This window comes from Salinivibrio sp. IB643 (assembly GCF_001996105.1).
GTDB classification, from domain to species: Bacteria; Pseudomonadota; Gammaproteobacteria; order Enterobacterales; family Vibrionaceae; genus Salinivibrio; species Salinivibrio costicola.
Genome location: NZ_MUFF01000002.1, coordinates 57,672 through 115,342, shown reverse-complemented (window position 1 = coordinate 115,342; position 57,671 = coordinate 57,672). Strand labels below are relative to the sequence as shown.

At 48.0% G+C, this 57,671-nt stretch carries 56 protein-coding genes and 1 pseudogene (2 of these 57 cut by a window edge); 25 read left to right on the top strand and 32 right to left on the bottom strand.

The genetic code is table 11. From position 1 onward, the window contains the following. From BZG77_RS01505 to BZG77_RS01470, 8 genes are all read left to right on the top strand, one after another. Positions 1 to 513, top strand: partial view of a Re/Si-specific NAD(P)(+) transhydrogenase subunit alpha gene (locus BZG77_RS01505; protein WP_077460771.1) — the end only. Its footprint begins 1,041 nt before the window's first position; only the last 513 of its 1,554 coding nucleotides appear in the window; its start codon lies off the left edge, out of view; the stop codon is at positions 511 to 513. A gap of 9 nt (positions 514 to 522) precedes the next feature. After that, positions 523 to 1,899, top strand: coding sequence for a Re/Si-specific NAD(P)(+) transhydrogenase subunit beta (gene pntB / locus BZG77_RS01500; protein ID WP_077645920.1), 1,377 nt, complete (start codon positions 523 to 525; stop codon positions 1,897 to 1,899). A 220-nt stretch (positions 1,900 to 2,119) separates the two neighbouring features. Further along, complete coding sequence (locus BZG77_RS01495) at positions 2,120 to 3,559, top strand: ATP-binding protein (protein ID WP_077645919.1); 1,440 nt, start codon at positions 2,120 to 2,122, stop codon at positions 3,557 to 3,559. Further along, positions 3,531 to 4,196 (top strand): response regulator transcription factor, encoded by a 666-nt coding sequence (locus tag BZG77_RS01490; RefSeq protein ID WP_077460768.1) that lies wholly within the window; start codon positions 3,531 to 3,533, stop codon positions 4,194 to 4,196. The genes BZG77_RS01495 and BZG77_RS01490 overlap by 29 nt, the downstream gene beginning before the upstream one ends. Beyond that, the gene (locus BZG77_RS01485) at positions 4,193 to 5,110 is read left to right on the top strand and encodes a DUF2861 family protein (protein WP_077645918.1); all 918 of its coding nucleotides are present in this window, start codon (positions 4,193 to 4,195) and stop codon (positions 5,108 to 5,110) included. The genes BZG77_RS01490 and BZG77_RS01485 overlap by 4 nt, the downstream gene beginning before the upstream one ends. Positions 5,111 to 5,234: 124 nt before the next feature. Then, complete coding sequence (gene traF, locus BZG77_RS01480) at positions 5,235 to 6,368, top strand: conjugal transfer protein TraF (RefSeq protein ID WP_077645917.1); 1,134 nt, start codon at positions 5,235 to 5,237, stop codon at positions 6,366 to 6,368. 97 nt (positions 6,369 to 6,465) lie between these two features. Then, complete coding sequence (locus BZG77_RS01475) at positions 6,466 to 6,633, top strand: YoaH family protein (protein ID WP_077460953.1); 168 nt, start codon at positions 6,466 to 6,468, stop codon at positions 6,631 to 6,633. A gap of 84 nt (positions 6,634 to 6,717) precedes the next feature. Beyond that, positions 6,718 to 7,272, top strand: a complete 555-nt coding sequence (locus BZG77_RS01470; RefSeq protein WP_021023844.1) for an HD domain-containing protein — start codon at positions 6,718 to 6,720, stop codon at positions 7,270 to 7,272. Positions 7,273 to 7,307: 35 nt separating this feature from the next. On the opposite strand, the gene nadE is transcribed toward BZG77_RS01470, so the two are convergent. Continuing rightward, the gene (gene nadE / locus BZG77_RS01465; RefSeq protein ID WP_077460765.1) at positions 7,308 to 8,147 is read right to left on the bottom strand and encodes an ammonia-dependent NAD(+) synthetase; all 840 of its coding nucleotides are present in this window, start codon (positions 8,145 to 8,147) and stop codon (positions 7,308 to 7,310) included. A 229-nt stretch (positions 8,148 to 8,376) separates the two neighbouring features. On the opposite strand from nadE, the gene BZG77_RS01460 reads away from it, so the two are divergent. Beyond that, positions 8,377 to 8,898 (top strand): nicotinate-nicotinamide nucleotide adenylyltransferase, encoded by a 522-nt coding sequence (locus BZG77_RS01460; RefSeq protein ID WP_077645916.1) that lies wholly within the window; start codon positions 8,377 to 8,379, stop codon positions 8,896 to 8,898. Between the two features lie 28 nt (positions 8,899 to 8,926). Here the strand turns inward: BZG77_RS01460 and BZG77_RS01455 are convergent, their stop codons facing one another. Continuing rightward, positions 8,927 to 9,598, bottom strand: coding sequence for a hypothetical protein (locus BZG77_RS01455; protein ID WP_077645915.1), 672 nt, complete (start codon positions 9,596 to 9,598; stop codon positions 8,927 to 8,929). A 194-nt stretch (positions 9,599 to 9,792) separates the two neighbouring features. On the opposite strand from BZG77_RS01455, the gene BZG77_RS01450 reads away from it, so the two are divergent. Next, positions 9,793 to 10,962, top strand: a complete 1,170-nt coding sequence (locus BZG77_RS01450) for a 1-acyl-sn-glycerol-3-phosphate acyltransferase (protein WP_077645914.1) — start codon at positions 9,793 to 9,795, stop codon at positions 10,960 to 10,962. A gap of 10 nt (positions 10,963 to 10,972) precedes the next feature. On the opposite strand, the gene BZG77_RS01445 is transcribed toward BZG77_RS01450, so the two are convergent. Continuing rightward, positions 10,973 to 11,887, bottom strand: a complete 915-nt coding sequence (locus BZG77_RS01445) for a LysR family transcriptional regulator (RefSeq protein WP_077645913.1) — start codon at positions 11,885 to 11,887, stop codon at positions 10,973 to 10,975. Positions 11,888 to 12,210: 323 nt separating this feature from the next. Here BZG77_RS01445 and chrA point away from each other — a divergent pair, with 323 nt between their 5' ends. Further along, the gene (gene chrA / locus BZG77_RS01440; protein WP_077645912.1) at positions 12,211 to 13,356 is read left to right on the top strand and encodes a chromate efflux transporter; all 1,146 of its coding nucleotides are present in this window, start codon (positions 12,211 to 12,213) and stop codon (positions 13,354 to 13,356) included. A 142-nt stretch (positions 13,357 to 13,498) separates the two neighbouring features. Here the strand turns inward: chrA and BZG77_RS01435 are convergent, their stop codons facing one another. Further along, positions 13,499 to 14,527: a Gfo/Idh/MocA family oxidoreductase gene (locus tag BZG77_RS01435; RefSeq protein WP_077645911.1), complete on the bottom strand. Its 1,029-nt coding sequence runs from the start codon at positions 14,525 to 14,527 to the stop codon at positions 13,499 to 13,501. Between the two features lie 151 nt (positions 14,528 to 14,678). Between BZG77_RS01435 and BZG77_RS01430 the strand changes: the two genes are divergently transcribed. The 3 genes from BZG77_RS01430 to BZG77_RS01420 all read left to right on the top strand — a co-directional run bounded on the left by BZG77_RS01430 (position 14,679) and on the right by BZG77_RS01420 (position 17,532). After that, positions 14,679 to 15,083 (top strand): antitoxin Xre-like helix-turn-helix domain-containing protein, encoded by a 405-nt coding sequence (locus BZG77_RS01430; RefSeq protein ID WP_046076072.1) that lies wholly within the window; start codon positions 14,679 to 14,681, stop codon positions 15,081 to 15,083. Continuing rightward, on the top strand, positions 15,049 to 15,771 hold the full coding sequence (locus BZG77_RS01425) for an RES family NAD+ phosphorylase (RefSeq protein ID WP_241844085.1): 723 nt from the start codon (positions 15,049 to 15,051) through the stop codon (positions 15,769 to 15,771). The genes BZG77_RS01430 and BZG77_RS01425 overlap by 35 nt, the downstream gene beginning before the upstream one ends. An 870-nt stretch (positions 15,772 to 16,641) precedes the next feature. Next, positions 16,642 to 17,532 carry a TPR end-of-group domain-containing protein gene (locus BZG77_RS01420; RefSeq protein WP_077645909.1) on the top strand — a complete coding sequence of 297 codons (891 nt, stop codon included), beginning with the start codon at positions 16,642 to 16,644 and terminating at the stop codon, positions 17,530 to 17,532. Positions 17,533 to 17,587: 55 nt separating this feature from the next. On the opposite strand, the gene yciH is transcribed toward BZG77_RS01420, so the two are convergent. Further along, on the bottom strand, positions 17,588 to 17,911 hold the full coding sequence (gene yciH, locus BZG77_RS01415) for a stress response translation initiation inhibitor YciH (protein ID WP_077460748.1): 324 nt from the start codon (positions 17,909 to 17,911) through the stop codon (positions 17,588 to 17,590). 68 nt (positions 17,912 to 17,979) lie between these two features. Continuing rightward, positions 17,980 to 18,348 (bottom strand): DUF3319 domain-containing protein, encoded by a 369-nt coding sequence (locus BZG77_RS01410; protein WP_077645908.1) that lies wholly within the window; start codon positions 18,346 to 18,348, stop codon positions 17,980 to 17,982. A gap of 209 nt (positions 18,349 to 18,557) precedes the next feature. Here BZG77_RS01410 and BZG77_RS01405 point away from each other — a divergent pair, with 209 nt between their 5' ends. After that, positions 18,558 to 19,511: a tyrosine-type recombinase/integrase gene (locus tag BZG77_RS01405; RefSeq protein WP_077645907.1), complete on the top strand. Its 954-nt coding sequence runs from the start codon at positions 18,558 to 18,560 to the stop codon at positions 19,509 to 19,511. Here the strand turns inward: BZG77_RS01405 and BZG77_RS01400 are convergent, their stop codons facing one another. Further along, positions 19,512 to 20,516, bottom strand: coding sequence for a D-alanine--D-alanine ligase (locus tag BZG77_RS01400; RefSeq protein WP_077645906.1), 1,005 nt, complete (start codon positions 20,514 to 20,516; stop codon positions 19,512 to 19,514). 178 nt (positions 20,517 to 20,694) lie between these two features. Next, positions 20,695 to 21,219 carry an SPOR domain-containing protein gene (locus BZG77_RS01395; RefSeq protein WP_077645905.1) on the bottom strand — a complete coding sequence of 175 codons (525 nt, stop codon included), beginning with the start codon at positions 21,217 to 21,219 and terminating at the stop codon, positions 20,695 to 20,697. A 286-nt stretch (positions 21,220 to 21,505) separates the two neighbouring features. On the opposite strand from BZG77_RS01395, the gene BZG77_RS01390 reads away from it, so the two are divergent. Beyond that, positions 21,506 to 24,199, top strand: coding sequence for a bifunctional acetate--CoA ligase family protein/GNAT family N-acetyltransferase (locus BZG77_RS01390; protein WP_077645904.1), 2,694 nt, complete (start codon positions 21,506 to 21,508; stop codon positions 24,197 to 24,199). A 53-nt stretch (positions 24,200 to 24,252) separates the two neighbouring features. Here the strand turns inward: BZG77_RS01390 and BZG77_RS01385 are convergent, their stop codons facing one another. Beyond that, positions 24,253 to 25,170, bottom strand: a complete 918-nt coding sequence (locus tag BZG77_RS01385; RefSeq protein ID WP_077645903.1) for a LysR family transcriptional regulator — start codon at positions 25,168 to 25,170, stop codon at positions 24,253 to 24,255. Between the two features lie 212 nt (positions 25,171 to 25,382). Here BZG77_RS01385 and BZG77_RS01380 point away from each other — a divergent pair, with 212 nt between their 5' ends. Continuing rightward, a complete protein-coding gene (locus BZG77_RS01380; RefSeq protein ID WP_077645902.1) occupies positions 25,383 to 27,014 on the top strand; it encodes a DUF2813 domain-containing protein in 1,632 nt (543 codons plus the stop codon). Positions 27,015 to 27,028: 14 nt separating this feature from the next. Here the strand turns inward: BZG77_RS01380 and BZG77_RS01375 are convergent, their stop codons facing one another. The 13 genes from BZG77_RS01375 to BZG77_RS01315 all read right to left on the bottom strand — a co-directional run bounded on the left by BZG77_RS01375 (position 27,029) and on the right by BZG77_RS01315 (position 37,287). Continuing rightward, a complete protein-coding gene (locus tag BZG77_RS01375; RefSeq protein ID WP_077645901.1) occupies positions 27,029 to 27,577 on the bottom strand; it encodes a DUF3833 domain-containing protein in 549 nt (182 codons plus the stop codon). Then, positions 27,574 to 28,113, bottom strand: coding sequence for a chalcone isomerase family protein (locus BZG77_RS01370; RefSeq protein ID WP_241844084.1), 540 nt, complete (start codon positions 28,111 to 28,113; stop codon positions 27,574 to 27,576). The genes BZG77_RS01375 and BZG77_RS01370 overlap by 4 nt, the downstream gene beginning before the upstream one ends. Beyond that, positions 28,110 to 28,628 (bottom strand): DUF2878 domain-containing protein, encoded by a 519-nt coding sequence (locus BZG77_RS01365; RefSeq protein WP_077645900.1) that lies wholly within the window; start codon positions 28,626 to 28,628, stop codon positions 28,110 to 28,112. Before BZG77_RS01365 ends, BZG77_RS01370 begins: the two co-directional genes overlap by 4 nt. A 3-nt stretch (positions 28,629 to 28,631) precedes the next feature. Beyond that, positions 28,632 to 29,873 carry an SAM-dependent methyltransferase gene (locus BZG77_RS01360; RefSeq protein WP_077645899.1) on the bottom strand — a complete coding sequence of 414 codons (1,242 nt, stop codon included), beginning with the start codon at positions 29,871 to 29,873 and terminating at the stop codon, positions 28,632 to 28,634. Between the two features lie 2 nt (positions 29,874 to 29,875). After that, complete coding sequence (locus BZG77_RS01355; protein WP_198532368.1) at positions 29,876 to 30,622, bottom strand: DUF1365 domain-containing protein; 747 nt, start codon at positions 30,620 to 30,622, stop codon at positions 29,876 to 29,878. Continuing rightward, positions 30,619 to 31,878 carry an NAD(P)/FAD-dependent oxidoreductase gene (locus BZG77_RS01350; protein ID WP_037367761.1) on the bottom strand — a complete coding sequence of 420 codons (1,260 nt, stop codon included), beginning with the start codon at positions 31,876 to 31,878 and terminating at the stop codon, positions 30,619 to 30,621. The genes BZG77_RS01355 and BZG77_RS01350 overlap by 4 nt, the downstream gene beginning before the upstream one ends. A gap of 3 nt (positions 31,879 to 31,881) precedes the next feature. Further along, a complete protein-coding gene (locus BZG77_RS01345) occupies positions 31,882 to 32,607 on the bottom strand; it encodes an SDR family NAD(P)-dependent oxidoreductase (protein ID WP_077645898.1) in 726 nt (241 codons plus the stop codon). Beyond that, positions 32,604 to 33,044: a nuclear transport factor 2 family protein gene (locus BZG77_RS01340; RefSeq protein ID WP_077645897.1), complete on the bottom strand. Its 441-nt coding sequence runs from the start codon at positions 33,042 to 33,044 to the stop codon at positions 32,604 to 32,606. Before BZG77_RS01340 ends, BZG77_RS01345 begins: the two co-directional genes overlap by 4 nt. Then, entirely contained in the window at positions 33,044 to 34,483 is a 1,440-nt protein-coding gene (phrB, locus tag BZG77_RS01335; RefSeq protein ID WP_077645896.1) for a deoxyribodipyrimidine photo-lyase, read from the bottom strand. The genes BZG77_RS01340 and phrB overlap by 1 nt, the downstream gene beginning before the upstream one ends. Then, on the bottom strand, positions 34,474 to 35,304 hold the full coding sequence (locus BZG77_RS01330) for a MerR family transcriptional regulator (protein WP_077645895.1): 831 nt from the start codon (positions 35,302 to 35,304) through the stop codon (positions 34,474 to 34,476). The genes phrB and BZG77_RS01330 overlap by 10 nt, the downstream gene beginning before the upstream one ends. Then, positions 35,294 to 36,247: a YbgA family protein gene (locus BZG77_RS01325; protein ID WP_077645894.1), complete on the bottom strand. Its 954-nt coding sequence runs from the start codon at positions 36,245 to 36,247 to the stop codon at positions 35,294 to 35,296. The genes BZG77_RS01330 and BZG77_RS01325 overlap by 11 nt, the downstream gene beginning before the upstream one ends. Positions 36,248 to 36,384: 137 nt before the next feature. After that, positions 36,385 to 36,636, bottom strand: coding sequence for a GIY-YIG nuclease family protein (locus BZG77_RS01320; protein WP_077645893.1), 252 nt, complete (start codon positions 36,634 to 36,636; stop codon positions 36,385 to 36,387). A gap of 6 nt (positions 36,637 to 36,642) precedes the next feature. Next, positions 36,643 to 37,287, bottom strand: a complete 645-nt coding sequence (locus BZG77_RS01315; RefSeq protein WP_077645892.1) for a YceH family protein — start codon at positions 37,285 to 37,287, stop codon at positions 36,643 to 36,645. Positions 37,288 to 37,521: 234 nt separating this feature from the next. Here BZG77_RS01315 and BZG77_RS01310 point away from each other — a divergent pair, with 234 nt between their 5' ends. Continuing rightward, the gene (locus BZG77_RS01310; protein ID WP_077645891.1) at positions 37,522 to 37,977 is read left to right on the top strand and encodes a bactofilin family protein; all 456 of its coding nucleotides are present in this window, start codon (positions 37,522 to 37,524) and stop codon (positions 37,975 to 37,977) included. 13 nt (positions 37,978 to 37,990) lie between these two features. Then, a complete protein-coding gene (locus tag BZG77_RS01305; RefSeq protein ID WP_077645890.1) occupies positions 37,991 to 38,422 on the top strand; it encodes a DUF3069 domain-containing protein in 432 nt (143 codons plus the stop codon). Positions 38,423 to 38,527: 105 nt separating this feature from the next. Here BZG77_RS01305 and aroG read toward each other — a convergent pair whose 3' ends face one another. Then, complete coding sequence (gene aroG, locus BZG77_RS01300; protein ID WP_077645889.1) at positions 38,528 to 39,610, bottom strand: 3-deoxy-7-phosphoheptulonate synthase AroG; 1,083 nt, start codon at positions 39,608 to 39,610, stop codon at positions 38,528 to 38,530. Between the two features lie 287 nt (positions 39,611 to 39,897). On the opposite strand from aroG, the gene BZG77_RS01295 reads away from it, so the two are divergent. Both BZG77_RS01295 and BZG77_RS01290 read left to right on the top strand, forming a co-directional pair. After that, complete coding sequence (locus BZG77_RS01295) at positions 39,898 to 40,437, top strand: hypothetical protein (protein ID WP_077645888.1); 540 nt, start codon at positions 39,898 to 39,900, stop codon at positions 40,435 to 40,437. Between the two features lie 207 nt (positions 40,438 to 40,644). Then, the gene (locus BZG77_RS01290; RefSeq protein ID WP_128080777.1) at positions 40,645 to 40,842 is read left to right on the top strand and encodes a hypothetical protein; all 198 of its coding nucleotides are present in this window, start codon (positions 40,645 to 40,647) and stop codon (positions 40,840 to 40,842) included. 586 nt (positions 40,843 to 41,428) lie between these two features. Here BZG77_RS01290 and BZG77_RS01285 read toward each other — a convergent pair. After that, positions 41,429 to 42,748 carry a DEAD/DEAH box helicase gene (locus BZG77_RS01285; RefSeq protein ID WP_077645945.1) on the bottom strand — a complete coding sequence of 440 codons (1,320 nt, stop codon included), beginning with the start codon at positions 42,746 to 42,748 and terminating at the stop codon, positions 41,429 to 41,431. A 257-nt stretch (positions 42,749 to 43,005) separates the two neighbouring features. Between BZG77_RS01285 and BZG77_RS01280 the strand changes: the two genes are divergently transcribed. Then, positions 43,006 to 43,488, top strand: a complete 483-nt coding sequence (locus BZG77_RS01280; protein ID WP_077645887.1) for a PaaI family thioesterase — start codon at positions 43,006 to 43,008, stop codon at positions 43,486 to 43,488. Positions 43,489 to 43,809: 321 nt separating this feature from the next. On the opposite strand, the gene BZG77_RS01275 is transcribed toward BZG77_RS01280, so the two are convergent. From BZG77_RS01275 to BZG77_RS01255, 5 genes are all read right to left on the bottom strand, one after another. Continuing rightward, positions 43,810 to 46,875, bottom strand: coding sequence for an efflux RND transporter permease subunit (locus BZG77_RS01275; RefSeq protein WP_077645886.1), 3,066 nt, complete (start codon positions 46,873 to 46,875; stop codon positions 43,810 to 43,812). Beyond that, positions 46,872 to 47,981 carry an efflux RND transporter periplasmic adaptor subunit gene (locus BZG77_RS01270; protein ID WP_077645885.1) on the bottom strand — a complete coding sequence of 370 codons (1,110 nt, stop codon included), beginning with the start codon at positions 47,979 to 47,981 and terminating at the stop codon, positions 46,872 to 46,874. The genes BZG77_RS01275 and BZG77_RS01270 overlap by 4 nt, the downstream gene beginning before the upstream one ends. Continuing rightward, positions 47,978 to 49,015, bottom strand: a complete 1,038-nt coding sequence (locus BZG77_RS01265; RefSeq protein WP_077645884.1) for an efflux RND transporter periplasmic adaptor subunit — start codon at positions 49,013 to 49,015, stop codon at positions 47,978 to 47,980. The genes BZG77_RS01270 and BZG77_RS01265 overlap by 4 nt, the downstream gene beginning before the upstream one ends. Positions 49,016 to 49,140: 125 nt before the next feature. Further along, complete coding sequence (locus BZG77_RS01260; protein ID WP_241844083.1) at positions 49,141 to 52,452, bottom strand: response regulator; 3,312 nt, start codon at positions 52,450 to 52,452, stop codon at positions 49,141 to 49,143. Between the two features lie 2 nt (positions 52,453 to 52,454). Beyond that, on the bottom strand, positions 52,455 to 53,663 hold the full coding sequence (locus tag BZG77_RS01255; RefSeq protein ID WP_077645943.1) for an EAL and HDOD domain-containing protein: 1,209 nt from the start codon (positions 53,661 to 53,663) through the stop codon (positions 52,455 to 52,457). 180 nt (positions 53,664 to 53,843) lie between these two features. Between BZG77_RS01255 and BZG77_RS01250 the strand changes: the two genes are divergently transcribed. Beyond that, a complete protein-coding gene (locus tag BZG77_RS01250) occupies positions 53,844 to 54,032 on the top strand; it encodes a restriction endonuclease subunit S (protein ID WP_077460727.1) in 189 nt (62 codons plus the stop codon). Between the two features lie 186 nt (positions 54,033 to 54,218). Here BZG77_RS01250 and BZG77_RS01245 read toward each other — a convergent pair whose 3' ends face one another. Both BZG77_RS01245 and phhA read right to left on the bottom strand, forming a co-directional pair. Further along, positions 54,219 to 54,560, bottom strand: a complete 342-nt coding sequence (locus BZG77_RS01245) for a 4a-hydroxytetrahydrobiopterin dehydratase (protein WP_021023552.1) — start codon at positions 54,558 to 54,560, stop codon at positions 54,219 to 54,221. Next, complete coding sequence (gene phhA, locus BZG77_RS01240) at positions 54,553 to 55,425, bottom strand: phenylalanine 4-monooxygenase (protein ID WP_077645883.1); 873 nt, start codon at positions 55,423 to 55,425, stop codon at positions 54,553 to 54,555. Before phhA ends, BZG77_RS01245 begins: the two co-directional genes overlap by 8 nt. A 221-nt stretch (positions 55,426 to 55,646) precedes the next feature. Here phhA and BZG77_RS01235 point away from each other — a divergent pair, with 221 nt between their 5' ends. Next, the gene (locus tag BZG77_RS01235; RefSeq protein WP_077645882.1) at positions 55,647 to 55,952 is read left to right on the top strand and encodes a DUF6482 family protein; all 306 of its coding nucleotides are present in this window, start codon (positions 55,647 to 55,649) and stop codon (positions 55,950 to 55,952) included. Between the two features lie 17 nt (positions 55,953 to 55,969). Here BZG77_RS01235 and BZG77_RS01230 read toward each other — a convergent pair whose 3' ends face one another. Then, positions 55,970 to 56,704: an SDR family NAD(P)-dependent oxidoreductase gene (locus BZG77_RS01230; RefSeq protein ID WP_077645881.1), complete on the bottom strand. Its 735-nt coding sequence runs from the start codon at positions 56,702 to 56,704 to the stop codon at positions 55,970 to 55,972. Positions 56,705 to 56,963: 259 nt separating this feature from the next. Between BZG77_RS01230 and BZG77_RS01225 the strand changes: the two are divergent. After that, positions 56,964 to 57,671, top strand: a pseudogene (locus BZG77_RS01225) (FAD-binding domain-containing protein) (its annotated part continues 810 nt past the right edge of the window); the annotation flags it as partial.

Here is a 57,671-nt window from a genome sequence, read left to right as displayed (position 1 = left end):
GAAAAAGACGGCAATATTGCCATTGATTTTGACGATGTAGTCGTACGTGGCGTCACCGTTATTAAAGAAGGCGAAGTGACGTGGCCTGCACCGCCGATTCAAGTGTCGGCACAACCGAAAGCGGAACCTAAACCCGAACCTGCACCGAAAGCAGAGGCGAAAAAAACGTCACGGGCAACCAAGTATGGCTTAATGGCCGCCGGGTTGGGGGCGTTTGGCTGGGTTGCCAACTACGCCCCAAGTGAGTTCCTTTCTCATTTGACCGTGTTTGTGCTTGCCTGTGTTGTAGGCTACTACGTGGTCTGGAATGTAACCCATGCGCTACACACGCCACTGATGTCCGTCACCAATGCGATTTCAGGCATCATTATCGTCGGGGCGCTATTGCAAGTAGGACAAGGGATCGGTTTTGTTACCTTCCTCTCCTTCATTGCCGTGTTGATCGCCAGTATCAATATTTTTGGCGGCTTTACTGTTACAAAGCGCATGCTTGAAATGTTCCGTAAAGGGTAAGGAGAAAGAATGTCTGAAGGATTGGTACAAGCTGCGTATATTGTTGCCGCACTCTGTTTCATTCTGAGTTTGGCTGGGCTCTCAAAGCAAGAGTCTGCGCGTGCCGGTAACTACTACGGGATTACCGGGATGGCCATCGCGCTGGTGGCGACGATTTGGGGTCCCGATGTTCAAGGCGTTGGTTGGATTATACTCGCGATGGTCATTGGCGGCGCGATTGGTATTTACTACGCCAAACGGGTTGAGATGACCGAAATGCCGGAGCTGGTGGCGATGCTGCACAGTTTTGTCGGCCTGGCGGCGGTATTAGTCGGTTTTAACACCTATATTGATCATCCACCGCTGACCGGTGCGATGCTTAATATTCACTTAGTTGAGATCTTCTTAGGCGTGTTTATCGGTGCAGTGACTTTCACCGGGTCGATTGTCGCCTTTGGTAAACTGCGTGGCGTGATCTCGTCGAAAGCGCTGGCGTTACCGCATCGTCATAAGCTTAACCTTGCCGCCGTCGTGGTTTCCTTTTTACTGTTGATTAACTTCGTCAATGCCGAAGGCTCCACGTTCGCACTCATTGTAGTGACGCTCATCGCGCTGGCCTTTGGTTATCACCTTGTCGCTTCGATTGGCGGCGCAGACATGCCGGTTGTGGTGTCTATGCTGAACTCGTATTCCGGTTGGGCAGCGGCAGCGGCAGGCTTTATGCTGGCGAACGATCTACTGATCGTCACGGGGGCATTGGTCGGCTCATCGGGTGCCATTTTGTCTTACATCATGTGTAAGGCCATGAACCGCTCATTCATTAGTGTGATTGCTGGTGGCTTTGGTTCAGATGGCACCGCGTCATCGGGTGATGAAGAGGTCGGTGAATACCGCGAGAGTACCGCTGAAGAAGTCGCAGAAATGCTAAAAGACTCCAACAGTGTTGTGATCGCACCCGGCTATGGTATGGCCGTTGCGCAAGCGCAATATCCTGTTTACGAAGTAACAGAAAAACTGCGTAATATGGGCATTGACGTGCGATTCGCGATTCACCCCGTTGCAGGGCGTTTGCCTGGGCATATGAATGTGTTGCTCGCAGAAGCGAAAGTCCCCTATGACATCGTCTTAGAGATGGATGAAATTAATGATGATTTCCCGGATACGGATACGGTACTGGTGATCGGGGCTAACGACACAGTTAACCCCGCTGCAACAGATGATCCCTCTAGCCCCATTGCAGGCATGCCTGTACTTGAAGTCTGGAATGCTAAAAATGTGGTGGTCTTTAAACGTTCAATGAATACCGGCTATGCTGGGGTACAAAATCCATTGTTCTTTAAAGACAACAGCACCATGCTCTTTGGCGATGCCAAGCAAAGCGTCGAGGCGATTTCTAAGGCGCTATAGCCCAATAGCCTGCTAATAAATTAAAGCACTATTGCTCAGAAGAGCCAGTTAATTGACTGGCTCTTTTTTATGCGTAGTCGGTAGCTGCGGCAGTGAGTACAGCTCTGATCTTCTCCTCGCAATGAACAGAATCATACCTTTGATTCGAGAGCTTGCATCCGAGCGGCGCGAACTTACAATGCACTGACATTATTTCAATGTTTGGTGGTAAGCTGTCACTATGCGAATTCTGCTGCTAATCATTTTCACGCTGACAGCCTGGCCAGCCATGGCGGCGACGACATTTTCAGAGCAAATGACTGCGTTCCGAGCGCAGTTGCTTTTGGCGGATCCTATTGCGCGTTATAACCTCATCGGTATTAACCGTGCCTTTCCGCGGGTGTTGCTAAGTCCAGATAGCCTATTACCACAGACGACTCGTTATCCGTTAAAAGATATTCGCCGGCTCTATCAGGCTGCGCAAAAGTGTCAAGGACCTTGGCCGGTGAATCCGCAAGTGACAGAGCCTTTGGTGTTTACTCGTGCCATGTGTAATAACACCCAGCTTCCGGTGGCTTGGTTTTCTCGCTCGGGATTTATTCATCCCGGTGGCGGGAGCTATGCGGCCAAATACGTGGAGAAATACCCCGCGCGACGTAGCGAACTTGTGCGCTTTTTTCATATCCAAGAGCGACCAAAAGCCGAGCCTGACAGTTTACTCGGTCGGCTACAAAGAATGGATTCATCAGCGGTCGAGGCTCTAAATGGCGGCGCTAAAGCCTTGGTCAGTCAAAATGAAATGTGGATCCGTGTGGGCAGCTATTACCATTTGTATGCCGCGCAGCAATGGCAGCCTCTTGTCGCTGAATTTGATTTGCTTCTTACGCCTCGGGGGGAGCAAGATTTTTGTTTGGCCCGTGTGGGGAACATTTGTTGGAATGAAGAAAAAGCGCCCAGCTATTGGCCTTATCTTGTCGGCGCGCTGATTATCATCAACCTGGTTGCCCTCGGTGGTTGGGCATTTAACCGATGGACGGTACAGCGTCGGTTGATGCAAGAGCGTATGCTGGTATTACAAATATTGACGCACGAGTTACGTACCCCCATTGCCAGCTTGTCGATGACGGTTGAGGGGTTTCGGCGTAAATTCGATACGTTACCAGAGCCCTTTTATGATGAGTTTCGTCGTTTGTGTGAAGATTCAAGGCGTCTAAAACAGCTGGCGGAAGCGAGTAAGGATTACTTGCAGTCGAATCAAAAGCCATTGGGCAAAGAAACGATTCCGTCTATCGAAGAATGGTTAGGATACATTTGTGAAGAACATCAAGTGACGCTTCAGGTGAGTCAAGATGGCGCGGTGCGGGCCAATGTCTATTGGTTGACGACATCATTGAACAATTTGATTGCTAATGCGGTCAATTRTGGTGTCGCCCCGGTTGAAGTGCATGCAAAGGTATCAGCGGATCGTTTCACCATTGCAATATGTGACCAAGGCGATCTAACCGCCAAGGATTGGAAGCACATACGTAAACCCTTTGTCAGCCAAAGCGGTCTTGGGCTCGGGCTGACGATCGTAGAATCGATGATTGAGAGAATGGGGGGCAAGTTAATCCTTTCTGGTCCACCCACCACATTTACTTTGGAGATTCATTGTGACGCAACCGACGTTACTTCTGGTTGAAGATGATGCCAATCTAGCAGACGGCTTATTGGCAAGTTTGGAGCAAGCGGGCTACCAGTGTTTATATGCTGATAGTGCGACGAAAGTTGCTGAGTTATGGCGAGATGCGGATCTTGTCATCTTGGACCGCCAACTGCCTGAAGGCGACTCAATCGAATGGCTCGCGGATTGGAATAAACTCAAAACCGTGCCAGTGATCTTGCTGACAGCCATGGTGTCCGTGCGTGATCGCGTTGGCGGATTAGACTCGGGCGCTACCGATTATATCACTAAACCCTTTGCCGAAGCAGAGCTGCTCGCGCGCGTGCGTGTTCATCTTCGTCACCCTGTCGGAGAAGCGGAAATATCGAGTGACGATCTCGTAATCAATGAGGTGAGAATCGATACCGCGAGTCGTGCAGTCTTTTGTGGTGACCAAGAGATGACATTGACACGCACTGAGTTTGACTTGTTGCATTTCCTCGCCAAAAACGCAGGGCGTGTATTTACGCGTGATGAATTGCTCGATCAAGTGTGGGGGTATAACCATTATCCTACCACGCGTACGGTTGACACCCATATATTACAACTACGCCAGAAGCTGCCCTCGGTGAATATCGAGACGCTACGTGGCGTCGGCTATCGCATGAAGGCATGATGAAAACGCGCGCTCTCTTTGGACTATTAGCAACTATGCTGGGTGCTGGTGGCGCGCAGGCTGCGTGGTTTAACGGCAATGACGCGTTAACCAGTGCCCATCAGCGCCTATTAAATGGAAAAACCGCAGCCAGTGTAGAGGCCATGATTGAAGCCTGGCAGCAACCCAATCTTTCTGCTGCCAAGCAGGATCATCTCGCTCAGCTGCTTGCGCTCGCGATCACGGAAGACTGTGGGCGCAGTTTAAGCCAAAAGACATTGCCTGATTGGTTGAGCAATATATCTGTGCGTCGCGAAACGGTCCAAACCACGAGTCGGGTGTATTATCGGCTCCAAGTGTCAGGGGAGTCGCAAACGGGGGTGAATGCACTCACGTTAAAAAAATGGCCGGATCAAACGGTGATGCGTGGTGAGTTCTCTCCGGCGCAGCAACACGGTTGGCGTTTGATCAAAGATGGCCTTTCCGATCCTATTTCCCAAGGTCTTTATCAACTCACAGCCGAGTCAGTATCAGGCCATACGTGGTCGAGTTGGTTGCTTCTCACCCAGCCTCAGCCACGTCAAACATTGAGCTGGAAAGATACCCGAAGCTGGCACATTGCCCCTTTTGATGATTTTAACTCAACTTGTCAACGGCCCTTTCTGAGCCTTAACCTGTATCCGCACAATCAACCGGATGGTGCCCCGATCTGGTCTGCTGAAAAGCATAAGCGGCTTCCTACCCAGCTGCCAATGTTAGATGTGCCTAATGGTCAATACTGGTTTAGTGTTGCCCTGATTGAAAGGCGCTGGCAGGGCGCGCTGTCAATTGAAGAAGTTCAGCGTATCGGCCGGGCGATTGATTTACCGGATTTGGATCCTGACGCTTTAAATAGGATAGCGCCGAGCCGCTCGGACAAACAAAGTGACGAATAAATAGGCATTTGCGTTATGGTCAATTTGATAAAGTTCACACCTTTTTAGTGAGATCGGTCCAATTTTTCACTTTTACCTCTATGCTTGCCTTTCAAATAGMAAATCAAAACATAGGGGTAACGCAATGACCTTTAAAACAAAAGCGCTTGTGGTGGCACTGGTCGCATGCTCAACCAGTGCGTTGGCGGCGACTAACCCAACCGATGCCCGTGCCAATGCCATGGGTGGGGTAGGCGTGGCATCGGGGGATTATCTTTCCGCAGGCTTTCATAACCCAGCTTTGGCTGCACTTGATCCCGATAGCGCGTTTGGGGTGCTTATCCCGTATATTGGTGCCGAAGCGCGAGATCCCGATGAGCTTATTGACGGCCTCGATGATGTCGCCGATGCGTTTGACCAACAAGATGCAACAAAAATTGAATCTTCACTGAGAGCGGTGCAAGGCGATAAAGCCTACGTCAATGCCGGTGTTGGTGCTGCGGTGGGGATTCCCACAGGCTCTATCTCGGCGACACTCTATACATCTGGGTTAATTGAGGGAGCAGTCTTAACAGATATCGATTCCGATGACTTTAATCAATCAACTGGTAACTTTACACCAGAATCCTCAGCAACCATTCTTGCCGCCGGGGTTGGTGAGTTAGGGGTCGCACTGGCAACCAACCTTGATATTGCCGGCCAGCGCGTTGCGGTGGGCGTGACGCCGAAACTACAGAGAATTACCACCTATAATTACGGCGTCGCGGTTGACGACTACGATACGGATGATTGGGATGACAGCCGCTACCGCGAAGAAGAAAATGCTTTCAATCTTGATTTGGGCGCCGTGTGGCAATCGGGCCCGTACCAGATCGGCCTTGCCGGTAAGAACCTAGTTAGCCAAGATGTCGATACCGTAACCATCAATAACAACCGTTTCACTTATGAGCTTGAGCCGCAATTTACCCTGGGCTCGGCGTTTGTGTCTGACTTTGTGACCGTTGCTGCCGATTTAGATCTCAACAAGAAAAGCGGCTTTAAAGGTACGCTTAATGTGGATGATGACACCCAGTTTTTCCGAGTCGGGGCAGAGTTTGACGCCTTTGGCCATGCGCAACTACGCACCGGCTATCGTGCGGATCTAGAAGACAATGTCGATAATGCCTTTACCCTCGGTCTTGGTTTATCCCCCTTTGGTGTCGCCAATCTTGATATCGCCGCGAGTATCATCGATAGCAACAGCTATGGTGGTTCCGCTCAGCTGGCCTTTACGTTTTAAATCAGTTACTGCATGACAAATGATTGGGCAGGCCCTAAAATGGCCTGCCTTTTTTAATCATCACTTACCAATCATTGATCATCAAGAGAGTAACCGAATGTTTGACGGCGTTACGCTAAACCACGAGCAACAACAAGAAGCGGCAGAGCGCATTCACGCGCTGATGGCAAAAGGCATGAGCAGCGGTGAGGCGATTATGCAGGTTGCCAATGAAATACGTTCGCAAGCAGCGCAAGCGGCTCAAGCCTCTTCGTCTGAAGAGTGAGACACACTGCAAACATATTGTGTTTTTATTTACAATTCCAACAATCCCTGATTAATTTAAAGTAGGTCAGTAAAGGAGTGTTGGATGGGTAGTCGGCTGGAACAAGCGCGAGAGTGGGCGAGGGTGCGACATGCCCTCCAGCGGTATGGCGCTCAGCCCTATCGTTGTCACCTGGATCATGTCGAGCGGATTGCCACGCCTTTTGGTGAACAAGCACGTATTGTGGCGCAACTGCACGATATTTTGGAAGACACCGCGACGCGTGTGGATGAGATCTCTGCGCTTTTCGGCCCCACGGTAGCCCGCGCTGTGATGCTGGTGACCGATCCGCGCCGACCCAATCGCGAAGAGCGAAAACGCGCGTTAAACCAGCGTTTGATTGTGCTTGATGTCACGGATGAGGCGGCTTGGCTTGCCTTGGTGGTAAAAACCTGTGATCGACTCGCGAACGTCATTGCCAGTAGTGAACACAGCCCAAAACGGTTTGAGCAATATCAACGCGAACACGGCGGCTTTCGCGTTGCTGTATATCGCCCCGGTTTGTGTGACAACTTATGGCAAGAGCTAGATGGTTTGATTGATGCCGGCCAACACGCAGACCGACATCCTGATCATCAGCTCCACGCGTCGATCTCTTAGCCGCTGTTTTCGACGACGCGGTTAATGCTTAGTCGTTAGTTATCTAAGTCATACACAGTCGGGACGGGCTGTCGTTTGTGCTGCGTTGCCTGGTACACCTTAATAATCTTCTCTTTCACCGCATTATCGACTGGCTTACCTTCAAGAAAATCATCAATTTGCTCATACGTGAGTTGTAATGCGTCTTCGTCGGCTTTTTGTGGCGATAAGTCTTCCAAATCCGCGGTAGGGACTTTATGAACTAACACATCCGGCGCCTCTAAGTGGGCGGCAAGTTGACGCACTTGGCGTTTATTGAGACCAAATAAAGGGGCAAGATCGCAGGCGCCATCGCCGAATTTGGTATAAAAGCCGGTGATGTTCTCTGCCGAGTGATCGGTGCCGAGGACCAAACCTTGGGTTAAACCGGCAATTTCATACTGTGCAACCATTCGGGCGCGTGCTTTAACATTGCCTTTGGCAAAATCAATCCGCCCTTCGTTTGCTGGCAATAGCCCAACTTCCGACACTGCATCGAGTACCGATTGATGTGTACCGTCGACACCGGGTTTTACATTGACGGTCACGGTTTTACTTGGTTGGATAAATGATAGCGCGAGTTGGGCTTCATCCTCATCTTTTTGCTCACCGTAGGGTAAGCGTACCGCGATAAACTGATATTGCTCGGTGCCTGCGGCTTGATTAAGTTCGTCAACGGCTAATTGTGCCAGTTTTCCACATGTTGAAGAATCGACGCCTCCACTAATGCCTAATACAAGGCTCCGGGTTCCTGAACGTTGTAGCATGGCTTTGATAAACGCAATGCGGCGGCGTACTTCGAGCGCTGGGTCAATCGTGGGTTGCACGCGCATTTCTTCGCGGATCGGGTGTTCCATGTTGTGTTCCTCTTTTTAACTCTGGCATGCGACTTTAATGAAGGTTTGGCTGCGTATTATTGTGCATGATCTCTGGCGCGTTGGGTATAGCCAAATCAATCCCTTCGCGTTGCGGGTTACGTGTTAGGTTTTTGATTGGTTTCATGGCATCATTGTGCGCGATATCCACCGTATCCAGAATGGTTCGGCCAGAATGGTTCGGCCAGAATGGTTTGGCTAAGAGAATACGATGACAGAGCAAATTGCAGTGTTTGGTAGCGCTTTTAATCCGCCGACGCAAGGCCATGCGTCGGTATTAGCACAACTGAATCACTTTGATCAGGTATTGCTGGTCCCTAGCTACAAGCATGCTTGGGGGAAAGCGATGGCGCCTTATGACACTCGCTGTGCGTGGGTGCGGACGTTTATCGATGATGTCGCGCTCTCGAACCTGACACTATGTCAACGCGAGGCATCGCTTGGCGCTGAAGGTGACCCTGTCACAACGTTTATGCTACTGAGTGCGTTACAGCAAGATTATCCAGAGGCCGCGTTAACTTTTGTTGTTGGACCAGACAACTTGGTTAAGTTTGGTCAATTCGCGAACAGTGACAAGATCCTTGCGCGCTGGTCTGTATTAGGGATGCCAGAAAAAGTGGTGGTTCGAAGTACCCACATACGTGAACGACTCCAACAGGGACTACCCATTAGTGAGTTAACCACCCCGAACGTCGCGGCACAGCTAACCGACTCAGCGTTCAGGGCGTATTAGCACATGATAGATTGATTCGTCTTGTGTATCACGCCTCGAAGGTGTCGGTATAACGCGCATACAGTGATTCTGCCTGCGCGTGTGCGATGCCGATATGAGCCGCGGCTTTGATTAATGTTTGCCCGGATTTGAGGGCGGCACGGAGTCGTCTCACGATAAAATACTCGTGTAAGTCTTCCATGGTCAGTTGTGTGAGAGCTTGTAATTGATAGTGTTGTTCAGCGTTTGCGGGCGGTTGACCTGCTTGTGCCCGTGTTACGCAGTCTGCCAAGATTTGGGTTTGTCGATTGAGTGTTTGCAACGGTGTCATGAGTGAAACCTGATCTAATGCGACAGCGTGAAGCCGGCGTGCTTGCGCTGATGATGACGGCTGATATCCTGACGTAAGCAGTGCACAAAGGCTGGCAACAAGTAGGGGGGACACCTCGACATGCCCAACTTGTGTAGGCAGCTTCTGCGTGACACGTGGCGATATGGCCAGTTGATGTACTCGTGTGTTTGGCGTGATGGTCAGGGCATGCAAACATTCAAATGGAAGCCAAAATCCTTGACCACTATGCACAGGGATGTCGGCTTTCCCTAAGCGAACAAATACGACGCCGTCTTCAACAAACAGCAAATTGGCCGAGTAACGACGCTTACGAGGCGTAAAAGTCAGTGATGATGATTGGTAAAACGTATGTTCGCTGGTGTACTTCATAATGGCGTCTCAATGTAACAAGGCGGCAATGGTGAGCACTTTTGCTGTTAAGGTCAAGTACACACCCCGAAAGGGAACCCTTTTGGTGCAATAAGGTCTGACCTCCAACCTGTGGAAAATATCGGTGGATTCACTTTGAATCCTTGTTTGGCTGCGTAAAATAGCGCGGTTTTTATTAGCTATAATGGAAGAACGTGCAGACAGTTAACGATCCCTATCAAGAGATTCGTCCTTATTATGACGAAGAAGTTCCAGGTGCGATTCAGCGTCTTATTCAAGATGATGAATTTATCAATGCGATTCTGTCTTATCGCTATCCACACGCATCAGGCCCGCTCGGTTGGCTACTCAAGCCTGCGCTAAAACTGTATCTGACCAAAAAGTGGAATAACATCAGAACCGTACAGGATGTGCAGCTACATGTTGCCAGCTATATGCGCAAGATGATCAAAACAAGCTGCGATAAAGTCACGGTCTCCGGTGTTGAAAATCTCGACCCAAGCCAAGCGTACCTCTTTGTCTCGAATCATCGGGATATTGCCATGGATCCCGCCTTAGTGAATTGGTGTTTGCATCAGCGCGGATTAGATACGGTAAGAATCGCCATTGGTGATAACTTGTTGCGTAAGCCGTGTGCAACGGAGCTGATGAAACTGAATAAAAGTTTTATTGTTAAGCGCTCTGCTAAAGCCCCCCGTGAAATGATGAAATCGCTATCACAATTATCCGCTTACTTACGTCTTTCTCTCGATGAAGGGCAGTCTATATGGATTGCGCAACGAGAAGGGCGAGCAAAAACCGGCGAAGACATCACTGATCCTGCGATCTTAAAAATGTTCTTTATGGAAGGCCGAAAACGTAAGCAAGATTTTGATACGTACATGGGCAACTTAAACGTGGTTCCTGTAGCAATATCGTATCAAAACGACCCTTGTGATCTGGACAAAGCGACGGAATTGGATGCGGTTAAGCGATTAGGGGCGTACGAAAAGAGTGAGTTTGAAGACATTCAGACCATCGTCAAAGGTATCGTCGGCAACAAGCGCCATGTTCATGTCGCCTTTGGTGAGCCAGTGACACTGTCACAAGATACGCCTGACTCCATGGCGGCGAAGATCGATAGCCAAATGCATCAGCTGTATCGGCTGTATCCGGCCAACTATATTGCGGCTGGGGTAGAACATGACAGTGTCACACCAGCCGAACGCCGTCTTTACGAGCAAAAAATTGCTCAAGCGCCTGAAGCGGCGCGTGAATATTTGCAACAAATGTACGCCAATCCAGTTCTCAACCAACAGGCAGTAGGTGCTGTTCTTTCAGATGACGACGTCGTCGACGTTGTAGGAGAGCAAAACGCCGAGTGACCTTGTCACTTTATTGGCGATCCCAAGGCGGTGGATCGCCAATTTCATCACGCATGAAATCGACAAACTCTCTGACCTTGGGCGCAAGATGCTTACGCCGTGGGTAAACGATATAAATTGGCAGTTCGAGACAAGGCTGCCAGTCGGGAAGTACCTCAACCAGCTCACCCGTGTCTAACTCATCGTTTAATAGATAGGTCGCGAGATAGGCGATCCCCAATCCCGCTTTGACTGCTTCGAGCACCGCAGGGGCGTTATTGATTGTGTATTGGCCGCTGACATGAACCACTTGTTCCGTATTGGCCTTGGTGAAGGGCCATTGGTCATAACGACGTTCACGGCTTTGATAAGTAATACAGTCATGATGACGTAATTCATTAAGTTGTTGCGGGATGCCGTTATTTGCAAGGTAGGTTGGGGCAGCAACCAGTTTGAACTGACAGTCTGCTAATTTTCTCGCCACCATTCCCTCAGGAGGGTGCTCATGAATCGCTACCCAACAGTCATAGCCTTCTTCGACCAGGTTAGGGCGATGGTCGAACAAACTAATGTCGAGATTAAGATCAGGGTATAGCTGTCGGAATTTGGCAAAATGGCGCGTCATTATAGTATTACCGAATGACTGCGCGACGCCGATTTTTAGCTTACCGGTTACCTCATTCCGATAACCTGCGACCATGGCTTCGGCTTCATCTAAGGTTGCCATTAACTGGCTACCATAATCCGCATATCGAGTTCCCACTTCGGTCAACGATACCGAGCGGGTGTTACGCTGTACCAGTTGGACGCCCAAACGATCCTCGAGGTAACGAACCTGTTTACTCACTTGTGATTTGGAAATCCCAAGTCGTTCAGCGGCGCGCGTAAAATGCTGCTCTTGTGCAACGGCAGCCAACACCACAATTTGTTGAAGATGTTCGAGCATAGTCTGTGCTTCCATGTTCTCAGTAGGGTGAGACTACCACATATTTCCCTGCCTCTGGAATTAATAGTGACAACGTCACACTAAGCTATCAGAGAAGCACCGTAAAACCCCCTTCCTTTTCTTTTTTCTATCTTATTGTTTCCTATGAGACACACTAAAAACATTAAATGTAAGTGCTCACTTTTAAAGCGGTTATAAAATTACACACTATCTTTCATTTATTCTTATATCGGCTTATTTATTGTTTATATCGACCATGAAAATTGGAATGGCTGTTTTTATTCATGATTGATATCGCATAAAATTTGGCGAGGAGGTGATAGATGATTGAATTAATCAAACAGTTTTTCTTATTAGGGTGCATGTCGTTTGGTGGGCCGGCCGCGCATGTCGGCTATTTTGAGCGTGWGTTCGTCAAAGAAAAGCGGTGGCTGAGTGCGGATACCTTTGCTTCTGGTTTAGCCATCAGCCAGTTTCTACCTGGCCCAGGAAGCAGTCAGCTCGGTATGTATATTGGCTATCAACGCGCAGGTTATTTAGGTGCGTTTGGCGCATTTGTCGCGTTTACCTTGCCTTCTTTTGTTTTGTTGACAGCGGCGGCGGTATTAAACAGCGGTGCGCAAGCTTCTGATTGGGTCGCAAGCATCATTAGCGCAGCCAAATTATTAGCGGTGGTGGTAGTGATTGATGCCACTGTCTCAATGGGCCGAAAATTTATCGGCTCGTTAGCGACTGGGACAATGGCGGTGGCAACAACGTTATGGCTATTGCTAACGCCATCGGGCGTATTATATCAAGTACTTCCCATTGTCATTGCAGGCATTGTAGGAGCTATTGGGTTTGCGAAGCCCCAATCACATCATGCACCAGTTAACATTGCGTGGCGCCGCAGTAGCGTGATCCTGGGTCTCTTTTTACTATTGCTCACAGTACCTTGGCTGTTTAATCAAACCTTATGGGTACAGGTGTTTAATCTGTTCTACCAAGCGGGCAGTTTTGTCTTTGGTGGCGGGCATGTGGTTTTGCCATTGCTCGAGCCCATTATCGGTGACGTTGTCACTGATTCGGCGTTAATTGAAGGTTATGCGGCGGCTCAGCTAGTGCCGGGGCCGATGTTCACCATGGCGAGTTATCTGGGTGCCAGTGTTGAAGGTTTAGCTCCCATTTGGGGCAGTATCATTGCAACGATTGCGATTTTCTTGCCTGGTGCATTACTTATGTTCGGTGTTTTGCCGATTTGGGAGGCGGTTAAAACTCAGCCTCGCTTGGCCGGGGCTATCAGCCTCATTAATGCCAGTGTCGTGGGGTTACTCGCCGCCGCGCTGTATCAACCCGTATGGGTTTCCGCCTACACAAAACCTTTGGATTTAGTGCCCATCGCGCTTGGCTTAGTGGCATTAACTCAATGGCGAATTTCGGTGTTTTGGTTACTCCTATTAATGATGGTGTACCAGTTTACTCTCGCTTAATACGCGCCATACTTTGTGGCCCAGCTGTGTCTGGGCTACTTTTTGTCAGTTAGCGCACTATAACTTTATATATTGTAAAGCAAAAAGCTAAGTCACATCGCTCATGTGGCTCAGCTTTTTAATTAATTTATAAACTGCAGCCTTAGAACTGCCAAGGTTGACGAGTACCTGTATCAGAGGCTGTTTGTGCCAGCTCAATAGCATAGATGACTTTGCTTGCAGAAATCGGACAAACAGGCGAGGGTTGGTTATCGGTAATTGCCTTTGCTAATCCATCGAACAGGCGGTGATATTGGCCATTTTCAAGGGTGAGAGGATCAGGGGTGACGCTGTCACCAACTTCGAGCATCCCTTGATACGCTTGCTCACCAAAACCAGAGACAGTTACCATCAACCCCGCGCGTAGTTGCTCTTCTTGAATATCTAATCCTACGGTGCTGAAGGTCGCTTTTTCACCCTGGACGACAAAGCGTTCGGTGGTACCTGAACGGTAAGGGCTGGAGGATAAAATTACTTCTGTATTTGGGTAATGCAGCGTCACTTGAAAATAGTCGGTCGTTTCGCTGCCAGGGCGTAGCGCACGACAGGTGCCAGAGACCGCATCCGGTTCCCCTAAAAGGTGGAGGGCTTGGTCAATTAAATGAGAGCCGAGGTCATAGAGAATGCCGCTGCCTTCACCTGGCAATTCACGCCAACGTTGGCGGACTTCTGGGCGGTAGCGATTAAAGCTGGAATGCATGACTTTGATGTCGCCAAGCTCACCTGCTAGGTGTAACCCTTTTAGGGTGAGAAAATCCCCATCCCAACGTCGATTGTGGTAAGGGCACAACACTAAGCCTTTTTGCTTGGCCAGCGCCGCTAGCTCGAGACCATCACGGCTATTGGTCACAAAAGGCTTTTCTACCAAGACATGGCAACCGGCTTCTAATGCTTGTTTAACGTGTTGGTAATGGAGGTGGTTGGGGGTAGTAATCACCACCAAATCTGGGGTTTGTTGAGTGAGTAAAGTGTTGAGGTCGTCAAAGCAAGCCGCTTTAGGCAATCGCTGTGCAACTTGTTCGGGTTTACTGGACACAACAGCTGAAATAGCGAACTCAGAGGTTGCACTCAAAAAAGGAACGTGAAATGTATTGGCAGAAAAGCCAAAACCGACCAAAGCTGTTTTTATCATAAAGCGCACTCGCATTGACGATGTATTATCAGCACTTTATCGGACATCGACACGCCAATCAATCTAAGTGCAAGATCTCTCTGTCTCAATATGGATATAATTATAGATTAAGTCCATAATGAGAGTGTGTGAGCATGAAATGGTGAATGATATGACAGCAGCACAAGCACTAAAAGCGGCAGACAAGAAGAGAATGGCTCAGGTCGGCTTCAAGGCTGCTGTAAACATAATGGAAGGATGGGGATGTACCGGCGCAGACATGCAACGAATTCTTCGCATACCAAGGTCTACGTTCCAAAAGTACAAGGCTAACCCAGACACGATATCTATGGATGATGATCAGCTTGAGCGTTTAAGCTACATCGCAAACATCCACGGTAGTCTTCGAATCATCTTCGATAACCAAGAGAACGTGCAGGGATTCATGTCTATGGAGAACAAAAACGCTTACTTCGAAGGGCGGACGCCTTTATCTATTATTAGTAGCGGCAAGTTTGCTGATCTCTACGAAGTGTTCTGTCGTGTTGACGCTTTACGTTCAGGTCAGTGGGGATAAAATGCTGGATGGTCGAGAAAATCAAGCAGTAGGATATAGGCTCATTCCGTCTAAGTACCCGACGATTGACTTGTTTGATGATGTCCTCAACCCTGAGGACTTTGAGGTGATGTATCAACTGCAAGCATTGACGAATCCACGTATTCTCGATGAAGTGGGTGATGTTTCCCTGATTAAGCCGGAGGAAATCCTGTACCACTGTGAACGTGGTCGTAGCTATGCGGTAGCCGCCTTTACGCACATTAACCGTGATGGCTCACGCTTTGCTGATGGCAGCTTTGGGATGCTTTATATTGGTGACACCGAACAAACCGCTGTAAAGGAGGTCATGTATCACCAGCGCAAGTATTGGGCTGGCGTTAATGGGCTTCACTATGATCGTTTGGTGTTTAGGGCGCTTCGTTTCACATTTGATGATAATAAGGTGATTGATGTGTGCGACAAGCCAATGACAGATCCAATTTACGACCTGATTGATTACTCTGCGGCTCAGGCGCTTGGTCGCCAGGTACGGCAAAATGATGCATTATCAGGGATCCGCTACAACTCAGTGCGAAATGAAGGGAGGATTTGCTGGGCGATGTCTACGCCACAAGTCGTTAGCGATGTCATCCAATGCTTCCACGCAGAAATGATTTGGAACGGGAAAGACATTAGTCAGGTTGAGAAGATTTACGCAATGGACTGAGCGTTACGGCTGTATGTTAATAAATCAATCTTAAGTGCGCATTATATATATTATGTTAAATAAAGTGGTTATCAGATGATGAATCGTATCGATAAGACAAGCGCCTTGACTCCTCACCTCCATTTTCTCTCCCCCTTCAGTATTCTGACGCGATGATTCAACATAACTGACTATTTACCATAAAATAGCTAATCACCACTTTCTTTAATCAACTTAGTTCAAATGCTCCGCTTGACCTAAGATGCTTCAATCACGCAGTGATGAGCTGTAAATAGCTCTACATTTGCCGCTTTTCGCGAGCGACGCTTTTCTATAGGTCAAACATGGTTTGTCTTTAAGCATAACCGCCTTCGCTCGTATGATTGAGGTAGGCTCTGACCGCATCCATTCGATCGTGCTTAACCAGTTGTTCTGCGGTTAATCCGCCAAACTCTGGTAGCCCTTCGCTCCGATACCACGCGTAGGCATGAAATTCATTCCCCGTCCACGGAAGGTGTTGAATATCGTTCGGTGCGACTCAGCGTGGAATAAGGTAACCCAGACAATGATGCAATTTCTTTCAAATTTGTATGGAAAAACGCGGCCATTTTGCTCGGTTCAACGATACCTTCTGCGTTCATGACGACATCTAAAATAGATCGGTTCATCGTGATCACCATGTCAGTTAAATTCGACTTATATACGTCTAAAATGACTGACAGTATGACAGGTGTCAAACTACGCTAAAATACAGCAGAACAGCAGGTTTTTACTGTACCGGGAACACAAATCACGGTTCGCTCCGGACGAATTCCACCCATTAACCTTTTTAGGTTCAGCAAGGTTTGCTACAGTTCACGAGCCATTAGATCATTCATTATAAGGATAACCATGAAAGCGCACATTTGGGCGTGTTTGCTCGTGGCGTTCGCCAGTTTTGGCGCGATAGCTCAGGACGAAAACGATGTTAAGCATACTAAGGCGGCCAAAGAGCCAACATCGTACGCCGAGCAAAGTATTTACGATAAACCATTGATGGAAAGGTATGTTTTGGATGAGATCCGGAACTTAAGAACCGATTTCCAAGCGTTAGAAAAACGTATGGTCACAGAGATTACTGACCGTGAGCTCGACGTGGCGGATAAGTCACTCAACTACGCTAATGTGACAGTGACCTACTTCTTTTATCTCATCGCGGGCGCAGCATCGCTCATTGCCCTCGTTGGCTGGCAGTCGTTACGTGATATTAAAACCAACACCAAAGAACTGGCGGATCAACAGTTATCTGAAATTGCAGAGCAATATGAGCGCAAGTTCCAAGCGCTCGAGCGAGATTTGAAGCGTAAAACGCGCATTATTGCTGAAAATAACAAAGAAATTGAACGCATTAACGAAATCCATAACTTATGGTTACGTGCGCAGCATTCGCAGACGCCAGAGCAGCGGATGGAAATTTATAATGAGATACTCAAAATCCGCCCTGGTGATCTCGAAGCGTTAACTCACAAAGCGGATGCCGCGATGGAAATGGGTGAATACCATTGGGCGCTAAGTATTAGTAACCGCGTCTTGGAAGTGGATGAGCGCAATGCTAATGCCCTATTCCAACGCGCTTGTGCTTATGCAAGGTTAGGTGCCGAGGACCAAGCCGTGTCTGACTTAGAGCTGGCGATAGCTGAAAGTGCTTCGTTGCGTGAGGCGGCTCGAGAAGAGGCTGACTTTGAATCACTGCATGGTCACGGGCGGTTTGATCTGTTGATTGACCCTGATGGACTTATTTAAGCAATAAAAAACGTAAAAAAAACCAGGCATGAGATGTTGCCTGGTTTTTCTTTTTTTACCCGCCGGCCAGTTTGACTGTGTGGCCTTTCTTTTCTAAATACGTTTTGATGTTGTCGCGCTTATCCCCTTGGATCTCAATCACGCCATCTTTCACGGCTCCCCCGCAACCACATACTTTTTTAAGTTCGGCGGCGAGCTGTTTTAATTCAGCGTCATCAAGGTCTAAGCCAGTGACTAAGCTAACGCCTTTACCTTTGCGCCCTTTTGTTTGGCGCTGGATACGAACAATGCCATCCCCTTTAGGGCGTTGAGGCTTCTCTGGCGTTTCTTTGATTTTTCCAGATTCTGTTGAGTAGACTAAGCGGTTTTCGTCAGACATGGTGATAGTTTTGCTTCGTTGAACATTTTAGGCTCATAATACCAAAAGCGTCGCTGTGTTGGCAGTCACTATCCGCGCAGCTGCTCTCCATTTTTATCAATAAAAAGCTTTAATCCTGGTAACGATCCCTTCATCAGTTTGCCTCGGACAATCATATACCAGCCCTTTTCATCTTTTTCTGGATCGTCGTTCATAATACGAAAACCATTATATTCTTCCACCTGCTTTTTTGACGATACGTCATCCTCTTCATCATCAAAATCGGCGGGATCGACAAGAATACTGGTGTCAGCCCACCACTCGATTGATTTTTTCACATTGTGCAAACTGCCAGATATCGATTTACCCCCGAGTCTAGCGCGGTAAACCTTTGTGGCCTCATCGCCACCTTCTGACTTTTCAATCGTATAACCACGATAAAAAAGGCGTCGGGTCATGTTTTTTCCTCTCGCAAATAGCCGCGTACGCCATGTTGCATTGAACCACGGCTTTGAGTCTGTTTTAGACTATTATCAGCCCTACTTAGAATTATTTCATTAATCCAAGCCATTAACGGACTTAAGGTCTAGTGTAATGAGATATAAGTCTAATATTTTTTATTCTAGCATGTTAGACTGACAACCAATATATAAAGTTATAGTGCGTTATGAAAAAGATTTTACCGCTTGAGTCAAAACATATTCCCGATAGCTTGGCCCTTTTCAATCAAGGCGTGGTCAGTTTGGATGAGTGGGAATTATTAACACAAGGCGCTTACAGTCGTAATTCATTACTCAGTTACCGTAATGACTGGCACGTATTTGCTGATTTTTGTCACAGCCAAGGGATCACAGCCTTGCCATGTGCGATAACGACTTTGCGTCGCTTTGCCGAGCTTGCGGCTCAACAACGTAAAATATCGGCGATTCGTCGTGTTGTGGTCACCGTCGGTTTAGTACATCGACTACATCAACAGCGTGATCCCAGTAAACATCGCGAAGTAAAATACGCCATGGCTCGATTACTTCAGGCAAAGTTACCAGAAAGTAAAGAAGCCACCCCCTTTCACGCGCAGCACATGATACAGCTCAATGAACAACTCGCCAGTTCGCAAAGACTGCAAGATCTGAGAGATCGGCTGGTATGGTCACTTTCTTATGAAGGATTGCTTAAACGTAGTGAACTTGCCGCACTGACCACAGACGATCTGATTACTCAAGGTACCCAAACGTTCATAATAGTTAGAGATCAACGGGTAGCATTGAGTGAGCAAACAGCGATGTTAGTCGCCCAGTGGTTAGATAAAACAGGAATGAATCATGGCCCTCTCCTTCGTCGAATCAACAAACATGGCCATTTAGGTGAGACCGCATTAGATCCGTCATCGATTTATCGGGTCTTTCGACGCGCGAGTCGCTTGCTGGGTGAATCCGTTACTTTTTCTGGGCAATCGCCTCGCGTCGGTGCAAGCCGTGCACTTGCCAATAAAGGAATGACAATAAAACAAATCCAGCATCTTGGCCGCTGGAAAAGCCCCGCAATGCCGGCGCAATATGTCGGTAACACGATAGCAAGTGAACAAGCTAAAGCGCGATACCGACATAAGAAGCTGACGGAATAACTAGCTTACTCGCCGTCCCGTTGCATGGGTGATACGTGATGCGAGATATTCATCAAATGCTAACCCATGATGTTCGACCAATTTAGGGAACATGGAAATGGGCGTCATACCTGGAAAGGTATTAATTTCGTTGACGAGTACCGTACCGTTCTCAGTCAAGAAAAAGTCAATGCGCGACATGTCCTTTAATCGCAGTTGCTTAAACGCTTGATGGGCATAGTCGCGAATACAGGCAACTTGTTCCTCGCTAAGGTCGAGTGCTTCAATCTGTGTATTACTCGAACTCCCTTCACTGTATTTCTCTTCAAAGGTATAAAAACTCCCCTCTGGACAGCGTATTTCACCCGGCTTGGTGACAATAATTTCGTCGCCAACCTGAAACGCGGCGACCTCTAATTCACGCGGTTGAATCGCTTTTTCGATCAATACTTGGTCAGAAAACGTAAACGCATCTGCAATGCATGTTGAGAGCTGCTCTTCTTCAGTCACACGATAACAGCCTACACTGGATCCTTGACTGGCCGCTTTAACGAAAACGCCTTGATGCTCAGCAAAAAAGGCAGACGCACGTGCCATGCTTTGGTCACTTTGATCGGTGATAAACACGTAGGGTGTATTCGGAATGCCGAGGGCATCAAACCACAACTTCGAGGTAATTTTATTAAAGCAAATTTGGCTACCTTCCGGGCCGCATCCTAGGTAAGGCAGGCCGGTGATCTCGAGTAGTGACTGAATATCCCCCGTCTCGCCGGGAAAACCATGGAAGCAAGGGATCACATAATGAATTTGCCTATGCTCAACCTTGCTACAAAGCATGCCATCAGTATCAAGGTGACAGCGCATACCATCGTCAAGATACCATCCATCTTGGGTGATTTCGACTTTTTGGACATTGACTCGAGGGAGCTTCGCTAGCTGTGATTCAATATACTGCGCAGAAACGAGCGAGATATCGTGCTCCGCACCACCGCCACCGCACAGTAAAAGCAGGTTTAGTTTCGTCATAATTTTCTCTCACCACGTGCATTAACACGTTACCTGAATATACCGCCATAGTAGTCAAATGCGACGTTGCTTTCACCTATCGACGCGTATTTGTTGGTATTTTGGTGTTTGATTGCTGCGGGTTTGTTCAAAGCTGACCCAAGAGCCAGCTTCTATATTAACAGGCGCGGAGATTCGACTAGTTAACGCGTGTCATCTCAGGCGTTGATGAACGCTTAATGTCTGCGATGTCACGAACAAAAGGGCCATACTGCTGAATGGTTTGCGGTAAAGCCTTAATGGCACGCTTTGCTGCATCTCGTGATGAATATTCACCATACAACAAGGTATACCAAGGTAAGCCGTCTACCATTTTCTTGTTGCTCCAAAGTGGCTCGTTACTTGGAAGCCGTTTGGCGTAATCACTAAACCCGCGATCATGGCTAAGTGCCACAATTTGAATGGTATACCCTGGGCCCTGGCTTGATGTTTTTACGGTTTGTTTTTTCGGCGCTGGCGACGCTTCCTCTTTCCAAGCGGATTGCTCTTTCGATACAGATCGTTCTTTCGATGCGGATCGCTCTTTCGGTTGTGGTGCCGAGGTTTTCACAGTCTCGCGCGTATCGGTTGACTCAATGGTCTGACTATAAATTTCAGTGGTCACACCACCGCCACTGCATCCTGTTAGCAGCAGCGCAACTGCAAGTAAGCCCAGTTTTTTCATTGTTATTCTGTCAGTTATCCAAATTTGTTTCATTGTGCCCCCGACCTAATAGCCATTCAACCAAAAGTTAACCTGTTATATAAGGTTTCCGGTGATAGCTCACAGATAGAACGTTAAACGACGTGCTTGAATGTATCGTAACAGTCAGTTTCTGCCACACCCAGATCACATTGCGTTAAAAAAAGACCGTTGATTTCAACGCTGAACCGATAGACTGGCTTCAGAGCTTAACCAATTGATGTGCCCACCGTTGATGACGCTGGGCGACGCTTTTTCGGAGGAAACTATGGCCGGCATCGATCAACTCCTCAAGCCCAAATCTATTGCGGTTATAGGTGCGTCCGACCGCAGCGGCCGCGCAGGCTACGTTATCACCCGCAACTTACAATCCGGTGGATTTCAAGGCCCTATCATGCCCGTCACACCTAAGTATCAAGCGGTTGCCGGCATTTTGGCGTATAAAACGATTGCGGACCTGCCACTTGTTCCCGACTTGGCCGTTCTCTGTACCCGTGGTGAAGCGACGCCAGCGCTTATCGAACAATTGGGAGAAAGAGGCGTTAAGCTCGTCGTTGTGCTCGCAGCCGGAATGCGCGGCCAACTCGACTCACTCGGCACAAGTCAGTACGCGATAATGCAACGGGTGGCAGAGAGATACACCATGCGCGTGCTTGGCCCCAATAGTTTGGGCATGATTTTGCCATGGCTTAACCTTAACGCATCCTTTGCACCTGTACCGGCCAACAAAGGAAACATTGCCTTTGTCTCTCAATCTGCCGCCGTCTGTACCACTATTTTGGACTGGGCGCGAAATAAACGTATTGGCTTTTCAACCTTTATCTCATTGGGCGAAGCCTGTGATATTGATTTCCCCGAATTACTCGACTTTTTGTGTCGCGACAGTAAAACCGACGCGATTTTGCTCTACGTCGATTCAATTCGTGATGCACGGCGCTTTATCTCCGCTGCGCGAGCGGCCGCCCGAAATCGTCGTATTCTCGTATTGAAAAGTGGTCGTACCCGCGGTGGATCTGTTGCTCTTGAGCAACTTAGTCAGACCAGCACAGGGTTAGATGCCGCTTACGATGCTGCAATTCGTCGCTCTGGGATGTTACGTGTAAACAATACGCACGAGTTATTTGCCGCGGTCGAGACGCTATCTCACTCCGTTCCTTTGCGTGGAGAACGGCTCGCGATTATCACTAACGGCGGTGGGCCGGCAGTAATGGCGGTTGACACGCTGATGGATGCAGGGGGTAAGCTAGCGACCTTGAGTGATTCAACGCTTGACGCCCTAAATCAGGTCTTGCCTGCAAGCTGGTCGCATACTAACCCCATTGACCTGGTCGGAGATGCTGACACGCAGCGTTACCAAGCGGCAATAGATATCATGTTAAACAGTGATGAGGCCGACGCGGTTTTAATCATGCATTCCCCATCGGTCACGGCACCTGGACTGGCGACCGCCAAAGCCATTATTCATTCATTAAAAGAAAACCCTCGCGCGCGGCGCTTTAATATTTTAACGAATTGGCAAGGTGAGGGAGACGACGCCACAGTCGCGAGGCTGGCGTTCACGCATGCCGGCTTCCCAACTTATCGAACACCTGAAAGCGCCGTGACTGCTTATATGCACTTAGTAGAATATAGGCGCAACCAAAAGCAATTAATGGAAACCCCTACCTCGACTGGACTCATGGACTATGACTTATTGGCCGCACGGGCGTTTATCGAACAAGCAGAAGACATTGAGCATCTCACCCTAACGACCCATGAGGTACGACCCTTTTTAGAAGCGTATGGTATGCAGGTTATATCTACCTGGCTCGCGACCGACGCGGTAGAAGCCGCCCAAATTGCCGAACAAGTTGGTTATCCTGTTGCCGTGAAGCTTCGCTCTTCCGATATTCGTCATAAATCAGATGTACAAGGCGTAATGTTGAATTTACGTACAGGGGCGGAAGTCGCTAATGCCGCTCAAGCGATCCTTGATCGCGTGTCTGTCACTTTTCCCAACGCCCACATCCAAGGATTATTGGTACAGTCGATGGCTCCGCGAGCGGGTGCCCAGGAGCTGCGCGTTACCATCAGTAATGATCCCGTTTTTGGTACCATCATTTTACTCGGAGAAGGCGGCTCTGATTGGGATGTCACCAAAGATGCGGCAGTCGGGATCCCGCCGCTGAATATGGCACTGGCGCGCTATCTTGTGATTGGTGCGATTAAAAGCGGTAAAATCAAGCAACGCGGCTTTCCTATTGCTATCGATGTACCGCGTCTATGTCAATTTTTAGTGACATTGTCACAAATGATCATTGATTGCCCGGAAGTCGATGAGCTCGATATCCACCCACTTCTGGTCGCTGGCGAGGAACTCACGGTTTTGGATGCATCGCTGCGGTTACGAGATTACGCGGGTAGCCAACAAAAGCGCTTAGCTATTCGGCCTTACCCTAAAGAATTGGAGCAATCGGTCACGCTTAAAAACGGACAAACCATTCTGCTGCGTCCTATTCTTCCCGAAGATGAGCCAACACATAAGGCCTTTGTCGAAAAAGTGTCTGAAGAGGATCTATACCGCCGCTTTTTCTCTGACGTTGGCGAGCTAAATCATGAGGCGTTAGCGAATTTGACTCAAATTGACTATGACCGTGAAATGGCGATAGTGGCCACGTTCCAACTATCTTCCGGGAGAGAAGAGATCTGGGGAGTCGCGCGTTTATTGGCCGATCCTCAAAATACAGACGCCGAATTTGCGGTCTTAGTCCGCTCTGATTTAAAAGGTGTTGGTCTCGGCAGTGTGCTTATGAACACCATTATTAACTATGGCCGCCAGGCAGGCCTATCACGCATCACCGGGATGACCATGCCCAATAATCGAGGGATGATCGCACTCGCACAAAAATGCGGCTTTAGTATTGATGTGCAAATGGCCGATGGCATCGTCGATATGCAACTGCCGTTATCATCCAACGCGTAAGCGAAGACAACGCGCGACCAAAGCTGATCAATTGAATCCAGCGCCTTCTTCATTCAAGACGAAGACTTATTAATCGGTATGTCGCCTGCTTGCATGTAAGGCGCAAGTAAATTGRGCAACTGTCTGACTAACCAGGATTTAGCATTGCCCATTCGATTGCGCTTCCAGGCTACTCCGAACTTAAGCTGAAACGGCTCTCCCCCTTTTAGGCGTTTTAAACGTCCGGCGTTGAGATCGTCTTGGACCCAAAACCAGGGCAACGTCCCGATGCCTTGGCCATTCAAAATGGCTGTATATTTGTCATGCATGGAACTGACGGTTAAGCGTGGTTGATTTTCCAGCACATTATAGGTTTTCGGCTGCATACCTCGCGCCGTGTCAGCAACCGCGACGCTACGGTATTTGGCGCGAACATCGGGTTCCACCGGGCGCGTTTCTTTATGTATCGGATGGTCGGGAGCGGCAACCCAATAGGCGCTCATTTCTCCCAGCGGTTGTACTTTTATCCCTTGAGGCACAGTATCAGGGATCGGCGCAATCAGTACATCTGCGCGCTCTTGTGCTAACGCCTCCCAACAGCCTGCTAGTATTTGCTCAGACAGTTTCAGCCGTGTACTACTCTTTTTAGCTAAACGCTCGATCAGCGGAAAAAAGAAGTCACTCTTAAACAATCCATCGTAGGCAAGACAAATTTCCAACTCCCAGCCGTGAGCCAATGATGCAGCATCCGCCACCATTTCATCTGCCGCTTTTAACAACATGCGCCCTCGCTCAACCAATAAATGGCCGGCATCAGTAAACGTCGCACGGTGGCCTGAACGATCAAAAATCACTAATCCAAGTTCGTCTTCAAGCTTCTGTACTTGATAGCTCAGCGATGAGGGCGCACGATTCAACGACTCAGCGGCAGCAGCAAAACTGCCTTTTCGCTCAATGGCATCAAGAACGTGTAAGGCTTCAAACGACAACATAATTTTTTCTCGATGATCACCCTAAAAAGGGCACGTAACAGATCTACACACTATATCAGGGTTTACCTTGCCACCCTATGGTAAATCGAAGGGCAATCCCTCGAGAGGAAGCATTATGTGTTAGTCACGATAAATCAGGCATATAGCACAAAATAACCATCGATTTCGTTTCCTTTTTCGTCAAGGTGTCATACTCTAAAACAGAGGTGACAATGAGATTAGACCGTATAGAAATTGCAGGCTTCCGTGGCATCCGGCGCCTATCACTCCAAGTCGATGAACTCACCGTGTTAATCGGCGAAAACGCATGGGGGAAATCGTCTCTTTTGGATGCACTGGAGCTCGCACTCCATCCCAGTGGCGATAAACCTCAGTTTAAACGCTCTGACTTTCATGTTGACCATGCCCTTGGCGTTGCCCCAGAACAACAATTTCAGATTATTCTCCGTTGGCAGGAAAGTTTTCCGGGGGAGCATAAAGCTCGCCGTTATCGTCGTTTTAAGCCGCTCTGGAACGGTGAAAATGGCGGTTGCCGAACTTTAGATTACTGTCTGAACGCGACCATGCAAGAAAGTAAAGTGTCGGTACAGCGTGTATTCTTGTCCAGTCAGGGAGAGATAATTGAAAAGGTCGACAACGATGCGCTCGCAAGCCATTTAATGCAGATCCACCCCGTTGTTAGGGTACGTGATGCCCGACGTATGCGGGTACCTGGGCAAATGGTCAATAAAGACAATACGCGGGTTGAGCAACGTTTAGATAATACCTATCGCCGTTTATTAATGATGCCTGGGCACGTTAACAAAGGGGAAATAAAAAGTGGTCTGCGTGCAATGCGTCAGCTACTCGATCACTATTTTGCCGCTGACGAGCATAGCCGCGCCCCCTATCCCATTCATGCTCCTGGCGCACTGTCGATTACTCATAATCAAATGCACCCCTTAGAAGCCGTTGCAGCCAATACATCCAACCAAAGCCGGCTCGTATTAATGGGGTTACTGAGTGCATTTGTGCGGGCGCGTGGCCCGAAACAACTCAAACGTAATGCCCGACCTATTATGTTGTTTGAAGATCCTGAAGGTCGGCTACACCCCACACTTTTAAATCAGGCATGGCGGCTCATCCAACTCATGCCCATGCAAAAACTGTTGACCACCAATAGCGGTGATTTGTTGGCTGGCGTTCAGCTCGATCATATTCGCCGGCTTGTACGCCATCCCACGGAAACACGTAGCCATCAAGTCCCTTCTCATCTACTGACGCAAGATGAACGTCGGCGTGTCACGTTCCACGTTCGCTTTCATCGTCCCAGCGCACTGTTCGCACGCTGCTGGTTATTGGTTGAAGGTGAAACTGAAATCTGGCTATTTAATGAGTTTGCACGATTACAAGGTTATGACTTTGCAGCGGAAGGTGTCCATTTAATTGAGTTTGCACAAAGCGGACTTAGGCCACTCATCAAGACCGCCAAGGCACTGGGCATTGAATGGCACCTTGTCGCCGATGGTGATATGGCAGGAAAGAAGTACGCAGCCACCGCGCGAGGACAAATCGAGCATCAGCCCGAAGGAGCAAGACTGACGGTACTGCCCGATAGAGATATTGAGCATTATTTATATAACAATGGCTATGAGCCGTTGTTTCGCGAGATGGCTGGCGTGGCGAGCCAGCAGCCGCAAATGAACGATAAGCGTATCATCGCCAAGGCGTTAAAGCGCTACGCAAAACCCGATGCCGCCCTGGCCATTATTGCTTATACAGAAAATGAGCTGAATACGCCGATCCCTAAACTGCTCCGTTGGGTTATTCAGCGTGCCATCGGGCTAGCTAGAGGCGTTGGATAACGCCTCAAACACACTTATTGTTCGACGCGTTGGAAAAACAGCGTCACTTTGCCCACTTCAATGCCCCATTTTCGCATCGAGGTCACGTTAAAGAGATGATCATCATCTTGACGAAACATCCAGTCATCAAAGTGGAACTGGTATTCACTCTCGCCAACAGGCACCACTAAATCATAGCGCCAATTCAGGGCATTACCCGCAACGACACCCCTTGCCTCGCCGACGATATCGCCAGCCGTCCCCGTATAAGTACCATCTTGATGACGCGTAATCGTCCACACGCGCGTTTGGGTTTCTCCGTCCGCATAGATAAACGATTCATCCAATGTGAGCGTGTCACCGTCGACCGTTCCCTCAATATCCACTTCGAAGCGGCGGGTTTGCTCTCCTGTAAAGTCTTGGACCATGCCCCACGCTTTGGTATGTCCATCAAAATACTCGAACATGTTGAATGCCGGCTCAYGATCTTGATAATCATCGATATCCGCCGAACAAGCAGCAAGCATGATAACGCTTGCAAGGGTAAGGCATGCCCGGTTAAAACTGCGGGTCCACTTTGTCATGATGCTTCTCCTAATAATGCGCGCCGATGATCGGGGTACTCTGTGTTTTCTGATAACCAGATAGCTAAAAAAGCGTCGGCTAGATCTGTGTCATCGATCACTAATGTGGTGCGCCAATCTTGCCCTTGAGATTGATAATGGAAAACGCCTTTGTCCTTGTAGCGAACAAACGCAAGTCGATCGTCTTCGGCAATATCGCCCCACGCATCATTAAGCGCAGTTTGCCAGCGTTCACGTTGTGAAGCCGAATAACCTAAATGCGCCCATTGGTCGTTAGTGGCTTTCATCAAGCGCTCGTCGCTAATATCACGGGCATACGTGATCACCAGAGCATGAGGTAATGGTGGTTCGTAATCGCCTGATGGCGTGCGTAATGACGATTGATAAATCGTCCACCAGCCCCAAGTTAAGGTCGCTTCCCCCACTTCGGGCCATTGCTGCCAGGCCATCGAGCCGCCGGTCGTTGGCTGCTCAGCTTGCACGGAAGTTGCCATGGTGAGAATGAGGCTGGCGAGAAGTGCTTTCCATCCTGTCATTGTTGTCCCCTTGTTGCCGCCATTCGCGCCTCTACTTTGTTTTGTAACCAACGCATTAAGGCAACGAATAACACACTGTATATCGCCCAAACGCCGAGTAATACCACGCCCGTTATCCAAAAGGATTGCGGGAATGATAATGCACCGAGTCGCTCTCCCGCGAGATAACTGCTTGCTCCCCCCACACTGCCAATGCATGTGATCAACCAAATTGGCCGAGCGAGCAAGAGTTCACGCATCAGCCACGCAAAGGCGCAAAAACCCAACCAAAGTAAAATAAGCCAAGAAGGCATGATCAGTGAGCCGGTGTCGACAGCCAACCACTGCGTATACAGCATCACACTGTCACCAATGATGCCTAATGGGGCAAGGGTTAAGATCCCAGCGATCACGGTACGATCATAAGCGATCGCAACCAGTAACATCGCTCCCATCAACCATTGTAAACTCGGCGGCCCGATAGCCGCCGAAAACCAGTACACGTTGAACAATAAAGAGATCAACACAAAACGCATTATTTAGGCCTCTCGCCAAGCCGGACGACTAAGCAACAGCTGGACTGCACTAATGGTTCGCTCTCTGAAGCCGCCTTCGCAATAGCAAAAATAAAAACGCCACAGGCGCGCAAAACGCTCGTCGTATCCGTATTCCCGCAAGGTCTCTGCTTGTTGATTAAACCGAGTATGCCAATCTGCTAGCGTTTGCGCGTAATCCAAACCAATGTCTTTTAAATCCCGCATCACAAAGTCCGTTTGGGCGGTGAAGTGATCAAGTAACACGTTTACCGAGGGCAAAAACCCTCCCGGGAAAATGTGCTTTTGAATAAAATCGACATTGCGACTGTAATGGTCATAACGTTGATCCGCTATTGTGATCGCTTGAATCGCCATTAAACCATTCGGTTTGAGTAGTGACTGACACTTTCGCACAAAGGTATCTAGGTATTCTTTGCCTACCGCTTCAATCATCTCTATCGAGACGAGTTTGTCGTACTCGCCGGTCAGATCGCGGTAATCCTCTTTAAGCAATGTGATCTGATTATCTAACCCCTCTCGTGCAATACACGCCTGCGCCCAAGCATGCTGTTCTTCCGAGATGGTGGTGGTAGTAACGCGACAGCCGTAATGCTTTGCGGCATAGATCGCCATGCCCCCCCAACCTGTGCCAATTTCGATCAGGTGATCATCAGGCGTTAGCGACAGTTGTCGGCAGAGACGATCCATTTTTTCGATTTGCGCGGCTTCTAGTGAGGCTTCCTTTTCCGGATAAATCCCACTGGAATACAGCATTTGATCATCGAGAAAGTGGCGATACAGATCGTTGCCAAGATCATAATGCGCGGCAATATTGCGGCGTGCTGTGTCTTTCTCGTTACGATTGCGCCAATGTGCCAGTTTATGACCGAGGCTCACCAACCAACCCGTGTGCTTTTCTATCCGATCAATCGCCGGCAAATTACGAGCAAAGACCCGAATCACGTCAGTTAGACTGGGCGATTCCCACCAGCCTTCAATATAAGCTTCGGCGGCTGCAATACTGCCACCGGTCAAAATCCGAGTATAAAAACGTGGATCATGGACTAAGACTGATGCATGTAATTGTGCCTGAGGATCTCCGCACTGCAAGGTCTGACCCTGCTCATCAACGAGCGAAATGGAAGCATCTTTGACGTGTGCCATTAACGTATAAACCAACTGCTTCGCGTAATGCTCTTTACGCGTCAATGTGCGTTGACTTTGAGGTACGTCCGTTACAGACATAATTACTCCTTCTTCGCACCCGGGTGCGGATAAAACGGTGCGCCCTTTATCCAAAGTTTGAGCGCTTGCCAATAAATACCAATGAGAACTTTTACTGTCTCTACCGGTGTCCGGATCAATAACTTACCCAATGTTTTTGAGGTAAAAGGCCGTCGTTGTAGGCCAAGTGTCGCGTCAAACTCCTTGGCTTCGCGGTGCGCTTCAAGATGCAAGTGCACGCGCTCGCGGGGCGGACGAAGACGCCAATGATAGCGTTGTTCTATTGGATTGAACGGCGACACATGAAACGCTTTATCATTTTCCCAACGCGTACCGGCCGGAACCGCGTAATAGTGGCGTTCGCCCCAAGGGGTGTTACTGACTTCTGCAAGCACGTAGCGCCAGTTATTGTCGTGATCATAGACGTAGTAAAAATTCGCCGGACTAAAATACACGCCGAGATAACGCAGCTGACACAGCGCATAAACTTTTCCTTCTATGCGCTCGCCCGTGAGTGTGTATACCTTGTCAAGACACGCCGCTTTGGTATCTTCTCGCCCATCTAAATAGTCTCGATAATCAAAGGCCGCCCAGCCCCATTTACCCAGCCGGAACCCCGTAACCTGTGACGACAGTAATGCCAGTTCGTCTAGGTCAATCAACGGCATAAAAACAGGATACGTGAACGTATGTTTGATCGGTGTATAGCGCCGATGCCGGACCTGGCCGACATACAAACCGCTATTCAAAGTTACAACCGACTCAGTCACGAATTGATGCCCTCCACCACGTCAAGTGCACTTTTAACGCCATCTTCATGAAAACCGTTATACCAATACGCGCCACAGAACCAGCTTTGCTGTTGGCCATTAATCTGATGACGCTTTTGCTGTGCTGCGACGCTCTCGGTATTAAACACTGGGTGTGCATACACAAAACGACGTAAAATCTTACTGGGTTCTATTCTGTGTGTTTGATTGAGCGTGACACAAAACGTCTCAGGCGACTGAATTGATTGCAATATATTCATATTGTAGGTCAAAGCTGCCGGATCCGTGTCTATTTCTTCTGACAAGGGCAAATGATAATTCCAGCTCGCCCATGCACCTTGTCGCTTAGGTAATAGAGAGGTGTCCGTATGTAGCACCACTTCATTATCTTGATAAGGGATGGCGCCGAGAACGTCACGCTCTGCATCACTGGGATCGGCTAACATAGCAAGCGCTTGATCGCTATGACACGCGAATACCACCTGATCAAACACCTGCTCGCCCTTATCCGTAGTGACATAGACCGCGCCTTGATCACGTCGAACCTGTTTTACCGGCGTATTGAGATGAATTTTATCGGCAAAAGCCGGTGTCAGTTTTTTCACGTATTCGCGTGAACCACCTGGTATCACATACCACTGCGGTCGATTCGTTACATCTAACAAACCATGATTTTGGAAAAACCGTAGGAAAAAGGCTAATGGAAATCCACGCATATCCGACAGCGTTGACGACCAAATGGCCGCCCCCATCGGTAAGATATAGTTTTGACAAAAATAATCACTGAACCCATGTTGGTTAAGGAAATCCCCTAAGGTATTCAATGATGAAGACGAGGCGCTATCTTTCGCTGCGTACGCGTCACGTGCGAGACGATTAAAGCGCATGATTTCGGCCAGAAAGCGATAAAAACGTACATTAACGATATTGCGTTTTTGCGCAAACAACGACGACAAGCTGTGGCCGTTATATTCTAAGCCATTTGCATCGTTGCGCACACTAAAACTCATTTGTGAAGGCTGACGTCCAACCCCGATGTCATTGAGCAAGCGCTCATAATTTGGATAAGTTCTGTCATTAAAGACGATAAAGCCGGTATCAATCGCGTATTGACCACTTTCGACCTCAATATCAACGGTCGCCGTGTGACCACCGAGGTAGTCATTCGCTTCAAATAACTGAATATCATGTTGTTTGTTAAGGTAATGGGCGCACGTTAACCCGGCAATGCCCGAACCAATAATGGCAATTTTCATGGTTTAGTTCCTTGTCATACGTCGAGCAAGGGCTATCTGCCAAGACATAGGCAGTAGCGCTAAAAATTTAAGAATAAACGTGAATTTTCGTGGGAAATGCACTTCTGTCTTGCCTTTGGCTAATCCAGACTGGATCGCTGCTGAGGCTTGTTTGACACTGACTCGCATCGGCATAGCAAAGTCATTTTTGTCCGTGAGCGGGGTTTCCACGAAACCAGGAGAAATAAGTGACACTGTCACTCCTTGCTGAGCAAGATCGGCGGATAACGTATTGGCGATATAGCTGATCGCCGCTTTGGAGGCGCCATAAGCTTCTGCTCGGGGTAGCGGCATGTAACTGGCAGAGGAACCCACGATCGCAAGATGGGTCGCATCACTAAAACCCGCTTGTAATGCTTCAATACAATTGAGCACACCAAAGACATTGATATCAAACACGCGCTTAAACAACGATACATCGACCCGACCTTGATCGATATATTCGCAGGTTCCCGCGTTTAAAATGATCAAATCTGGCACCACACTGAGGCGACCCAATGCTTGATGTGTTTGTTCACTGTCGGTCGCGTCAAACGCCAAGGGGGTGAGAGAGGCATGATCCTTTGCCATTGCAGCCAGTTTGTCTTGATTGCGCCCACACGCGGTGACTTGCCAGCCTTGTCGCGCATAATCTCGAGCCAACTGTTCGCCAATGCCTGAGGTGGCGCCTGTGATCACGACGTGTTTCATTGTCCTAACCTCGTTTTAATCTGTTTCAGTAAGCGCCCGAGAACAGGTAATGCTTCATACAGCATTTCGCCCATGTCAAAGTAGTCACGATGACGGATGATTTTGCCCTCGCTAAAGCGCAAGTGAGAGCAACCTTGAACCTGACGCGCTTTGCCTTTTTCTAACTTTGGATGCGAGAGTGTCATGGTCCAGGTGACAAATGCGTCATCGTCTTCGATCGTGGTGTGATGAATAACAAATTGACAGTCAGTAACATTCTCATAAAGCACAGTAAAATACTGAATGAAGGCTGCTAGTCCGACAATCTCATGTGCCGGGTCACGAAACACGATCTCTGGATGATAAAGAGTTTCTAATGACGTTAAGTTACGTTTGTTTAATGCCTTATAAATAGACACAAACTGCTTCACTCCGGCTTGTGTTTCATGATGTGCCATTAAAACGACTCCTGAGGCTGGTTTTTAGCCGCTTCAAATAAGGCTAACGCTTTCTTTCTTTGTTTAGCGTGATCAACCACAGGTCGTGGATAATCTATTGATTGAGCATACTTTTCTGCCCATTGCCAGGGTTGATGAACATGCTTGCCAGGCACCGATTTTAAAGCCGGAATCCAGCGGCGGATAAAACGGCCATCACTATCAAACCGCTCTCCTTGTGTTGTTGGGTTAAAAATCCGGAAGTAAGGCTGCGCATCGGTGCCGACAGATGCCGACCACTGCCAACCGCCATTGTTTGATGCAAAGTCGCCGTCAATCAGTTTGGACATAAAATAGTCTTCGCCCCAGCGCCAGTCGATCAACAAATCTTTGGTTAAAAAGCTCGCCACGATCATTCGTAAGCGGTTGTGCATCCAGCCGGTTTGATTCAGTTGCTGCATGGCGGCATCGACAATCGGATAACCCGTTTTTCCGTTTTTCCACGCCTCAAACAAGGTTGAGTCGTTTTCCCAAACCACCGACTCTCCCCAGCTTAAAAAACACTGCCGCTTGCTAATTGCAGGGTTCTGCGCGCTGACTTCTTGATAAAAATCTCGCCAAATAAGCTCAGACAACCAGGTAGCAGCGCCGGTATCGGGCTCACGCCAATCGCCGTTTTCCGCCTGAAGTCGGGCTAAGCATTGTCGTGGTGACAAGGCGCCGATGGCGAGATAAGGGGAAAGCTGACTGGTGCCATCCATCGCAGGAAAGTCACGGTACTTTTTGTAATCTGCCGCTCGCTCGCGACAGTATTCGCGCAAACAATCAAGGATCCCTTTTTCGTCACTCGCCCACGCAGAGACATCTACGCTTGGGTAGACAAACTCAATCGGGGCGAGTTGAGAAAAGATGTCTCTCACCACAGATGTTTCTTCTCGCACAGACGGCGCTCTACGGGGCGATAAATCCAAGTTATCAAGCGCGCGCAAGCACGCTTTCTTAAACGGGGTAAACACTTTGTATGCTTCTCCCTTGCCTGACTTTATCGTTCCAGGGGCAAATAAATTGCGATCGGCATAGGTATGCCAAGCAATCCCTCGGGCGGCTAAATCAGCCTGCACGCGTTCATCTCGTTTGACTTCATTGAGCTCGTACTCATGATTGGCGAATACCGCTTGTGCATCTGTTTGTGTGGCATACTCTGCCACTGTACGCGCCGCCTCAGTAAAATCATTCGCCCGTTCAACCACTAATGGGATGTTGAGTGCTTTTAGCTCCTCACGCAGCGCTTCGAGCCGTGCTTGAATAAGTCCGGCTTGTGTGGGTGCAAGCTGGTGCTCAGCCCACTGCTGTGGTGTTTCGATAAAAATCCCGACAACAGGGCTAGATGACGCACTCGCGGCACTCAACGCCAAGTTGTCTAACACACGTAAATCGCGCCGAAACCAAACTAGATGCATAACGTCTTGTTCTCCCTCAAATCCTCGAGCTCGTCACCGTGTACGGAGTAAATGAATGCCTGGCTCACCACCTCAATCTCATTTTGCGACAGACAAAGACGTAGTTGGTTAAGCTGCGTACGATCAAGTCGATGGTTTGCCATCACCGCCAGTGTTTTAATTTGCTGCTCGCGCATGACCTCTAAAATCAAACTTAACTGGCTGTGTGCCTGTGAAAGTATAGTGACGTTGTAATTTTTTTCGTGAAGAGCTACCGCCATTAACAAACGTTGATACTCACTGGTTGGGTTGAGCGATACCAACCAACAAGTTGCTCGCGTGTTTCTCTTGGCATTCGCGGCGATCACCGACCGGCACTGTTCAATCACCGTGGTTTGCCAAAGATCACGCTGTAGCATACTGACCGCTCCATCGTGATGACTGAGCCATTGATCGACGGGTGTCATGACATGCTCGACCAACCAGTAAAAGGGATACTCTTTGAAGAGTTGGTCCAAACTTTGGCTAAGGCGCCTCACCGAGAACGTATGAATACAATCGATCAAATCTCGAGCGACACCGTTGTCTTGGACATCGATAGATGCGGACGTTTGCACCAACAAGGGTTTAACCTTGCTAATTGGCACACCTTTGTCTAACCACTGAAGAATGCTCGCAATCGTGCTGACGTCATCGTCACTGTATAAACGGTGGCCTTTTGCGGTTCTTGCTGGTGACAATAAGCCATAACGACGCTGCCAAGCGCGTAAGGTCACAGGATTAACGCCCGTTTGCTCTGCGACCTGACTAATAGTGAGTGTGTGGGATCCCTCACAAGCCATAACGTAACCTCAGTGCGTCGGGGTATGGCTTGAGATAGACTTGATTGGCCAGATAATCGTCGGGATGATTATGTAAATGATGTGAAATTAAGGTCAAAGGCGCCAGTAATGGCATGGTGCCTTGACGATAGGCGTGGATAAGGTTCGCCAATTCTGCTTTTTGGCCTTTATCGAGATTATTTTTAAAATAACCTTGTAGATGCATTAGCACATTGGTGTGCTTTTTACGGGTAGCGCGAATGGCAATCGCCTGCATAAAAGCGGTCCGATACTGTTCAAAGAATGCATCGATATCGTAATGCCCAATGTTCGCCATAAAACGCCCTAACTCGCGATAACGTTCGGGCGAGTGTGCCATCAACACCAATTTGTATCGGGAATGAAAATCAACTAGAGTTTGTTTAGTGACGCCACCTTCCACACTTTTATAGAGATCATCGAGCGCGAACAAACGGAACACGAAATTCTCTTTTAAGATAGGATCATTAAGGCGACCATCTTCTTCTATCGGTAGCCAAGGCATCTGCGCCATCAGTGCTTGCGTGTACAAGCCAACCCCTGAAATATCAGAGGCGTAGCCATTTTCGCGATACACTTTGACCCGCTCCATGCCACACGTTGGTGACTTTGCGCAGACGATGTATCCGCGGAGTGCTTTGTGTTCCAGCTCTTCCGCTTTACGCTCACTAAACGCGATCATTTTATCCGTGTAGTCTTTTTGTTGATCCTTGGTTTCAACAAGCTTTACAGAGAGATCGCCTTTATCGACCAGCCTAATCGCCGGACGGGGAACAGGAAGACCAATCCCCACTTCAGGGCACACGGGCACGAAATCCACATAAGGACCTAACTCTTTCGTGACGAATGTGCTGCGCTTATGGCCACTGTCAAAGCGGACTTTTTCACCGATCACACAGGCGCTTACACCAACTGGAAACGACATGCCTTACCTCTACACTCACTGTGCGACGGGTGCCGCACTTGTACATTTGTATTACCTTGTACAAGTAAAGGTAGAGGATAGATCAAAATTGTACAATTTTTTTTATTTGTACAATTTAAGAGAATCAAAGCGACGTGCTATTGCTGAAGGCATAACGCTTCTTTACGTTCCTTAGGCCACTGTTTAATTTCCCATTCGCGTTGCATCGCAGCCCGTTTTTCCATGGGCTCTGAATACCACGCCAATAATAGTGGACCTTTACCTCGCAATGCTCGGGCGCCTTTTCCGGCTGAATGCTGTGCGAAACGACGAGAAACGTTAGTGGTAACACCGCAATACAAGTGGCCTTGACGCGTTCGAATCAAATACACAAACCAAGGCGTGTCCATGCTCAATTACTGCCCCAACAGTGTACCTAGCAGTTGACGTAGCTCTGATACCTCTTGCTCGAGTGCCGTGACACGTTGAGAAAGGGAGACGTTATCAGACGCGCCAACCGCTTCTGATTCATCCTCTGAATGCATCAACGAATCAATCGACGCATCGGTAAACAAATGCCTGTACCGTGATTCTCGCTTACCCGCTTCACGGGGTAATTTTTGCACCCACTGTTGCTCAACCATGCTTGCCAGTGTTGCTTCGACGTCCGCCATGTCATCAAAGGCGCACAAACGTTGCGTTCGAGTTCTTAGCTCTCCGGGTGTTTGCGCGCCACGCAGTAACAGTACACAAATAATGGCTTTTTGCTGTTCACTAAACGTCAAGTCACCAAATGGCGTGTTACAAAACCGATGCTGGTATTTTGTCACACGACTTCCGCTCCCCTCTTGCGGGCTGACAAGCCTTGCTTCTTCCAACTGATGGATAACATCCAGCACGTCTGAGTCCAACATATCGTAAACAGGATCGCGATTGCTTTTCTGATTCACTGCGGTGGTCAGCGCATTTAAAGTCAGCGGATAGTGATCTGGCGTCGTGACTTCTTTTTCAAGCAAGCAGCCAATAACACGCTGTTGGTATGGGGAAAGCTGTATTGACATAGTAGATATGGACATAGTTGATGTCTCTATTCGGCTAAATGATTGGCTTTATATCAATTGACGGTGATGCAAGCAATCGCTGTTCACTGCCTTAGGGAACACACTATCCATTCAGCAACCCCGAATACTGGTAGCGGGATCACACCTTTATCGCGCGCTTATCCGCCGATCATCCTCCATCAAAGCGTGGCTAATGGTATACTTTGACGAAATGAAGTATGTGGAGAGCACGACATGGGCCTGTTTAGTTCAAAATCTCATCCAAATCATGGGTTATCTATCATTGCCAAAAACTGCAAAGTGGTGGGTGATATCGATCTTGAAGGTGACATTCAAATTGATGGGTTTGGAGAGGGAAATATTACTCAAGCCAATGCTGTTGTTATTTCTGCTTCTGGCCATTTTCGCGGTACCATTCACGCTAAACATATCACTATCAATGGGTTAATCGAAGGTCAGTGTGATGCCGATGCCATCGATATCCTTTCACAAGGAAAAATGAAAGGCGTACTTAACACCGAACAATTAACCATTGAAAAAGGCGGCCTACTCGCCGGCGAAAACCGAGCTACCTTGTTAACGGATACCGTTGTCCCACTGCCTGAACAGAATCGTGCCGAGACCAAACAGGATCCGGACGCGCACCACGCCGATCATAAAACACGCTCTTCCTCATCTAAAAAATCATAAGGAGAATCGGTGTATGTCTGATACCGATGCAAACCCAACACAGGTCAGTTTTGAAAGCTTCTCCCCAGAGCTACAGTGCGTGATTCGCTATGAGCAAGCACCTGAGGCCATGTACGCAATGATCGCATCTGTCCATGATGCTTCTAGTTCAAGTGTCAAAGAAGCGTGGGAAATACTGCCTACCAGCGCACAAAATATTCTCGATAACTATGACCAATTTCATGCGCTCGTTGCGATTAGCCAAAGTTATGCAGGTATCGATGCGCTGAGCGAGCTCGAGAAAGTCGACTTAAGTGATATGTCTGACGAGGCGAAAGAAAACTACAAAGCCCAAGTACTCGACGATGTACTTAGCTCTTGTGTCAAAGATTTAGCTAAACAGCTTAAACAAGCACGCTTAAAGCCGGGCTTGAAACGCGAATTCCAAGCGATTTTTCAAAAATAAAGAGATAGAGACGGCTAGCCGCTAACCTTGGTCGTTAAGAGTAAGCCCCCAAACGCTGGGGGCTTTTTTTTATCGACGAACATTTTTCCTCGGCGAACAAGCCAATTAGGCAGACTCACTGAGACGAGCCGTTTTTTCTCGACGTGCTCGAACAGCCGCCGCCAGCTGGTGTAGCGCCTTCTCGGTATCATCCCAACCAATGCAGCCGTCTGTAATGCTTTGACCATAGGTAAGCGACTGACCATCCGTTAAATCTTGTCGACCTTCGACCAGGTGGCTTTCAATCATCACACCGAAAATCGCCTGATTTCCAGCGGCGATTTGGCCCGCGATATCTTCACAGACGTCTTTTTGTTTTTGATACTGTTTGCTGCTGTTTGCATGACTTAAATCTATCATTACTTTTTGACGCAGTCCCGCGCCCGTCAACGCGCTGCAAATCTGATCCACGTCTCCGGCACTGTAATTTGGCACTTTGCCCCCGCGTAAAATCAAATGGCAGTCCTCATTACCGGCCGTCGCGACAATGGCTGAATGGCCATACTTGGTCACAGACAGAAATTGATGAGGGGCACTGGCAGAGCGAATCGCATCCGTGGCAATTTTTATATTGCCATCCGTTCCATTTTTAAACCCCACCGGACAAGACAGGCCTGACGCTAGCTCACGATGCACCTGAGATTCTGTCGTTCGCGCCCCGATTGCTCCCCAGCTAATCAAATCCGCCATATATTGTGGGGTAATCATATCGAGAAACTCACCCGCTGCAGGTAAGCCAGTATCGGCGATATCGAGGAGCAGTTTGCGCCCTAAGCGTAAGCCATCATTGATTTTAAAACTATTGTCCAAATAAGGGTCATTAATCAGACCTTTCCATCCAACGGTAGTGCGTGGTTTTTCAAAATAAACCCGCATGACAACTTCGAGATCCTCACTTAAAGTTTCACGTAATTGCTTAAGTTGACGTGCGTAGTCTCGCGCGGCATCTGGATCGTGAATCGAGCAAGGACCAACCACAACCACCAAGCGATCATCATCGTCGTTTAACACTCGATGAATCGCCTGACGGGCGTTTACGACGGTCTGCTCTGCCGCCTCTGTTGCGGGGAACTTTTCCAATACAGCAATCGGCGGAAGAAGTTCTTTTATTTGCTGGATTCTTACGTCATCCGTTGGGTGTACACTCATGGGCTTGTCCTGTGTTTGCTTTTATCGTTTACGCGCTAATGCGGCCACTGATGGGCTTACGTTCTTATGGTTACACGTCTACGCTAACCTGACATCTCTGCGTGTGCAAATATTTTTTTACAGAGAAAATAGTCACCAATGCTTTAAAAAAATTGACAGGGAGAAATAGGTAGTATTTCCGTTGCGGTGCACGACAAGAGAATTCCCACTGCAAACACGACGTCGTTATTGCACTTGTCATACAGAAGCTATTACACTGATCATTAAATATAAAAGGAGTAAATGACGTGATCACACGCCTAACCACTAGCGCACTCTTGGCGATATGCCTTTGGGTTCCAACCGCCCAGGCGACCAACTTTGACTATAACCATATTCAAGTCAATGCATTAGGCAACCCTAGTGGGCTGGGTGTTTTAGCACGTTTTGCGTTTACCGAAGGGGCGCATTTTGTCGTCAAAGGGAATTCGCAATTTGAAGGGGACTGGTATACCTCTGGCGGGGTTGGTTTTCATGCTCCTATTAACGAATTTGTTGATTTATATGGTGAACTTGAAGGTGCGTGGTTTAGACGCCCAGAGGATGACAGGCATGATGCCGGCGATTTGGAGACGGTCATCGGTGGTGGTATGCGAGCCTGGATCGCACCGCCCTTTGAGGCAAATCTTTATGTCGGTTCGATTATTTTTGACCAAGACGATAGCACCAGCCTTGTCGAAATTGGTGGTCGTTTTCACTCAACAGAAACGTTATCTCTCGGCGCGACCTGGCGTGCTAATGGTTTAGAGCAAAACCGCTTGATTTTCTCAGTCAGATACCTGTATTAATAGCCTGTGATTCGTTGCTCTTCTTCTACAGCGTGATCATACCAGTGTGATCTTCTCTCGCTGGTGAAAATTTTAATCTAAGCTAAATTAAACGTAGAGACGTACCACTCTTGTAAAAAGTGGTCGTCTTTAGTGCGTGGTGTAACACTCACGTCTGACGCTCGTCGTCATTGTACGTGAGGACTGTCGGAGGGTATAACGATGGTGATGACTCAGCGTATTGGTGAATTTGAGAGAAAAATACAAGAGGCCTATCAAGAAGGTAACATTGAAACGGCTCACCGCTTAGAGGAGCAGGTCGCGTTATTGCGGCGGCGTAAGCTAAAACCTGCTGCTGATTTTAAAGCGGCCAGTCAGGTAGAAGACTTTCACGATGTTTCTGACGGGGATTACTACGATAGCTAACACATCACCATAGAAGCGTCCAAAAATCACATTCTCATAAAAATGTATTATAGGTAAAAGCCTTCTCCAAAGGAGAAGGCTTTTTTTATTTGCTGCCTAAAACATGTGTTTAAAAAGGACGACTACAGCAAATTATTGTGCGGCACGCTCACGACGAACGATCCATGCCGCGGCAGTAATAAAGGCAACGACCAGTGCAGTTTCCACAGCAACACCCCAGTTTCATTGATAATTAAAAGACAAAAACTCAAGTTGCCAGCCACTCAAATCGTCTGAAGAATGAGCGACTACCAACAGATGCGCCTAGTTTACGACTCAATGAGCTAAAAATCAGCTATAAAATCGATCTAACGCAAAGAAAAGCGCTTTTTTTGGCAAAATCGACACTTCGAAAAATAAAGTTTCATCAACTCACAAAGTTAAACGTGACAATGCGCAGTTTTAGCTAGGGGTTTATTGTAAAAATCGCTGAGCTAGCTGATTGAGAAAAGCACGAATGGTGATAAAAGATTATTAGGCTCGTGCACTCCGCTGCACCAGGGGGGTACAGCGGACAGTCACGACAAAAGATAGACGTATTGTGGCGTTAGGATTCAGGTTTTGTTTTCTTTTTTGCTAACGGCACATCGCCGACAGGCACATTGTTGTAAAAGCTCTTATCTCGTTTTTTCGGGGCTTTAGGCTGCTTTTTAACCGGTGTTTTCTGGCGTTTTGCTGGCCCAGGCGATTTTTTATTAGGGACTTTTTTCTCTTTAAAGCCTTTAAATTTACCCTCTAGGCCTTCTATTGCCGTAAACTCAAGCTTTTGTTGCAAGAAGCCTTCAATATTTTTAAAGCTTCGCCAGTCTTTCGGCCCAACCAGTGAGTAAGACAGGCCTTGGTGCCCTGCCCGACCAGTCCGTCCCACGCGATGCACATATTCCTCAGCGTGTTTTGGCATATCAAAATTAATGACCAAAGACACATTCAACAAATCTAAGCCGCGTGACGCAACATCAGTAGTGACCAACACGTCATGAAAGCCGCGCTCAAACTCATTCATAATACGACTACGTGATGCTTGGTTTAGCTCACCACTCAACGCAATCGCTTTATACCCTGCCTGTGTAAATCGCTCAGCCAATCGTTCCGTGTCTGCGCGAGTGGCAGTAAAGATCATGACTTGCTTGTGCACGTTGGCTTTCATCAAGTGCTCAAGCAAAGCCTGCTTATGATCCAAGTGATCACACAGTACAAAATGCTGCTCAATATCGCTGTGCAGTCTTTCCGCTTCACCAACCGCGACTCGCTTAGGAGACTTTAGCATACCGGCTGCAATTTCGGTCACTTGCTGATGATCTAACGTTGCAGAGAACATCAATGTCTGGCGCAACCTATGCTCAGCATGCGCATTCACGCTATCTAATTGTTCTTTAAAGCCAAGATCGAGCATGCGATCCGCTTCGTCTAAGATCAACATCTCTAAACCAGATAAAGACACGTTGCGCTGTTTCAAATGATCGGCGAGTCGGCCAGGTGTAGCCACCACAAAAGTTGGCGACTGACGAAAAACCTTTGCTTGTTCATTGAAGTTTTCGCCACCCAGAACGAGGGCCGCTTTATGAGTCGTGCCACTGGTCAGCATCCGCAACTGGCCATAAACTTGTTTGGCCAATTCGCGAGTCGGTGCCAATATTAACACGCGTGGATCACGACGACTGAGAGGTTTAGAACGCAAAACACGCTGCATCGCAGGCAGCAAAAACGCCAGTGTTTTTCCCGAGCCCGTTTTCGATGACGCCAGCAAATCTTTTCCTGCCATCACAACAGGAATTGCCTGACGTTGAATATCAGTTGGCTGTTCAAATCCACGGTGGGCAATGAGCGACAGTAAGCGTCTATCGAGTCCCAAATCGTCAAATTGCAAGGTATCACTCCAAAGGTAAATCAAAAGCAAAAGGCGCACACGCGCCATTTAAGGCGGCGAATGCTATCATACTTTACGCAAAAACACCGCACCAAAAATTTTGATACTCCAATATCCAGACGCTGTGATTACATGCATGTCTGTCTACGCTATCTGCGAAAAAAAAGCATCAGCCCGCAAGTTTGTTAACAAAATGTTGACGTACAAATAAACATCAATGTAGCGTTACAGGTAAGACCAGATAACAAGGAGTGTCTATGTTCTCGTCTCCACTCGCCCGTGCGAATCAGCATCTATCACTATTCGGTTTCCTAAAAGTCCCAATGATTGGCTGGTGCCGCCCCAAGATCCTTTCGATCGACGATAAGCATGTCACGATGAAAATTCCGTTAGGTCGGCGCACCAAAAATCATTTAAACAGTATGTATTTTGGTGCTTTAGCCGTAGGGGCCGATGTGGCGGGCGGCTTTCTAGCGATGGCGATGGCAGAGCAGCGCGGCGTGAAGATTAGCCTTGCGTTTAAATCGGTACAGGCCGATTTCCACAAACGTCCCGAAGGGGATGTCATTTTCACCTGCCAAGATGGCGAAAAAATCAGTGCTATGATTGGCAATGCCATAGAGACAGGTGAACGCATCAACCAGCCAGTGACGATTGTCGCAACGTGTCCAAGCTTACATGGTGATGAAGCAATGGCAACCTTTGAGCTTACGTTATCAGTAAAATACATCACTGGTTAGCGCGTCCGCTTAACCGTGACAGCCTCGGCAACGCAGAAAAAAGCCAGATTATCGGTCAGTAGATAATCTGGCTTTTTATTAGTAATCGTTAGCGATAACGACAATACAAAAAGCTCAGCGCACTTACTCAGACATCCGTGATACGGATAAAAGAATCACTGAAAAATCATTGACTTTATACAAGCATAATAAAACTGCGGATTTCATCGGCAATACACCGAGTTATCAACCGTTTCTGTGGATGACTTTAAAGTTATACACAGCTGGCGTTTTTCTTATTTTGAAAAACACAGCACCGCGCTAAGCGATGCTGTTTGATCGTTATTCAGGGTGATAACGAATTTGATAGAAAATGCGATACAACACCGGCACCACAATCAAGGTCAGCACGGTAGCAAACCCAAGACCAAACATGATGGTCACTGCCATGGGCCGGAAAAATACATCAGGTAATAGGGGTAGCATCCCCAAAATGGTTGTAATTGCCGTCATACAAACGGGTCTCACACGACTAACCGCAGCATCAACCACGGCTTGGTATCGCTGTTTTCCACTCTCAACCTCTATATTTATCTGGTCGATCAGCACAATTCCGTTTTTAATCAACATCCCACTTAAACTTAAGAATCCCAGTAAAGCCATAAAGCCAAACGGTGTATCAAGTAACAACAAGCCAGTGGTCACCCCAATGACGGCCAGTGGTACCGTTAGCCAAATAATGACCGACTCTTTCACTGAGTTAAATAGCAAAATAGTGACCAAGAACATGAACAAATAGCCAAGCGGCATAATACTAAACAGCCCTTCTTTCGCCTCCTGGGAAGACTCATGCTCACCGCCCCATTCAATGCTGTAACCATCCGGCATTGGTATCGATTCAATATCGGCACGTACACGGCTCAATACCGTCGCGGCAGTCGTTTCTCGCAATGGATCAGGATCGGCCAAAACAGTTAGCATGCGTTTACGATTCTTCCGCATAATGATCGGATCTTCCCAACGCATGTCATAATCAAGAATCACCTGCTGCAAGGGAATATAATCTTGCAATGCTGGACTCCAGATTTTCATTCCCTCAAGCGTATTGATATTGACGCGCTCTTCATCCGGCAGTCGCGCAACAATGGGCATTAAATTGGTACCATCACGATAAACACCAATCCGCTTACCACTAAATGTCATCGCCAGTAGCTCGTCGACATCCTTTTTGGTGATCCCATAACGACGTGCTTGGCTTTCATTAAATTCAGGTTCCAGCACCTTGGTACGGTTGCGCCAATCGTGGCGAATATTGACGGCATCAGGATCATCATGTAGCCGCGCTTCCACTTTTTTTGCTATTGCACGAAGTTCAGTGGGGTCGGAGCCAATAATACGTGCCTCGATTTTAGATCCCGTCGATGGTCCCAAAGAAATCGGTTTCAGTTTTAACTGTGCATTGGGGTGTTGGCGACGTACATACTCGCGCACTGCTCCCATCGTTGACTTCACATGCTCATATTGGTCTACTCTTACTATTAGCTCACCGTAGGCGGCATAGCTTTTCTCAGGTGAGTAGGTCAACATAAAACGTTGCGATCCCTGCCCAGCACTGGTAGACACATAGTTCACCCCTTTTTGCTCGCTGAGCCAGCTTGACACTTCGTCAAGCGTATCTTGTGTAGCGCGAATATCAGTTCCTTCCGGTAACCACACATCAACCATGAACATAGGCGTGGTTGAGTCAGGGAAAAAGGACTGCTTAAGATGGCCAAAACCATACACGCTTGCACCTAGTGCTAAGACCATCACCAGCAAAGTGAGGTAAGCATGGTGCATGCACGCAGTTAAAAAGCGTTTATACACCACAAAAAGAATGCCATTATAGGGATCACTTCCCTCGTCGCCCTCTTCTAGAGGCGTTTCTTTAAAAAAGAGACTCGCAAAGAAAGGGGTTAATGTGATCGCGGTAAACCAGCTCAATAGCAAAGAAATTAGTAATACGGTAAATAGCGTTCCACAGTATTCCCCTGTCGCATCTTCGGACAAACCAATCGGGGCAAACGCGGTGACCGCAATAACCGTCGCTCCCAGCAACGGCCATTTCGTTTGTGTAACAATGTCATGCGCCGCTTGTAATCGTGTCCGCCCGCGTTTTAGTCCGACAAGGATCCCCTCCACCACTACAATGGCATTATCGACTAACATCCCAAGGGCTATCACCAAGGCACCAAGAGAGACGCGTTGCAGGTTGATCTCGAAATAGTACATGAACACAAAAGTGCCAAGCACAGTGAGCAAGAGCACTAGCCCAATCAATAGGCCCGAGCGCAAACCCATAAAGAACAACAGCACCACGATCACGATCGCCACCGCTTGTCCCAAACTCGAGACAAAACCGGTGACTGAGTTATCTACTTCGGCAGGTTGGTTATAAACATGATGAACGTGAATACCTACCGGCTGATCACTATTCAGCTCGGCTAATCGTTTATCTACTTTTTCACCCACTTCAACCACGTTGACGCCATCAGCAAACGAGATCCCAACCTGGAGTGCCTGCTTACCATTGTAAGCAATAATCTGACGCGGGACTTCTTGGTATCCACGTTTAATATCCGCCACATCACGTAGGTAAATTAATCCCTCGGAACCTGCTTCTGTTAAAATCAAACTGCCCAATTCTTCAACAGAAGTAAACTCGCCAGTTGGGTGAATACGGATATATTCATCACCGACACGCAACGCCCCTGCGTTACTGACCAGGTTTTGGGTCGCTAACAAGTTAAACAGAGTATCTGGCGAGATCCCCAGGCTACTCAATCGTTGAATTGAGGCCTCGACAAAGACTTGTTCTTGCTGAGCCCCACTCACGTGCACCTTGCCCACGCCATCGACAAGCTCCAGTTCACGACGCAAAAAATCAACATAATCTTTTAGCTCGCTGTAACTGTAACCCTCTCCGGTTACTCCAAGTAAGATGCCAAATACATCGCCAAAATCATCTTTGACTGAAGGTGGATTAACGCCAGGCGGTAACTCGCCTCGGGCATCATGGACCTTTCGTCGCAATTCATCCCAAATTTGCGGCAAATCATCTGAGCGATATTTGGGTTTCATTTTCACTGTAATTTGCGAGAGGCCTCGGCTAGAAATCGATCTCACCTCGTCAACATAAGTCAGCTGTTGTACCGCTTTCTCCAGTGGATAGGTGACTTCTTCCTCCACTTGTTGCGGTGTCGCCCCCGGGTAACTGGTGACGATCATCGCATCTTTGATCGTAAAAGCAGGATCTTCGAGGCGCCCTAATCCTAGGAATGCAAGGGTGCCGCCGATAAGAAAAATCAGGGTGATCATCCAACTGATCACCTTGTTTTGAATAAAATAACCCGCCACACCTTGCTTCATGATGCTTGTTCCTCTTTTGGCGCCAGTTCTACTTTTTGTCCTTCAGACAGATGGTTGGCACCGCGGACGACGATACGCTCACCCATAGAAACGCCCGTTACGACTTCAATCTGTTGCCCATGAATGCGGCCCATTTCGACATGTCGTTTGCTTACCGTTTGGGAGGCCTCATCGTAGACCCAAACATAACTATGATCGCGATCGAGTGGATCGCCATCTTGATTGAAAATCGCTTCGATAGGGACTGAAAGGCCTGTACGCGTCATTTTTAATCCATCACGAGCAATACTGACTTGTACCGGCATGCCATCCAATATGAATTGGTCATCAGGCATTGGCATTGTCAACGTCACCACGAATGCCCCACTGTTGGGATCTGGCTCTGCGGTGAATTCATCGACTGTGGCTTTGTATGACTGCCCTTGCTCAGTAACAACCTTAGGTTGCAAGCGTGTTTGCACGGATGCTGCATCCCCACCGGCATTGTGACTAAAAAGAACATCTGGGACCTGAACGCGAATATCAGCGCGTGACGCATCATGAATATTCATAATCCCTTGTCCCGGAGCAATCGTCTCGAAAGGTTCTGCGTTCACTTTCGATATCACTCCATCAGCGGGGGCTTTCAATGCGACATAAGATAAACGGAGATTAGCCAAGGCTAATTCTGCTTGTGCAATTTGTCGCTGCGCTTTTAGTTCATCAAACTGAGACTGGGCTAGCATTCCTTTTTCAACAAGCGGTGCCGAACGCTGATACTGTGAGTTAGCAACGTCGAATTTTGCGTTGGCATTTTCAACCGCTAAGCGATAGTCCGTCGGTTCGAGACGGGCGAGGACCTGTCCTTTTGACACACGATCCCCGGCTTGCACATTAATGGCTTGAATTTCGCCCGGCACCCTAAACGCTAACTTGGCTTTATCGGCGGCAGCGGCAACCGCGGGGAAAGCAATCCGCTCATCCAACTGTTGTTGTTCGACTGTATGAGTTGAAACAACAGGCAAAGGTGCTGAATAAGACGCCGGATCAGGTTGACAGCCACTGATAACGCTTAGCCCGAGTACCACGCTAAGCCAAAGCAGCACCTTTATTAGTTTTATTCTCATAATCCTCGCTCCTTCACCCAAGCTCTCACTCGATCACCGGCTTCAAGTGCGCCCGCACCCGTCGCGACAATGACATCGCCATTGTCAAGCCCAGAGGTAATCTTGCCGTTTTTGAGTACGACTGATACCAAGGTAATCTCTCCGTCTTCATTCACCCGCCAAACCGCACTTCCTGAGTCTGATTGCACCACTGCCGTATCAGGGATTTGGGGCTGTGATTGCGCCGGTATGGTGACATGGACTTTCGCAGCCATCCCTGGTAATACATTGACCGCATCGGGTCGACTCAGACTGACCGTGACATGATAAGACGCGGTTTTTGGATCCGCTTCAGTATCGATCTCTTTAAACTGAGCCGAAAATTGGCGATGCTCATACGTGTCAAAAGAAACACTCGGCGTTAAGGTATCAAGATGCTCGGCGAAATAGTGAAAGTAGCGCTCCGGTAACTGGAAACTCACGTTAATAACATCTTTAGATTGAATATGCAGCACCGGAGATTGTGCTTGAGTAAACTCGTTGCGCTCTTTCATTCTTAATGACACGGTGCCTGCATACGGCGCTTTGAGCTCGGTGTAATTTAGGTTGGTTTGTGCCTGTTCAAGACCAGCCGCAGCTTCGCTTAGTGCCGAACGCGCTTCATCAAACCGCTGCTCCGAAATAACTTTATCATTGTGTAACCGATCAGCACGGTTAAATTGAACCTGAGCAAGCTGGTATTGTGCACGCGCTTTGTCTAACTGCAGTGAGTACTGTTGATTATCAAGCGCCGCGAGCATCTGTCCTTTCTTGACATCCATTCCTGCTTTTATCGGCATAGATTCAATAACGCCTGAGACTCGAAATGACAGTAACGCTTTGTTATCTGCTTCAACCTGAGCGGGGAACTGCCGGGTTAATCCTTCTTCATTCGTTACCACAGTCAATAACTTAGCAGGACGCGTTGGCGTCTCTGAGGGAGAAGATATCGCTGGCTCACCACACCCAAAAAGGATGAGAGCGGCGCAACTGGCTAACACAAAACGCTTTATCATCAGCTTATCCTTGACAATAAAACCTAGGGCCCGACAGCAACTGTCAGACCCTAGGTCTTTGATGGGTCTTTATTTTTCATTCTAACCGGCACTGAGTGTTATGCTAACCAGCGCCAGAGTATGTATCAAGATGTTTCCGATAAACTGGCCGTTTGCTCAACAATTAATGCCGTTTGTTTCTCAATAGGATGAATATAGGGCTGCAACGATTCCAGATCTTCATGCGGTGACTTTTCCAACTCTAGACACGTTTTCGACAGCTCGTTCGCTCCGATCATGGCTGCTGCACCTTTCATTTTGTGTGCGAGTTTTTTCACTTTACCCACATCTTGCTGTTCAAATGCTTGCTTCAGCGCGGTTAAATCTTGGGTTTGATTATTAACATATTTATTTATTAGCATGGTCACTAGCTCCATACTATCACCTACTTGATCTTTGACATGCTGAACGTCAATGGGGTATGAGTCACTCATGGCAGGTTCTCTATCATCTTGAGGCTGAGCTTCAACGCCGCTATCATCGCCATAACGGACCGAGTCTGGGTTGGCGTAGAGTAGTAACAGTTCAATTAATTGATCTTTACTAAACGGTTTAGCTAAATGCCCATTCATTCCCGCGTCCACACATCGCTCAGCATCCCCAGACAACGCATTGGCTGTTACCGCTAAAATTGGCGTGTGTTTATCGAATTCACGGATCTGCCGAGTCGCTTCAAAGCCATCCATTTCCGGCATTTGGCAATCCATCAAAATGATATCGAAAGGGGTCTTTTTGTGCAGTTCAAGCGCTTCTTTTCCGTTCACGGCTAACGCTCGTTGGCAGCCGAGTTGTGCTAAAATAATATCAATAAGTTCTTGGTTAACAAGATGATCCTCTGCCACCAAGACATTGAGATCAAAAGTAATACTGTCGTATTGCCCAGCATCTGGACTTGGATCAACTAACGTATGTCTATCTTCGTTCAATACTCGATAAAGCTCAGCATGGTAAATGGGACACGTCAGTGTGGCCATTCCTGTATCATTATGCCCATCATGACTGATTGCGATACACTTATGCACGCTGCCAACAAATGCCTGGCAGCCTTGCATTTTGTCTTGTTCGACCATTAGGACCGTCTGTTCCGGTTCGTCCAGTTCAAGGTTTCGTCCATCAGAGCATGGCGTCAGCGCGACATTAAAACCTTGTAAATAATCAGTCAGCGTCTTAGTCAATATTCTATCGTCAGAGACTAAAAATATATGATAACCCTCAAGAGCGTTGCTCAAGTCGTAATTTGATAAGAGCGTACAATCAGGATTAGGGACACTAATCGGCACTTCCGCGACAAAAGTGGTCCCTTGGTTTTCTTGACTGCGTATATAAATATCCCCATCCATTAAACGCAAAAGCTTGCGACAGACGGGCAAGCCCAGGCCGGTTCCTTGATAAGAACGAGAATATGTATTATCAACTTGCGTAAAATTCTCGAAAATAGCATCATGACGATCTTCCGGAATACCAATCCCGGTATCTTCGACTTCCATGACAAGCTTAGTGATGCCACTATCATCATGCGTTTGAAATAGATTAACACAGATATGACCGCGCTTAGTGAACTTCACTGCATTACCAACAAGGTTAATAATCACTTGTTTATAACGCATCGCATCTAATTCAATGTCACATGACATGTTGGGGTCGATATAGCAATGAAGGCGTAATTGTTTTTCAGCCGCTTTCGCCGCAAATATACTTAGAGATTCATGTACGATCTCAGCTAAATCTACCGACTGCTTGCTAAGCGTCATTTTACCTGCTTCTATTTTGGTGAGATCGAGCACATCATTAATAATATTTAATAATGCCGTCGACGAATTCTGTAGGGTGTCAACAAAATAGCGTTGCTGTTGCGTAAGCGACGTTTCCATCAATAGATTAGACATCCCCACAATCCCATTCATGGGTGTGCGAATCTCGTGACTCATCATTGCTAAGAAGTTAGTTTTTGATTCATTTGCGCGCTCAGCTTGTTCCTTCGCTCGCGCCATTTCTCGTGAAATCATATCGTTCAGTGCTTTCTGTTGCACAAAGTGCACCATCGAACTCAAACTTGATAAAATCGGCTCTATCCAGCTTTGTAACTCTTCATTGTATGTCGTAGACTCATCAAAAAGGCAAACCACACCAACCATTTGATTTGACATGTAGAGCGGCGTGCCAAACACATTAACAATCATTTTATGGTTATTACCGGCAACACCTGCCATCTGCAGACTATGCTTGCTCTGTTTCGTCTCAATAATATCTTCGATTAAGCCACGAACAAATTCCTCACCAATAAAGTTATTTTCAACCAAGCGCGTTTGTGCCAAAACACGGTAAGGGAAGTTGTAGTCTATATTAGTATCGTCATGATGGCCGACTTCAACAATAATACCATGATTGCTCTCACCAATACGGAGTAGAATGTCTAACACATCTTTAAAGCTCTTTTTAAAGTCATCACGTATCAAAAATTTATCTTGTAAACTCTTCATCGCCGAGAAAAGCTCGGCACCTTTGGACACTTTTTGCTTGTCCAGATGTTGCTCAGTGATATCACGTATAATGGCGACATTGAGTGCGCGAGGATCTTCGTCTTTAATGGGGGTCGATTTCACTTGTACAACGCGAACGCCCTCGTCGGTCTCTATTTCATAGGAGCGTTCAACACGTCCATTCAAACCGTAAAGAGCTTGAGAAAAATATCCACGAGAATTAGGCGTAACACGAGAAATTATCGTGGATAAACTAATTGCTTCGTCAGGAATCGACTCAAGTTCAAAGAGCTTTTTTGCCGACTCATTGATAGTAATAATACTGTGTTTATCGCCGAGCACTAATAGCGCATCAGTGTAACTATGAATCACTGTATTTAAATACGCACGACTTTGTTCCGCTCGATTTATCTGCTTGGCGTATTTCCAAATAAAAAAACCAACCAACAAGTTCAACAGAATGATTTGCGTGGCAGTACGGAAAATTTCTGTGTTGAGCTCTTTATCGATGTATCGACTATCTTGGTAGATAATCAACCTACCCACATCGACAGATTGGCCTCCCTGATCATAGACCAAGGAAACGTTGATTTCTTTTAACTCATCGCTTGACCGCATGCCTTTAGAGTCAGTCACATAACGAAATTGTTCATTGCTATCCGTCAGCTCAAGGCGATGGACATAGCGAGAGCCGATTTCACTGTCTAAATCATTTTGAACATTATTAAAGTCATAATTCCACATCAAAGTAGGAAGACGTTGCTTTAGGCGTTGAGTGATCGAATTAATGTCTTGGTTCATATCAGACTCAAGTCGCTCTTTGGCTACATGATAATTATAGTAACCAAACACACCCAATAGTAAAGTAGCTAGTACAATTAAAATAACAGCGAGCCGCATACCTACTTTATTCATCATGATCACACCTGCATTGTCGCCGCCAGGGTTTGAGTTTGGTATCGGGCTTTCTCAAACGCTTTCATGACCGCACGCTCCCTTAGCGCCATTTTTTCACACAGTGATTCAATCCGATCCCAATTCGCATGCTCAATATGTTTACATAGTTCTAAGAGGTCACCATACGGACCTGATCGTGATAATAATGCTTGTTTTGCCGGTTGGTTGAGAGAAAGTTGTTTTACGACATCCTCCATAGGAACGCCCAACATCGCATCAAGGAGTGAAAACGCGCCCACTAAAAAGGCTTCATCAGGATCCAGGTCGCTCAATAGTGGACCTGCTTGCTGCATAAAAATAGCCCGAAGGATCGCCGCATTCTGCAGGTGTGAGCATTCTTGATGATTCATGTTCGACATAATTAACAGCGAGATCAGTCGCCGCAATGAATCTAACCCAAGATACACCACCGCTTGTTTGGGATTAGTAATCGCTTTCTTTTTTGACTTCGCTAATATATTCGCACTTGTGACGACTTTGTAGAGTAACGAGACATCGCGAGAAATAACCTCTGTGATTTCATCTATATCGTGAGGGCTGCGATTAATCACGATACACGCATCCAATAAACTAATCACCGAGGGGGCCACATCACTATGGCTTTTAATCACAGGCTGCTCAAAGAAATACCCTTGAAACAAGCTAAATCCGAGTTGTTTGGCCAACACAAACTCTTCGTTGCTCTCTACTTTGCTAGCCAAAAAGCGTATATCCGGGTAGTTAGCAATCCACTCCGCCCAATCGGAAAGGTTTTCTGTCGCTATACTGACACGGATAACTCCGAACAGGTGTAAATGCCTTTGCCAGCGACTCGTGAAGACATCACTCTCTCCTAAAATGGTAAAGCCAGCTTTCCGGTAAGACTCCAGTTGCTTCACCAGCATCGGCGTCGCGTTACACTTTGCGGTGACGCAAATCACTAGGGATTTAACCGGAATCGAAAAGGGGACCTCATCAAGCAGTGCTGCCTCCGAAAAGCTCACCACGTATCGTAAGCTATCATCGAACTCTTTCCCTGATAAAAAGTTGACACTGAGAATACGTGACGTCGCCGTATCTTCATCAATTGAAGGAAACTTATTTTCTTGGCCCTCCCTAAACAGAAGCTCATTGCCCCAATGGTTTTGCCCTTCGTTAAAGATGGGTTGGCACGAAAAAAAGATTTCACTCACCACTCACTCTCCCTAAAACAAGCCTTGACTACAAACGTAGACCAATAGCGCGGAGTCTGAGCCTTTTTTTGATGTAACTGAGTGTGTTAAGTCCAACTACTTGGCCCACGTTCGTGTTTTGCTTGGGCAAAATCACGATTTTTGCTAGGCTTTGCATTAAGCATATTACGAGGTACATTTATGGATATTTTGAATCAACTGGCCGATGACGCTCCCGAGCACGAGCCGGATTCGTTACCGTCACTCGACGAACAAAAAGCGATTGTGGCAAAACTCAAAGCGCTTGAGGAAAAAGGCGAGCTCACCGACGACGTATTGGCGCAGTATTTTGCCGCCAAACAAAAAGACACAAGCGACGAAGAAGAGTAAACTCAACACGATAAAGTGACCTTGTCACTTTTTAAATCTATCCTATTTTGCGCTATAAGGTGTGATAGCCGAGACATGCCAATGAGAGATGTGAGCCTCGCAGGATTGATACTTGCGTGACAGGGATAGATAGCAAGTGAGCGAAAAAGATACGCCCCGAGTTCAATCTTGGGGCGTTTTTTTGGTTTACTCAGGCGCAATGCCGTCGGTTTTCGCCGCACAAATAAAATCATTTTTGTGCAGGCCTTTAATCTTATGCGACCACCAAGTCACGGTCACTTTACCCCACTCCAGCAAGATAGCCGGATGGTGGCCTTCTTGCTCAGCCAGTTCAGCCACTTGGTTGGCAAACGCCCACGCCAACTTAAAGTTGCGGAAAGTAAACTCGCGTTCGAGCTGATCAATCCCATCTCGCGTCACTTTGCTCCATTGTGGGATATCTTTAAGCAGCGCCGGCATTTCCTCAGCACTGACCAATGGGGCATCAATATTACAGGCTTCACATTTCAACTCAGTTAGTTCAGACATGTTGCGTTTCCTTTTGCTGTTCTGTCTTTTTCGGTTTGGGCGGGAACAAAGGCGCATGAAGGCCCAGTTCCATGGCTTGATGCACATCAGCAATCAAATCACGTTGGCTGATGGCAAATAAGTCGTCAATCGACTCAATGGTAAAGTAAATGGGTTGCATGATGTCAATCCGATATGGCGTGCGCATGACATCTATCACTTCTAAAGGCTTACGCACGGCTTTGTCGCTATTAAAGGCGTACTCGGTCTCCGCCGGCGACGACAAGATCCCGCCGCCATAAATACTGCGATTGCCTTGCGCGTCACTGAGTAAACCAAACTCGACCGTAAACCAATATAAGCGCGCAAGATAGACGCGCTCTTTGGGCGTGGCCTTCTTGCCCAGTTGACCATACAGATGGGTAAATTCAGCGAACGCTGGGTGGGTAAGCATCGCACAGTGACCGAAGATCTCATGAAAATAATCCGGCTCTTGCAAGTAATCAAAGTCTTCTTTGGTGCGCAAAAAGGTCGCCGCAGGGAATTTCTTGTCCGCCAGTAAAGCGAAGAACTGGTCGAAATCAATCAATGCAGGCACAGGGGCCACTTGCCAGCCGGTTTCTCGCATTAACACAGCATTCACATCTGGGATCTGGGGCACCGTGTCATGCGGCAAGTCAAGCATGCGTAGCCCGTCTAAATATTCCTGACACGCTTTGTCTTTGATACACGCAAGTTGCCGTGTGACTAACTGGCGCCATACATCGTTTTCTTGTGCCGACCAGGCTACTCGGCCCAGCTCATCAACGGGTTTGGATTGGTATTTACTCTGTTTCACGTTCACCGCCTTATGTCGTTGTCTGGCGTAAAAATCGCGCGTAAACAGCGGCCCTTAGCCTTACGCAATGTTTCCGTTACTCACAGGTTACGTCGACTTTGCAGAGAAAATCATCTCCTCACCTCGGTTTTGATTTTACTGTTGCGTAACATTTATTTTACATTGTGCGTTTAAAAGGCTGTCGCTACGGGTAATGCCTCACCCTCGAGGGATCCGCGTGCTTGCATGGCTCGTAGTGGTTGAGAAAGGCCTAACTGCAGGGACGAGTGATGAATTTACAACTGAGCGAACTGATAAATTACGACAACATTGACAAGATTCAGATCCGCGGCATTGATGGCATGTTATATCAAGCCATCGCCTTTTTGCGTCACGGCGATACGGTGGAACAGAAGCTGATTTACCACGGCGATAAGCCCTATCTGTCCCGCAGCTTACTAGCGGTGAAAGAGGATTTTGAATGGATTAACGCCGGGCAATACGTGTTAGTCACTGACACGGCGTATGACGAAATGATAGGGCTTGGCACGGAAAAGTCTTTATCGACCCTAGAGCAGCCATTGCATTGGAAATAACGCAACAATGCCCCAACCTATGGGGCAATTTCTTCCCCGTCCCACGCAAACAGACGCCCAGTATGACGACTGTCTAGGCCATCCAATACCGACAATAAGTAGCCAGCCGATTGAGCCGGGCTGAATAATTTGCCTGGCTTAACATTGGCTTGGAATGGCGCGGATAAACGACTGTCGACGGTCCCCGGATGCAGGCCAACCACGGTTAATGATTTGTCTTGGCGGCCAAGCTCGATGCTCATGCCTTTGATCAACATGTTCACCGCCGCTTTGCTTGCACGGTAGGCATACCAACCGCCCGCACGATTATCACTGATACTGCCCACGCGCGCCGACAAGATGGCGAGCTTCGCCTCAGCGTTGCGCTTCAATTTGGCCGTAAGATGTTTGCTCAACAGCAGCGGCGCAACCGCATTCACATCAAAAAGCTGGTGCATGGCCTCACTGCTGCACGCTGCGAGCCGCTTTTCTGGACTAATCGCATCACCATGAAGCATGCCCGAGGCAATGATCACCGCATCTAAACGGTTGTCGTCGATGTGCTCGACCGCCGCTTGTATTGATGCTTCATCGCGAATATTCACCGCCACAGGCACCACCTTTTCACTTATCTCAGCAAGTGGTGCGGGGTGGCGCCCCAACGCAAAGACTTGCTGAATGGATGGTTTGTCGAGCAATGCGCGGCAAAAAGCTTCACCAATCGCGCCACCTGCACCGACAACCGCCACGCGCTGCATGGAATCACTGTTCATTCTCTTGGCTCCTCAAACAAAAAGAGATGCAAACTGCATCTCTTTAGTTAGGGATGAGGCGATCCTGTCGATCACCGTGCGTTAAAACTATAGCTTACGTAGCACGCTCATTAGGTATAGCCCCCCTATCAAGGAAGCAATGATCCCAGCCGGCATTTCTTGCGGATACAACCATGTCACCATCAGAGATCCAAACACCATTCAGCCTCGTATCGACGAAGGTGAATAGAAAATTGTTGTTACTACTGTCGAGAGCTCTATGTCTCCGCCCATCAGCCTTGTGTGGCTAAAACGTGATTTACGCCTGCGGGATCACGCTCCGTTACAAGCTGCCATTGCCGCTGGGCGCCCCTTGGTGATCCTGTACCTGTTTGAGCCACTGCTGCTTAACGATCCACACCATAGCGAGCGCCATTGGCGATTTGTCTGGCAATCGCTGTGCGATCTTAATCAACAGCTGGCACCGCTTGGCGGTCATGTCACCATAAGCCAAGGCGACGCGGTGTCGGTGCTTCAGGCCATCCACCAGCAACAGGCCATTGGCGCGGTGTACAGCCATCAAGAAATTGGCGTCGACGCGACATTTTCTCGCGATAAAGCGGTGGCGAAATGGCTGGCAAGCCATCAGATCCCTTGGCATGAATTTCCCACTGGGGCGGTGATCCGCGGCGCGAAAAGTCGGGTCGATTGGGACGCAGAATGGCAAAAGGTGATGCGTGCCCCTCTTGCCGATCCCGATTGGCAACAAGCGCGCTGGCTAGACACATCACTCACACTACCTGCGCTCGGTCACCATAACTGGGGTTCGCCTGCGCCACGTTTTCAGCCCGGCGGCCCGAGTTGGGCGTATAAAACCTTGCAGTCTTTTTTCCGCGAGCGCGGACAAAGCTATCAACGCCACATCTCTAAACCGCTCGCCAGCCGCAAAAGCTGTACGCGACTGTCTCCCTATCTTGCTTGGGGTAAC

Coding starts and splice junctions, on each gene's coding strand:
- BZG77_RS01265 (WP_077645884.1), bottom strand. CDS start 49,015: ATGATAAAGCGTTTTGTGTTAGCCAGTTGCGCCGCTCTCATCCTTTTT.
- BZG77_RS01380 (WP_077645902.1), top strand. CDS start 25,383: ATGAGATTAGACCGTATAGAAATTGCAGGCTTCCGTGGCATCCGGCGC.
- BZG77_RS01330 (WP_077645895.1), bottom strand. CDS start 35,304: ATGGCTTGTGAGGGATCCCACACACTCACTATTAGTCAGGTCGCAGAG.
- BZG77_RS01280 (WP_077645887.1), top strand. CDS start 43,006: ATGTTCTCGTCTCCACTCGCCCGTGCGAATCAGCATCTATCACTATTC.
- BZG77_RS01315 (WP_077645892.1), bottom strand. CDS start 37,287: ATGTCAATACAGCTTTCCCCATACCAACAGCGTGTTATTGGCTGCTTG.
- pntB (WP_077645920.1), top strand. CDS start 523: ATGTCTGAAGGATTGGTACAAGCTGCGTATATTGTTGCCGCACTCTGT.
- BZG77_RS01435 (WP_077645911.1), bottom strand. CDS start 14,527: ATGATAAAAACAGCTTTGGTCGGTTTTGGCTTTTCTGCCAATACATTT.
- nadE (WP_077460765.1), bottom strand. CDS start 8,147: ATGGAACACCCGATCCGCGAAGAAATGCGCGTGCAACCCACGATTGAC.
- BZG77_RS01245 (WP_021023552.1), bottom strand. CDS start 54,560: ATGTCTGAACTAACTGAGTTGAAATGTGAAGCCTGTAATATTGATGCC.
- BZG77_RS01420 (WP_077645909.1), top strand. CDS start 16,642: ATGAAAGCGCACATTTGGGCGTGTTTGCTCGTGGCGTTCGCCAGTTTT.
- BZG77_RS01320 (WP_077645893.1), bottom strand. CDS start 36,636: ATGGACACGCCTTGGTTTGTGTATTTGATTCGAACGCGTCAAGGCCAC.
- BZG77_RS01230 (WP_077645881.1), bottom strand. CDS start 56,704: ATGAACAGTGATTCCATGCAGCGCGTGGCGGTTGTCGGTGCAGGTGGC.
- BZG77_RS01430 (WP_046076072.1), top strand. CDS start 14,679: ATGACAGCAGCACAAGCACTAAAAGCGGCAGACAAGAAGAGAATGGCT.
- aroG (WP_077645889.1), bottom strand. CDS start 39,610: ATGAGTGTACACCCAACGGATGACGTAAGAATCCAGCAAATAAAAGAA.
- BZG77_RS01400 (WP_077645906.1), bottom strand. CDS start 20,516: ATGACGAAACTAAACCTGCTTTTACTGTGCGGTGGCGGTGGTGCGGAG.
- BZG77_RS01390 (WP_077645904.1), top strand. CDS start 21,506: ATGGCCGGCATCGATCAACTCCTCAAGCCCAAATCTATTGCGGTTATA.
- BZG77_RS01395 (WP_077645905.1), bottom strand. CDS start 21,219: ATGAAAAAACTGGGCTTACTTGCAGTTGCGCTGCTGCTAACAGGATGC.
- BZG77_RS01345 (WP_077645898.1), bottom strand. CDS start 32,607: ATGAAACACGTCGTGATCACAGGCGCCACCTCAGGCATTGGCGAACAG.
- traF (WP_077645917.1), top strand. CDS start 5,235: ATGACCTTTAAAACAAAAGCGCTTGTGGTGGCACTGGTCGCATGCTCA.
- BZG77_RS01325 (WP_077645894.1), bottom strand. CDS start 36,247: ATGTCGTTTCCAGTTGGTGTAAGCGCCTGTGTGATCGGTGAAAAAGTC.
- BZG77_RS01275 (WP_077645886.1), bottom strand. CDS start 46,875: ATGAAGCAAGGTGTGGCGGGTTATTTTATTCAAAACAAGGTGATCAGT.
- BZG77_RS01460 (WP_077645916.1), top strand. CDS start 8,377: ATGACAGAGCAAATTGCAGTGTTTGGTAGCGCTTTTAATCCGCCGACG.
- BZG77_RS01305 (WP_077645890.1), top strand. CDS start 37,991: ATGTCTGATACCGATGCAAACCCAACACAGGTCAGTTTTGAAAGCTTC.
- BZG77_RS01455 (WP_077645915.1), bottom strand. CDS start 9,598: ATGAAGTACACCAGCGAACATACGTTTTACCAATCATCATCACTGACT.
- BZG77_RS01370 (WP_241844084.1), bottom strand. CDS start 28,113: ATGACAGGATGGAAAGCACTTCTCGCCAGCCTCATTCTCACCATGGCA.
- BZG77_RS01310 (WP_077645891.1), top strand. CDS start 37,522: ATGGGCCTGTTTAGTTCAAAATCTCATCCAAATCATGGGTTATCTATC.
- BZG77_RS01405 (WP_077645907.1), top strand. CDS start 18,558: ATGAAAAAGATTTTACCGCTTGAGTCAAAACATATTCCCGATAGCTTG.
- phrB (WP_077645896.1), bottom strand. CDS start 34,483: ATGCATCTAGTTTGGTTTCGGCGCGATTTACGTGTGTTAGACAACTTG.
- BZG77_RS01350 (WP_037367761.1), bottom strand. CDS start 31,878: ATGAAAATTGCCATTATTGGTTCGGGCATTGCCGGGTTAACGTGCGCC.
- BZG77_RS01290 (WP_128080777.1), top strand. CDS start 40,645: ATGACTCAGCGTATTGGTGAATTTGAGAGAAAAATACAAGAGGCCTAT.
- BZG77_RS01235 (WP_077645882.1), top strand. CDS start 55,647: ATGAATTTACAACTGAGCGAACTGATAAATTACGACAACATTGACAAG.
- BZG77_RS01260 (WP_241844083.1), bottom strand. CDS start 52,452: ATGATGAATAAAGTAGGTATGCGGCTCGCTGTTATTTTAATTGTACTA.
- BZG77_RS01360 (WP_077645899.1), bottom strand. CDS start 29,873: ATGTCTGTAACGGACGTACCTCAAAGTCAACGCACATTGACGCGTAAA.
- BZG77_RS01445 (WP_077645913.1), bottom strand. CDS start 11,887: ATGCTCGAACATCTTCAACAAATTGTGGTGTTGGCTGCCGTTGCACAA.
- yciH (WP_077460748.1), bottom strand. CDS start 17,911: ATGTCTGACGAAAACCGCTTAGTCTACTCAACAGAATCTGGAAAAATC.
- BZG77_RS01250 (WP_077460727.1), top strand. CDS start 53,844: ATGGATATTTTGAATCAACTGGCCGATGACGCTCCCGAGCACGAGCCG.
- BZG77_RS01485 (WP_077645918.1), top strand. CDS start 4,193: ATGATGAAAACGCGCGCTCTCTTTGGACTATTAGCAACTATGCTGGGT.
- BZG77_RS01475 (WP_077460953.1), top strand. CDS start 6,466: ATGTTTGACGGCGTTACGCTAAACCACGAGCAACAACAAGAAGCGGCA.
- BZG77_RS01470 (WP_021023844.1), top strand. CDS start 6,718: ATGGGTAGTCGGCTGGAACAAGCGCGAGAGTGGGCGAGGGTGCGACAT.
- BZG77_RS01365 (WP_077645900.1), bottom strand. CDS start 28,628: ATGCGTTTTGTGTTGATCTCTTTATTGTTCAACGTGTACTGGTTTTCG.
- BZG77_RS01410 (WP_077645908.1), bottom strand. CDS start 18,348: ATGACCCGACGCCTTTTTTATCGTGGTTATACGATTGAAAAGTCAGAA.
- BZG77_RS01340 (WP_077645897.1), bottom strand. CDS start 33,044: ATGGCACATCATGAAACACAAGCCGGAGTGAAGCAGTTTGTGTCTATT.
- BZG77_RS01270 (WP_077645885.1), bottom strand. CDS start 47,981: ATGAGAATAAAACTAATAAAGGTGCTGCTTTGGCTTAGCGTGGTACTC.